At 57.3% G+C, this 51,771-nt stretch carries 72 protein-coding genes, 1 tRNA gene and 1 pseudogene (2 of these 74 only partly in view); 30 read left to right on the top strand and 44 right to left on the bottom strand.

All coding sequences use genetic code 11. The annotated features are described in order from the left end of the window. From rplC to GOW04_RS14505, 4 genes are all read left to right on the top strand, one after another. Positions 1-102: the 3' portion of a 50S ribosomal protein L3 gene (rplC, locus tag GOW04_RS14520; RefSeq protein WP_171233011.1), read on the top strand. It extends 624 nt beyond the left edge of the window; 102 of the gene's 726 nt are visible here — the last part of the coding sequence; the start codon falls outside the window, past its left edge; its stop codon occupies positions 100-102. Beyond that, on the top strand, positions 99-716 hold the full coding sequence (rplD, locus tag GOW04_RS14515; RefSeq protein ID WP_152459169.1) for a 50S ribosomal protein L4: 618 nt from the start codon (positions 99-101) through the stop codon (positions 714-716). Before rplC ends, rplD begins: the two co-directional genes overlap by 4 nt. After that, positions 713-1,009 carry a 50S ribosomal protein L23 gene (locus tag GOW04_RS14510; protein ID WP_008757532.1) on the top strand — a complete coding sequence of 99 codons (297 nt, stop codon included), beginning with the start codon at positions 713-715 and terminating at the stop codon, positions 1,007-1,009. The genes rplD and GOW04_RS14510 overlap by 4 nt, the downstream gene beginning before the upstream one ends. Before the next feature lie 184 nt (positions 1,010-1,193). After that, on the top strand, positions 1,194-2,717 hold the full coding sequence (locus GOW04_RS14505) for an alpha/beta hydrolase (protein ID WP_171233010.1): 1,524 nt from the start codon (positions 1,194-1,196) through the stop codon (positions 2,715-2,717). 1,233 nt (positions 2,718-3,950) lie between these two features. On the opposite strand, the gene GOW04_RS14500 is transcribed toward GOW04_RS14505, so the two are convergent. The 13 genes from GOW04_RS14500 to rpmC form a co-directional block, all read right to left on the bottom strand. Continuing rightward, positions 3,951-4,112, bottom strand: a complete 162-nt coding sequence (locus GOW04_RS14500) for a DUF1127 domain-containing protein (RefSeq protein ID WP_224859333.1) — start codon at positions 4,110-4,112, stop codon at positions 3,951-3,953. A gap of 360 nt (positions 4,113-4,472) precedes the next feature. Next, positions 4,473-4,856, bottom strand: a complete 384-nt coding sequence (locus tag GOW04_RS14495) for a hypothetical protein (protein ID WP_171233009.1) — start codon at positions 4,854-4,856, stop codon at positions 4,473-4,475. A gap of 117 nt (positions 4,857-4,973) precedes the next feature. Continuing rightward, complete coding sequence (gene rpmD / locus GOW04_RS14490; RefSeq protein WP_050605831.1) at positions 4,974-5,162, bottom strand: 50S ribosomal protein L30; 189 nt, start codon at positions 5,160-5,162, stop codon at positions 4,974-4,976. Between the two features lie 12 nt (positions 5,163-5,174). Further along, positions 5,175-5,744, bottom strand: a complete 570-nt coding sequence (gene rpsE, locus GOW04_RS14485) for a 30S ribosomal protein S5 (RefSeq protein ID WP_170419378.1) — start codon at positions 5,742-5,744, stop codon at positions 5,175-5,177. 115 nt (positions 5,745-5,859) lie between these two features. Continuing rightward, the gene (gene rplR, locus GOW04_RS14480; RefSeq protein WP_170392895.1) at positions 5,860-6,219 is read right to left on the bottom strand and encodes a 50S ribosomal protein L18; all 360 of its coding nucleotides are present in this window, start codon (positions 6,217-6,219) and stop codon (positions 5,860-5,862) included. An 11-nt stretch (positions 6,220-6,230) separates the two neighbouring features. Beyond that, positions 6,231-6,764, bottom strand: a complete 534-nt coding sequence (gene rplF, locus GOW04_RS14475; RefSeq protein ID WP_171233008.1) for a 50S ribosomal protein L6 — start codon at positions 6,762-6,764, stop codon at positions 6,231-6,233. Between the two features lie 11 nt (positions 6,765-6,775). Continuing rightward, positions 6,776-7,168, bottom strand: a complete 393-nt coding sequence (rpsH, locus tag GOW04_RS14470; protein WP_068340741.1) for a 30S ribosomal protein S8 — start codon at positions 7,166-7,168, stop codon at positions 6,776-6,778. Positions 7,169-7,181: 13 nt separating this feature from the next. Beyond that, positions 7,182-7,487 carry a 30S ribosomal protein S14 gene (gene rpsN / locus GOW04_RS14465; protein ID WP_010437098.1) on the bottom strand — a complete coding sequence of 102 codons (306 nt, stop codon included), beginning with the start codon at positions 7,485-7,487 and terminating at the stop codon, positions 7,182-7,184. 19 nt (positions 7,488-7,506) lie between these two features. Continuing rightward, positions 7,507-8,067 (bottom strand): 50S ribosomal protein L5, encoded by a 561-nt coding sequence (gene rplE, locus GOW04_RS14460; protein ID WP_152459160.1) that lies wholly within the window; start codon positions 8,065-8,067, stop codon positions 7,507-7,509. Then, positions 8,060-8,371: a 50S ribosomal protein L24 gene (rplX, locus tag GOW04_RS14455; protein WP_152459159.1), complete on the bottom strand. Its 312-nt coding sequence runs from the start codon at positions 8,369-8,371 to the stop codon at positions 8,060-8,062. The genes rplE and rplX overlap by 8 nt, the downstream gene beginning before the upstream one ends. Positions 8,372-8,373: 2 nt before the next feature. Next, positions 8,374-8,742, bottom strand: a complete 369-nt coding sequence (gene rplN / locus GOW04_RS14450; protein WP_039523372.1) for a 50S ribosomal protein L14 — start codon at positions 8,740-8,742, stop codon at positions 8,374-8,376. 75 nt (positions 8,743-8,817) lie between these two features. Continuing rightward, positions 8,818-9,048 carry a 30S ribosomal protein S17 gene (gene rpsQ / locus GOW04_RS14445; RefSeq protein WP_152459158.1) on the bottom strand — a complete coding sequence of 77 codons (231 nt, stop codon included), beginning with the start codon at positions 9,046-9,048 and terminating at the stop codon, positions 8,818-8,820. A gap of 4 nt (positions 9,049-9,052) precedes the next feature. Continuing rightward, positions 9,053-9,259, bottom strand: coding sequence for a 50S ribosomal protein L29 (rpmC, locus tag GOW04_RS14440; protein ID WP_093965352.1), 207 nt, complete (start codon positions 9,257-9,259; stop codon positions 9,053-9,055). 339 nt (positions 9,260-9,598) lie between these two features. Here rpmC and GOW04_RS14435 point away from each other — a divergent pair, with 339 nt between their 5' ends. After that, on the top strand, positions 9,599-10,042 hold the full coding sequence (locus tag GOW04_RS14435; protein WP_171233007.1) for a GFA family protein: 444 nt from the start codon (positions 9,599-9,601) through the stop codon (positions 10,040-10,042). Positions 10,043-10,119: 77 nt separating this feature from the next. Here GOW04_RS14435 and GOW04_RS14430 read toward each other — a convergent pair whose 3' ends face one another. Further along, positions 10,120-10,740 (bottom strand): 2OG-Fe(II) oxygenase family protein, encoded by a 621-nt coding sequence (locus GOW04_RS14430; protein WP_171233006.1) that lies wholly within the window; start codon positions 10,738-10,740, stop codon positions 10,120-10,122. 122 nt (positions 10,741-10,862) lie between these two features. On the opposite strand from GOW04_RS14430, the gene GOW04_RS14425 reads away from it, so the two are divergent. Continuing rightward, positions 10,863-11,498, top strand: coding sequence for a hypothetical protein (locus GOW04_RS14425; RefSeq protein ID WP_171233005.1), 636 nt, complete (start codon positions 10,863-10,865; stop codon positions 11,496-11,498). Positions 11,499-11,561: 63 nt separating this feature from the next. Here the strand turns inward: GOW04_RS14425 and rplP are convergent, their stop codons facing one another. The 7 genes from rplP to ettA form a co-directional block, all read right to left on the bottom strand. Continuing rightward, entirely contained in the window at positions 11,562-11,975 is a 414-nt protein-coding gene (gene rplP / locus GOW04_RS14420; protein ID WP_117872242.1) for a 50S ribosomal protein L16, read from the bottom strand. A 12-nt stretch (positions 11,976-11,987) separates the two neighbouring features. Continuing rightward, on the bottom strand, positions 11,988-12,698 hold the full coding sequence (rpsC, locus tag GOW04_RS14415) for a 30S ribosomal protein S3 (protein ID WP_117872244.1): 711 nt from the start codon (positions 12,696-12,698) through the stop codon (positions 11,988-11,990). Continuing rightward, a complete protein-coding gene (rplV, locus tag GOW04_RS14410) occupies positions 12,698-13,078 on the bottom strand; it encodes a 50S ribosomal protein L22 (RefSeq protein ID WP_039538267.1) in 381 nt (126 codons plus the stop codon). The genes rpsC and rplV overlap by 1 nt, the downstream gene beginning before the upstream one ends. A 3-nt stretch (positions 13,079-13,081) precedes the next feature. Continuing rightward, complete coding sequence (gene rpsS / locus GOW04_RS14405; protein WP_068348022.1) at positions 13,082-13,360, bottom strand: 30S ribosomal protein S19; 279 nt, start codon at positions 13,358-13,360, stop codon at positions 13,082-13,084. Positions 13,361-13,363: 3 nt separating this feature from the next. Then, positions 13,364-14,206 (bottom strand): 50S ribosomal protein L2, encoded by an 843-nt coding sequence (gene rplB, locus GOW04_RS14400; RefSeq protein WP_008757664.1) that lies wholly within the window; start codon positions 14,204-14,206, stop codon positions 13,364-13,366. A 380-nt stretch (positions 14,207-14,586) separates the two neighbouring features. Next, positions 14,587-15,516 (bottom strand): hypothetical protein, encoded by a 930-nt coding sequence (locus GOW04_RS14395; protein ID WP_171233004.1) that lies wholly within the window; start codon positions 15,514-15,516, stop codon positions 14,587-14,589. A gap of 133 nt (positions 15,517-15,649) precedes the next feature. After that, positions 15,650-17,317, bottom strand: a complete 1,668-nt coding sequence (gene ettA / locus GOW04_RS14390; RefSeq protein WP_171229109.1) for an energy-dependent translational throttle protein EttA — start codon at positions 17,315-17,317, stop codon at positions 15,650-15,652. Positions 17,318-17,453: 136 nt separating this feature from the next. Between ettA and GOW04_RS14385 the strand changes: the two genes are divergently transcribed. From GOW04_RS14385 to dacB, 3 genes are all read left to right on the top strand, one after another. After that, positions 17,454-17,924: an MOSC domain-containing protein gene (locus tag GOW04_RS14385; RefSeq protein ID WP_171233003.1), complete on the top strand. Its 471-nt coding sequence runs from the start codon at positions 17,454-17,456 to the stop codon at positions 17,922-17,924. A gap of 32 nt (positions 17,925-17,956) precedes the next feature. Next, complete coding sequence (locus GOW04_RS14380) at positions 17,957-18,577, top strand: nicotinate-nucleotide adenylyltransferase (protein ID WP_152459921.1); 621 nt, start codon at positions 17,957-17,959, stop codon at positions 18,575-18,577. Positions 18,578-18,643: 66 nt separating this feature from the next. Beyond that, the gene (gene dacB, locus GOW04_RS14375; RefSeq protein WP_171233002.1) at positions 18,644-20,122 is read left to right on the top strand and encodes a D-alanyl-D-alanine carboxypeptidase/D-alanyl-D-alanine-endopeptidase; all 1,479 of its coding nucleotides are present in this window, start codon (positions 18,644-18,646) and stop codon (positions 20,120-20,122) included. 19 nt (positions 20,123-20,141) lie between these two features. Here dacB and GOW04_RS14370 read toward each other — a convergent pair whose 3' ends face one another. From GOW04_RS14370 to GOW04_RS14360, 3 genes are all read right to left on the bottom strand, one after another. Next, positions 20,142-20,564, bottom strand: coding sequence for a tellurite resistance TerB family protein (locus tag GOW04_RS14370; protein ID WP_171233030.1), 423 nt, complete (start codon positions 20,562-20,564; stop codon positions 20,142-20,144). Between the two features lie 88 nt (positions 20,565-20,652). After that, on the bottom strand, positions 20,653-21,027 hold the full coding sequence (locus GOW04_RS14365; protein ID WP_217356928.1) for an EamA family transporter: 375 nt from the start codon (positions 21,025-21,027) through the stop codon (positions 20,653-20,655). Further along, positions 21,024-21,749 (bottom strand): bifunctional 2-polyprenyl-6-hydroxyphenol methylase/3-demethylubiquinol 3-O-methyltransferase UbiG, encoded by a 726-nt coding sequence (locus tag GOW04_RS14360; RefSeq protein ID WP_171233001.1) that lies wholly within the window; start codon positions 21,747-21,749, stop codon positions 21,024-21,026. Before GOW04_RS14360 ends, GOW04_RS14365 begins: the two co-directional genes overlap by 4 nt. A gap of 364 nt (positions 21,750-22,113) precedes the next feature. Between GOW04_RS14360 and GOW04_RS14355 the strand changes: the two genes are divergently transcribed. From GOW04_RS14355 to GOW04_RS14335, 5 genes are all read left to right on the top strand, one after another. Beyond that, positions 22,114-23,688 (top strand): lysine--tRNA ligase, encoded by a 1,575-nt coding sequence (locus tag GOW04_RS14355; RefSeq protein ID WP_171233028.1) that lies wholly within the window; start codon positions 22,114-22,116, stop codon positions 23,686-23,688. Between the two features lie 49 nt (positions 23,689-23,737). Next, positions 23,738-24,139: a DUF4864 domain-containing protein gene (locus GOW04_RS14350; RefSeq protein WP_171233000.1), complete on the top strand. Its 402-nt coding sequence runs from the start codon at positions 23,738-23,740 to the stop codon at positions 24,137-24,139. Positions 24,140-24,277: 138 nt separating this feature from the next. Then, complete coding sequence (locus tag GOW04_RS14345; protein WP_171232999.1) at positions 24,278-26,566, top strand: glycosyl hydrolase family 28-related protein; 2,289 nt, start codon at positions 24,278-24,280, stop codon at positions 26,564-26,566. Between the two features lie 143 nt (positions 26,567-26,709). Continuing rightward, positions 26,710-27,036, top strand: coding sequence for an antibiotic biosynthesis monooxygenase (locus tag GOW04_RS14340; protein WP_152459145.1), 327 nt, complete (start codon positions 26,710-26,712; stop codon positions 27,034-27,036). A gap of 65 nt (positions 27,037-27,101) precedes the next feature. Further along, on the top strand, positions 27,102-27,509 hold the full coding sequence (locus tag GOW04_RS14335; protein WP_152459144.1) for a universal stress protein: 408 nt from the start codon (positions 27,102-27,104) through the stop codon (positions 27,507-27,509). Between the two features lie 3 nt (positions 27,510-27,512). On the opposite strand, the gene GOW04_RS14330 is transcribed toward GOW04_RS14335, so the two are convergent. Further along, positions 27,513-27,995 (bottom strand): pyridoxamine 5-phosphate oxidase, encoded by a 483-nt coding sequence (locus GOW04_RS14330; protein WP_171232998.1) that lies wholly within the window; start codon positions 27,993-27,995, stop codon positions 27,513-27,515. A gap of 142 nt (positions 27,996-28,137) precedes the next feature. Between GOW04_RS14330 and GOW04_RS14325 the strand changes: the two genes are divergently transcribed. Next, the gene (locus tag GOW04_RS14325; RefSeq protein ID WP_171232997.1) at positions 28,138-28,560 is read left to right on the top strand and encodes an excalibur calcium-binding domain-containing protein; all 423 of its coding nucleotides are present in this window, start codon (positions 28,138-28,140) and stop codon (positions 28,558-28,560) included. 157 nt (positions 28,561-28,717) lie between these two features. Then, a complete protein-coding gene (locus GOW04_RS14320) occupies positions 28,718-28,951 on the top strand; it encodes a zf-TFIIB domain-containing protein (protein WP_171233027.1) in 234 nt (77 codons plus the stop codon). Positions 28,952-28,956: 5 nt separating this feature from the next. Here GOW04_RS14320 and GOW04_RS14315 read toward each other — a convergent pair whose 3' ends face one another. From GOW04_RS14315 to GOW04_RS14290, 6 genes are all read right to left on the bottom strand, one after another. Continuing rightward, on the bottom strand, positions 28,957-29,385 hold the full coding sequence (locus GOW04_RS14315) for a hypothetical protein (protein ID WP_171232996.1): 429 nt from the start codon (positions 29,383-29,385) through the stop codon (positions 28,957-28,959). A gap of 43 nt (positions 29,386-29,428) precedes the next feature. Beyond that, on the bottom strand, positions 29,429-30,136 hold the full coding sequence (locus GOW04_RS14310; RefSeq protein WP_171232995.1) for an ORF6N domain-containing protein: 708 nt from the start codon (positions 30,134-30,136) through the stop codon (positions 29,429-29,431). 144 nt (positions 30,137-30,280) lie between these two features. After that, positions 30,281-30,766: a hypothetical protein gene (locus GOW04_RS14305; protein ID WP_171232994.1), complete on the bottom strand. Its 486-nt coding sequence runs from the start codon at positions 30,764-30,766 to the stop codon at positions 30,281-30,283. A 46-nt stretch (positions 30,767-30,812) separates the two neighbouring features. Further along, complete coding sequence (locus GOW04_RS14300; RefSeq protein WP_171232993.1) at positions 30,813-31,259, bottom strand: Panacea domain-containing protein; 447 nt, start codon at positions 31,257-31,259, stop codon at positions 30,813-30,815. A 75-nt stretch (positions 31,260-31,334) separates the two neighbouring features. Beyond that, positions 31,335-33,521: an excinuclease ABC subunit UvrB gene (uvrB, locus tag GOW04_RS14295; protein WP_171232992.1), complete on the bottom strand. Its 2,187-nt coding sequence runs from the start codon at positions 33,519-33,521 to the stop codon at positions 31,335-31,337. A gap of 14 nt (positions 33,522-33,535) precedes the next feature. Beyond that, the gene (locus GOW04_RS14290) at positions 33,536-33,793 is read right to left on the bottom strand and encodes a hypothetical protein (RefSeq protein ID WP_171232991.1); all 258 of its coding nucleotides are present in this window, start codon (positions 33,791-33,793) and stop codon (positions 33,536-33,538) included. A 157-nt stretch (positions 33,794-33,950) separates the two neighbouring features. On the opposite strand from GOW04_RS14290, the gene GOW04_RS14285 reads away from it, so the two are divergent. The 6 genes and pseudogenes from GOW04_RS14285 to GOW04_RS21980 form a co-directional block, all read left to right on the top strand. Beyond that, on the top strand, positions 33,951-34,262 hold the full coding sequence (locus GOW04_RS14285) for an ETC complex I subunit (protein ID WP_152459136.1): 312 nt from the start codon (positions 33,951-33,953) through the stop codon (positions 34,260-34,262). After that, positions 34,263-34,799, top strand: coding sequence for a GNAT family N-acetyltransferase (locus GOW04_RS14280; RefSeq protein ID WP_171233026.1), 537 nt, complete (start codon positions 34,263-34,265; stop codon positions 34,797-34,799). Then, positions 34,761-34,837 (top strand) — tRNA-Arg (locus GOW04_RS14275). The genes GOW04_RS14280 and GOW04_RS14275 overlap by 39 nt, the downstream gene beginning before the upstream one ends. Before the next feature lie 313 nt (positions 34,838-35,150). Next, positions 35,151-36,251: an AAA family ATPase gene (locus tag GOW04_RS14270; protein WP_171232990.1), complete on the top strand. Its 1,101-nt coding sequence runs from the start codon at positions 35,151-35,153 to the stop codon at positions 36,249-36,251. 10 nt (positions 36,252-36,261) lie between these two features. Beyond that, positions 36,262-36,453 (top strand): hypothetical protein, encoded by a 192-nt coding sequence (locus tag GOW04_RS14265; RefSeq protein ID WP_171232989.1) that lies wholly within the window; start codon positions 36,262-36,264, stop codon positions 36,451-36,453. Beyond that, positions 36,398-36,664: pseudogene (locus tag GOW04_RS21980) on the top strand (transposase); the annotation flags it as partial. The gene GOW04_RS14265 and the pseudogene GOW04_RS21980, both read left to right, overlap by 56 nt. Here the strand turns inward: GOW04_RS21980 and GOW04_RS14255 are convergent. The 4 genes from GOW04_RS14255 to GOW04_RS14240 form a co-directional block, all read right to left on the bottom strand. Next, positions 36,661-37,035, bottom strand: coding sequence for a YidH family protein (locus GOW04_RS14255; RefSeq protein WP_171116923.1), 375 nt, complete (start codon positions 37,033-37,035; stop codon positions 36,661-36,663). The pseudogene GOW04_RS21980 and the gene GOW04_RS14255 sit on opposite strands and share 4 nt — an antisense overlap. Before the next feature lie 124 nt (positions 37,036-37,159). Beyond that, on the bottom strand, positions 37,160-37,660 hold the full coding sequence (locus GOW04_RS14250) for a Dps family protein (RefSeq protein ID WP_170360286.1): 501 nt from the start codon (positions 37,658-37,660) through the stop codon (positions 37,160-37,162). Between the two features lie 70 nt (positions 37,661-37,730). Then, positions 37,731-39,356: an acetolactate synthase large subunit gene (locus GOW04_RS14245; protein ID WP_171232988.1), complete on the bottom strand. Its 1,626-nt coding sequence runs from the start codon at positions 39,354-39,356 to the stop codon at positions 37,731-37,733. Positions 39,357-39,407: 51 nt separating this feature from the next. Continuing rightward, the gene (locus GOW04_RS14240) at positions 39,408-39,569 is read right to left on the bottom strand and encodes a DUF1328 domain-containing protein (protein WP_171232987.1); all 162 of its coding nucleotides are present in this window, start codon (positions 39,567-39,569) and stop codon (positions 39,408-39,410) included. Positions 39,570-39,692: 123 nt separating this feature from the next. On the opposite strand from GOW04_RS14240, the gene GOW04_RS14235 reads away from it, so the two are divergent. Continuing rightward, positions 39,693-39,977 carry a hypothetical protein gene (locus tag GOW04_RS14235; protein ID WP_171232986.1) on the top strand — a complete coding sequence of 95 codons (285 nt, stop codon included), beginning with the start codon at positions 39,693-39,695 and terminating at the stop codon, positions 39,975-39,977. 166 nt (positions 39,978-40,143) lie between these two features. Here the strand turns inward: GOW04_RS14235 and GOW04_RS14230 are convergent, their stop codons facing one another. Next, positions 40,144-40,998 (bottom strand): formate/nitrite transporter family protein, encoded by an 855-nt coding sequence (locus GOW04_RS14230; protein ID WP_171232985.1) that lies wholly within the window; start codon positions 40,996-40,998, stop codon positions 40,144-40,146. 187 nt (positions 40,999-41,185) lie between these two features. On the opposite strand from GOW04_RS14230, the gene GOW04_RS14225 reads away from it, so the two are divergent. After that, entirely contained in the window at positions 41,186-41,377 is a 192-nt protein-coding gene (locus tag GOW04_RS14225; protein ID WP_093961670.1) for a PLD nuclease N-terminal domain-containing protein, read from the top strand. A gap of 93 nt (positions 41,378-41,470) precedes the next feature. Here GOW04_RS14225 and GOW04_RS14220 read toward each other — a convergent pair whose 3' ends face one another. Further along, complete coding sequence (locus tag GOW04_RS14220) at positions 41,471-41,869, bottom strand: hypothetical protein (RefSeq protein ID WP_171232984.1); 399 nt, start codon at positions 41,867-41,869, stop codon at positions 41,471-41,473. Positions 41,870-41,932: 63 nt separating this feature from the next. On the opposite strand from GOW04_RS14220, the gene GOW04_RS14215 reads away from it, so the two are divergent. Further along, on the top strand, positions 41,933-42,682 hold the full coding sequence (locus GOW04_RS14215) for a Crp/Fnr family transcriptional regulator (protein WP_171232983.1): 750 nt from the start codon (positions 41,933-41,935) through the stop codon (positions 42,680-42,682). A gap of 87 nt (positions 42,683-42,769) precedes the next feature. Here GOW04_RS14215 and GOW04_RS14210 read toward each other — a convergent pair whose 3' ends face one another. From GOW04_RS14210 to GOW04_RS14200, 3 genes are all read right to left on the bottom strand, one after another. Next, on the bottom strand, positions 42,770-43,339 hold the full coding sequence (locus GOW04_RS14210) for a PRC-barrel domain-containing protein (protein ID WP_171230037.1): 570 nt from the start codon (positions 43,337-43,339) through the stop codon (positions 42,770-42,772). Between the two features lie 154 nt (positions 43,340-43,493). Further along, on the bottom strand, positions 43,494-44,114 hold the full coding sequence (locus GOW04_RS14205; protein WP_171232982.1) for a PRC-barrel domain-containing protein: 621 nt from the start codon (positions 44,112-44,114) through the stop codon (positions 43,494-43,496). A 95-nt stretch (positions 44,115-44,209) separates the two neighbouring features. Beyond that, a complete protein-coding gene (locus GOW04_RS14200; RefSeq protein WP_171232981.1) occupies positions 44,210-44,407 on the bottom strand; it encodes a CsbD family protein in 198 nt (65 codons plus the stop codon). A 212-nt stretch (positions 44,408-44,619) separates the two neighbouring features. On the opposite strand from GOW04_RS14200, the gene GOW04_RS14195 reads away from it, so the two are divergent. From GOW04_RS14195 to GOW04_RS14180, 4 genes are read left to right on the top strand one after another with little or no spacing between them, the layout of a single operon-like run. Beyond that, positions 44,620-45,129, top strand: coding sequence for a hypothetical protein (locus GOW04_RS14195; RefSeq protein ID WP_171232980.1), 510 nt, complete (start codon positions 44,620-44,622; stop codon positions 45,127-45,129). Further along, entirely contained in the window at positions 45,122-45,520 is a 399-nt protein-coding gene (locus tag GOW04_RS14190; protein WP_171116901.1) for a phage holin family protein, read from the top strand. The genes GOW04_RS14195 and GOW04_RS14190 overlap by 8 nt, the downstream gene beginning before the upstream one ends. Beyond that, entirely contained in the window at positions 45,513-46,274 is a 762-nt protein-coding gene (locus GOW04_RS14185) for a DUF883 family protein (RefSeq protein ID WP_171230042.1), read from the top strand. The genes GOW04_RS14190 and GOW04_RS14185 overlap by 8 nt, the downstream gene beginning before the upstream one ends. 9 nt (positions 46,275-46,283) lie before the next feature. Further along, a complete protein-coding gene (locus GOW04_RS14180; protein ID WP_171232979.1) occupies positions 46,284-47,285 on the top strand; it encodes an AI-2E family transporter in 1,002 nt (333 codons plus the stop codon). On the opposite strand, the gene GOW04_RS14175 is transcribed toward GOW04_RS14180, so the two are convergent. From GOW04_RS14175 to GOW04_RS14160, 4 genes are read right to left on the bottom strand one after another with little or no spacing between them, the layout of a single operon-like run. Next, entirely contained in the window at positions 47,282-48,778 is a 1,497-nt protein-coding gene (locus GOW04_RS14175) for a phospholipase D-like domain-containing protein (RefSeq protein WP_171232978.1), read from the bottom strand. The two genes, GOW04_RS14180 and GOW04_RS14175, sit on opposite strands and share 4 nt — an antisense overlap. Beyond that, a complete protein-coding gene (locus GOW04_RS14170) occupies positions 48,756-50,516 on the bottom strand; it encodes a sensor histidine kinase (protein WP_171232977.1) in 1,761 nt (586 codons plus the stop codon). The genes GOW04_RS14175 and GOW04_RS14170 overlap by 23 nt, the downstream gene beginning before the upstream one ends. A gap of 6 nt (positions 50,517-50,522) precedes the next feature. Further along, positions 50,523-51,068: an RNA polymerase sigma factor gene (locus GOW04_RS14165; RefSeq protein WP_171232976.1), complete on the bottom strand. Its 546-nt coding sequence runs from the start codon at positions 51,066-51,068 to the stop codon at positions 50,523-50,525. Next, positions 51,061-51,285, bottom strand: coding sequence for a NepR family anti-sigma factor (locus GOW04_RS14160; protein ID WP_245218085.1), 225 nt, complete (start codon positions 51,283-51,285; stop codon positions 51,061-51,063). Before GOW04_RS14160 ends, GOW04_RS14165 begins: the two co-directional genes overlap by 8 nt. Before the next feature lie 57 nt (positions 51,286-51,342). Here GOW04_RS14160 and GOW04_RS14155 point away from each other — a divergent pair, with 57 nt between their 5' ends. Further along, positions 51,343-51,771, top strand: the 5' portion of a protein-coding gene (locus GOW04_RS14155; protein ID WP_171232975.1) for a response regulator. It continues 387 nt past the right edge of the window; 429 of the gene's 816 nt are visible here — the first part of the coding sequence; its start codon is at positions 51,343-51,345; its stop codon lies beyond the right edge, outside the window.

Raw genomic sequence — 51,771 nt, 5'->3', positions numbered from 1 at the left:
AAGAAGAAAGCACCGGAGGGCCTGCCTTTCCCGGCTGCTGTGAAATCGGCTGCATCTGATGCACCTGCGGAAGAAGCTCCCGCGGAAGGTGGTGAAGCATGAAACTTGATGTAATCAAACTGGACGGCGGCAAAGCCGGCGACATCGAGCTGAACGCCGATCTGTTCGGTCTCGAGCCGCGTGCGGACATCCTGCACCGAGTGGTCCGTTGGCAGCGCAACAACGCGCAGGCCGGCACCCACAAGGTCAAGACCCGCTCGGAAACCAGCTACTCGACCAAGAAGATCTATCGCCAGAAGGGTACCGGTGGCGCACGCCATGGTGACCGCAACGCGCCGATCTTCCGCAAGGGTGGTATCTACAAGGGCCCGACCCCTCGTTCGCACGGCCACGACCTGCCGAAGAAGTTCCGCAAGCTTGGCCTGCGCCACGCTCTGTCGGCAAAAGCCAAAGCAGGTGAACTGGTTGTGATCGAGAGCGCCGAAGCCGAAGGCAAGACCGCTGCTCTGGCCAAACAGGTTGCAAACCTGGGTTGGAAACGCGCTCTGGTCATCGACGGCGCGACTGTGAACGAAGGTTTCCTGAAGGCGTCGCGCAACATCGAAGGTCTGGATATCCTGCCGTCGATGGGTGCAAACGTTTATGACATCCTCAAGCGTGACACCCTGGTGCTCACCAAAGCGGCTGTCGAAGCACTGGAGGCTCGTCTGAAATGAGCGCGAAGGCAGAACACTACGACGTGATCCGCAAGCCGATCATCACCGAAAAGTCGACCATGGCGTCCGAAAACGGCGCAGTTGTCTTTGAAGTGGCGATCGACAGCAACAAGCCGCAGATCAAAGAGGCCGTTGAGGCGCTGTTTGGTGTGAAGGTCAAAGCGGTGAACACCACCGTGACCAAAGGCAAGGTCAAGCGGTTCCGCGGCCAGCTGGGCCGTCGGAAAGACGTCAAAAAAGCATATGTGACCCTGGAAGAGGGTAACACCATCGACGTATCCACCGGTCTCTGATCGAACCCGTCTTTGGAGAGAGATGAAGGCCCCCGCGAAAGCGGGGGCTTTTTTTGTTGAAAATTAGACGCTTGGCGGAACGGCCACATGTTGACAGCATGTTTTACCGGCACAAAGATGGCGGAAGTTAGAATGATATTTATGTAGATATGACAAAATGGCTAATCCTTGGCATGTGAGTTGGTTGAATGAAGGCGTTAAAAGGTGGAACCAGCGCCGGAAGCGTGTCTACTTTGAACCGGATCTATCCGGCCTTAATTTCTTCGACATTCTTCCCCCTGATTTTCGAGATGATCCAAAGACGTCCCGTTACTTTGAAAGAATTGATCTAAGTGACGCTGACCTAGTAGGCGCGAACCTGTCGCGACTAAATTTCCAGAAATCAAAGTTTGATAATGCGAGACTACAGGAAGCTGACCTCACGCGGTCCAACTTTGAGAAAGCTTCCTTCAGCTCTGCCGATCTAACAGGTGTTAGATTTGAGGGTTCAATTCTTGCCGAAGCGGTCTTTGAAAACTCAATTTTAGAAAAAACCTCGTTTCAAAACGCCGATATTGATGGGGTTTTGATTATTGGGACTGAATTAAGCTCTGAGCAACGTGATCATGTGGGCTCACAGTACATTCGAGAATACCCTTCAAGGGCAGTTTATCGAGATGAGTTGCGACAAAGAACTTCACTCATTGCAGAAAAGAAAGGTGAACTAGAACCAAAGGAAGACGCTCGCCCTCGGAAGAACGCCTACGAAGTCTTTTTTGGAACAACGCGTGATCCGATAATCGAACGTGGGGCGGTCATTGGGTACGGGGCAGAGCAATGGCAGCAAATAAATTATGGGATCGCTCAGGTTGTTGTTCCAGAGGACAACAGGCTGGGTGGGCTAGGTAAGACGCTCTGGAGGCGGTTGTTTAACAAGCAGAAAAGTGACCTGCGACTTAAGCAAATCATGACGCTTAATGAAGACCTATTTTTCTCAGTTCTGAGGAAGGTAAACAATTCAGGTGGGCATCTTCAACGCCCCACAATTTTTGTTCATGGTTACAACACCTCTTTTGAAGGTGCAGTCCTTAGAGCCGCGCAGTTTGGTCACGACCTTGGAATAGCCCAAGGTATTGGTTTGTTTAGTTGGCCATCGCTTGGAACAGAGGCAGGTTACTCACCCGATGAGGCTAGCGCCGAACGCAACAGATACGCTCTGTCAGAATTTCTTGAGATGTTTGCTGGAGCATTTTCGGAGCATGGTGTTAGCGTTGTTGCGCACAGTATGGGGTGTAGATGCCTACTCGGGGCAATTGAGGTTCTTGCTTCAAGAAATCCAAGTGCTGCAGCTTCCATACATCAAGTTATTCTGGCCGCTGCCGATGTCGACGCAGCAATAATGCCGTATCAAGGAGTACATGCAGTTTCCTCAGCTGACAGAGCAACTTCATATGTCGGTGACAGGGACCTGGCATTGAAGCTCTCAAGATGGTTGCATGGATATGATCGAGTAGGTCTTGTACCTCCTGCGTTTACAATGCCGGGTTTAGACACTGTACTTGTGAATGACGAAGACTTAGGCCCATTTGCGCATGGCTATATTGGCCAAAGTCGCGCGGTTCTTGGAGATGTTCATTCGTTGCTGACAAAGAATGAGCCACCTTCATCGCGCTTTTCCATGAGAGAATACCTCATCGATGGCGTTCAAGTTTGGAAGCTGGCGGACTGAAGCTAAAAGCTCCTTGCTGGAAACCACGAAAAATCTGGGTTTGGGCTTTTTGTTTGCGGAATACACAAATTGGCCCGGTGAGTGTTCTCATTATCCTATAGACACCCACCCCCAACCCTGTTTCACGCTCCCAATCTTGCGGCCTCGGATTCGTTCCGGGGCCTCTGATATTTGTAACCGGGGACCTTCGGGGCCCTATACCCTTGGCACCTACGGGGGCCTATCACATAGCAGGGAACCCCACTGCACTTGCTAAACGGAAGACAGAAAGCATGGCACTCAAGTCGTATAAGCGCGTTATTTTTTGACCGCCGCAAAGACGGCTGGACGTCAGGTGCAGTTCTGGAAAAGAGCAATGAAATCGATCTGAGCACCGGTTTTTGACCCAACATGAACGGCTGATCACGGCCCGGCGGTTTCATCCGTCGGGGTCGATTTCATTTCAGCCCTGAAATTCTGCGCCGTCTGGCTTTGGGAACAAATGCGCGGTGTCAGCGCCGAGCCCGTTTTCAGGTTGCCGATAAAAAGATGGGGCCGTTTTCCGTTTCTGATAGCCTGAAATAGGACCGTGCCGATGTGGATACGACTTCTTTGATGAAGGGTCGCCATGCGGTCGGAAAGACTGATCCGTCCGGGTTCGCCCAGACCTCTGGCACGTTGTTGGAACACGCAAGGGCAGATCTACGCCTGGGTATCTCCAGGTTTCATGTACCTGCCACGTCCCCTATTGGGCTGCCCGTTACACCGAGAATCGTCCGCAGGGGCATTGCCTGATCAGCCCAACGCTCATGGCCCGTCGGTTCGTGGATCACTGTGACCAGGACTGCGCAGTGCAGAGGATAACGTTGCAGATGACAAACCACCCGATCAACCTGTTCAAGTGTGGAATGCCAATCCGGAAACCGTACGTTTCAAGACGTTTCGGCCCGCGTCATGCGCCAGCAGCTGCCGCAGGCGGCCATTGGGCCCGGTGGTCCCCGGCGCGTCAGCAGAGTGCACACGCAACATGCGGCCTTACGATGTACGGTCGAGTCACGAGCTTTGAGATAGCGCTATAACCCCCGCTCGACATCAAGAAGGGGGCATAGGCCCGATATTAGCGTCATACAGTAGGGGTAGCGTACTTCGGCACTGTGGAGCGCTCAGGCGCTCTATGACCGTTCTGCGGGCTTCTACCGGAAACAGAAAAGGCGCCGTTCGGCGCCTTTGTGTCTTGCACTGGGATATCCGCGATCAAGAGCAGTAAACATGTTTGTGCGCAATATCTGCAATGTCGCAGCGGCGGATGCCGATGTCATCCAGTTCGCGGTTGGTCAGGCTTTGCAGTTCGCGGTATGTGCGCTGATATTCAGCGGCCCGTTTGCGTGCGGTTTTGATCCGTTCGATCATGTCCATGATCCGGGTGCCGAAGTTGAAGCCGGTATTTGTCAGTGTTGCAGTTGTCATTTCTGTGTTCCTTTCTCAAATCAGGGCGAATTCCCTGACGTTACCTTTTGTGTTCCTTGTTTGGACAAGGCTGAGATAGGGTTAATAGTTATCGCTAACAATACAGATTTCGGTCTAGCCGCTATGCGTTTTCGGTATGACAAAGGTTGATCCCAACGCAATTCGGATCGCGCAAGACATTCGGAATATTATGTACTTGCGTCAGAAGCACTCAGAAACTGCTGTAACGGCGCTTCTCCTATTGAACGCAGGCCGTGTGGCAGTGCTAACGCCTTGCGATAAAGCTGTACGAAATGCCCTAAAAACCGACTATTTCCTAATCTTCCCCTCGTATCGCTCTTTTTGTTCATTAACCAGAATCAGTTTGCCGTTGTTCACGACGTAAAGATTAAACCGAGGGTTTTGATATCCAATGCAACGCATCCCGTTGTCATAGAATTTGTATGAGTTTGCTTTCCATGTTTGGCCATCCCTTTTGTAGGAATAGGTTCCGTCGGAAAAATATGTTTCTGTGTCTTTGCCAGTGTAAACGACTTTGCTTCCCGCAAGGTTGTTTTGGAGCCAGGCTGCATTCACTTTCTGGTCGCCGTCTGAGAAATAGCTTTTCGAAAGTTTTGGAGCCTTGTTAGGGCAGGCTGCGTGCGCTGAGACACCAATGGCCGTCGCGCAAAGCGCGGATAGGAACAGTTTCATTTTTTCTCACTCTTTAATCAAAATGGATCAAAACGATACGTCAGACGCAGTTAAACGCAAGAAAAAACGCCCCTGAAAAATATCAGGGGCGTTTCAAACTCTGCGAAGATTTAGCGCTTAGCCGCGCTCTTCGACGATCTCTACCAGATGCGGGATCTTGCGGATCATGCCGCGGACCGAAGGAGTATCTTCCAGCTCACGGGTTTTGTGCATCTTGTTCAGGCCCAGGCCGATCAGGGTTGCGCGCTGTTCGGCGGGGCGGCGGATCGGGGAACCGATCTGCTTGACGACGATGGTTTTTGCCATGGGTCGCTCTCCTTATGCTTCTGCTTCAGCAGCAGCCGGTGCTTCGTCCCGCTTGGGCAGGATGTCGGCAACCTTTTTGCCACGACGCTGTGCAACCGAACGCGGGCTTTGCTCTTTCTGCAGGCCGTTGATGGTGGCACGGATCATGTTGTACGGGTTCTGCGAGCCCAGCGACTTGGACACAACGTCCTTTACGCCCAGCATTTCGAACACGGCACGCATCGGACCACCGGCGATGATACCGGTACCTTCAGGTGCGGTGCGCATAACCACTTTACCGGCGCCGTGACGGCCCTCGATGTCGTGGTGCAGGGTCCGACCTTCGCGCAGTTGCACGCGGATCATCTGACGCTTGGCTTGTTCGGTCGCCTTGCGGATGGCCTCGGGTACTTCTTTCGCTTTACCCTTGCCAAAGCCCACGCGGCCTTTCTGATCGCCGACAACCACCAGAGCGGCGAAGCCAAAGCGCTTACCACCTTTTACGGTTTTCGACACGCGGTTGATCGCAACCAGACGATCTGCAAATTCCGGTGCTTCCTCACGGTCGCGGCCACGGCCCCGACGGTTTTCACGTTCTGCCATTTGGCATCCCTTTTCTCATGTGGCGCATACGGCGCCGTTTCTTCAATCCAAGTGAGCCCCGACTGTTGCCGAGGCCCCCGGATCATCGGGGCGGATCGAAACCCGCCCGCAGGTCTTAGATCTTCAGACCACCTTCACGCGCAGCGTCGGCCAGAGCCTTCACCTTGCCGTGGAACAGGAAGCCGCCACGATCGAAATAGGCCTCTTCGACGCCTGCCTTTTTGGCGCGCTCGGCGATGGCCGCGCCCACTTTGGTGGCCGCTTCGACGTTGTTCTTGCCCACAACACCCAGATCCTTTTCCAGGGTCGAGGCTGCGGCCAGGGTCACGCCACGTACGTCGTCGATCAGCTGAACAGAGATGTTCTTGTTCGAACGGTGTACGGACAGACGCGGACGACCCGCGTTGACCTTGCGAAGTTTGTTCCGAACGCGCAGGCGGCGCTTCAGAAACAGGGTTCTTTTGCTGTTTGCCATTTTTTGCGTCCTTACTTCTTCTTGCCTTCCTTGCGGAAGATAAACTCGCCCTTATAGCGGATACCCTTGCCCTTATACGGCTCGGGACGGCGCCACTCGCGGATTTTGGCCGCAGTTTCGCCCACCAGCTGCTGGTCGATTCCTTCCACAACGACTTCGGTCTGCTTCGGTGCGGTGATGGTGACACCTTCCGGAGCAACGAAATCAACATCGTGGCTGTAGCCCAGGTTCAGCTTCAGGGTGTTGCCCTGCATCTGAGCGCGGTAACCCACACCCTGGATCTCCAGTTCCTTCTTGAAGCCTTCGGTCACACCGGTCACCAGATTGGCAACCATGGTGCGGCTCATGCCCCATTGCTGGCGAGCACGTTTGGACATGCCGCGGGGGTCGATCTTGACCACGTTGTCTTCAACCGACAGCGTTACGTCGTCGGTGGCGGTGAAGCTGCGGGTGCCTTTCGGACCTTTCACTTCGATGGTCTGACCCGACACAGAGGCGGTAACGCCGCTGGGCAGCTCGACCGGTTTTTTACCAATACGAGACATTGCAGACCTCCTTAGAAGACGGTGCAGAGCACTTCGCCGCCAACATTGTTGGAGCGAGCGTTTGCGTCCGACATCACACCTTTCGGAGTGCTGACAATCGACACACCCAGACCTTGACGGACCTGCGGGATGTCATTGACGCCCATGTATACGCGACGGCCGGGCTTCGAGACCCGCTTCAGTTCGCGAATGACAGGGGTGCCTTCGTAGTACTTCAGGCTGATTTCGATGGCCGGATGACCGTTTTCACCGGTCGTCTTTTCATAGCCACGGATGTAGCCTTCGTCCGCCAGCACGTCCAGAACCCAACCGCGCAGCTTGGAAGCCGGGGTGGAAACGGTGGACTTGCCGCGCATTTGCGCGTTGCGGATACGGGTGAGCATATCGCCGATAGGATCATTCATATCTATGTCTCCCTTACCAGCTCGATTTCACCATGCCGGGGATCTGACCAGCAGAACCCAGCTCGCGCAGCGCGATACGGCTGACCTTCAGCTTACGGTAGTAAGCGTGGGGACGACCTGTCAGCTGACAGCGGTTGTGCAGACGAGTGGCCGAGCTGTTGCGCGGCAGCTTCGCCAGTTTCAGACGCGCCTTGAAGCGCTCTTCCATCGGCTTGCTCTCGTCATTCGCGATTTCTTTCAGCTCAGCACGCTTTGCGGCATATTTGGCCACCAGGCGTTCGCGCTTCTTTTCGCGTTCGATCATTGCTTTTTTAGCCATGTCTCAATCCTCCCGGCGCTTATGCGTTGAACGGCATGTTGAACGCTTTCAACAGTGCCTTTGCTTCAGCGTCGGTTTTCGCTGTGGTGGCAATTACGATATCCATGCCCCAGACCTCGTCGACCTTGTCGAAATCGATTTCCGGGAAAACGATGTGCTCTTTCATGCCCATGGCAAAGTTGCCCTGACCATCGAAAGAAGGTTTTACACCGCGGAAGTCACGCACGCGCGGCAGCGCGATGGTGATCAGACGATCCAGGAATTCGTACATCCGGTCACCACGCAGGGTCACTTTCGCGCCCAGCGGCATGTCCTCACGGACGCGGAAGCCCGCGATCGACTTCTTCGCCTTGGTTGCAACGGCCTTTTGGCCGGCAATCGCAGTCAGATCCTCTACCGCAGCTTTCGCTTTCTTCGAGTCTTTGACGGCCTCGGCACCACAGCCGATGTTCAGAACGATCTTCTCCAGCTTGGGCAGCTGCATGTCGTTCTTGTAACCGAACTCTTCTTTCAGAGCGGCACGGATGGTTTCAACGTACTGAGTTTTCAGACGCGGGGTGTAGGTTGCGTTATCAAGCATCGATCACGTCCCCTGTGGTCTTGGCGAAGCGGACCTTCTTGTCACCTTCCATGCGGAAGCCAACGCGGGTCGCTTTACCGTTCTTGTCCAGCAGTGCCAGGTTCGACAGGTCGATCGGGTTTGCCTGAGGCAGACGACCACCTTGCGAGTTCTGCGACTGGCGGGTGTGACGGATGGCGATGTTGATGCCATCAACAACAGCTTTTCCGGCTTTGGGGTCAACCGAGGAAATAGTGCCCTCTTTGCCCTTGTCCTTGCCGGCCAGCACGACGACCTTGTCGCCTTTGCGGAGTTTAGCAGCCATGATTACAGCACCTCCGGAGCCAGCGAGATGATTTTCATGAAGTTCTTGCCGCGCAGTTCGCGAACAACGGGGCCAAAGATACGGGTACCGATCGGCTCGTTGTTATTGTTCAGGATGACGGCGGCGTTGCGATCGAAACGGATCGCGGTGCCGTCTTCGCGACGGACTTCCTTGGCGGTGCGTACGACGACGGCCTTGCGGACGTCCCCTTTCTTCACGCGGCCGCGTGGGATGGCTTCCTTCACCGAGACGACAATGATGTCGCCGACGGAGGCGTATTTACGCTTGGAACCACCCAGGACCTTGATGCACTGAACTCGGCGAGCGCCGGAGTTGTCAGCGACATCCAGATTGGTCTGCATCTGGATCATGTGGTTTCTCCCGACCTGTGGGGGCTGGTCTTGTTAATTCCCCCAGGGTTTCGACAAATGGAAAGGTCTGGGGGCTTACGCCTCCAGAACCTCCCAACGTTTCGTCTTCGATTTCGGCGCGCATTCGATGATGCGTACGGTGTCGCCGACCTTGAAGGCGTTCTTTTCGTCATGAGCCCGGTATTTCTTGGACTTACGAACGGTTTTGTGCAGCAGCGGGTGCTTGAAACGGCGTTCAACCGAAACAGTCACGGTCTGCTCGTTGGCGTCGCTGGTTACTACTCCGGACAGGATACGCTTGGGCATGGGATTACTCCTCCGATGCCGCGGCAGCGGCCTTTTCGTTCAGAATGGTTTTGACGCGGGCAGCATTGCGGCGGGCCGCTTTGATGCCAGCCGTGTTTTCCAGCTGACCGGTTGCCTGTTGAAAGCGCAGATTAAAGCTTTCTTTCTTCAGGTTGGCCAGTTCCTCGCGGAGCTGGTCCGGGGTCTTTTCACGCAGTTCTTGGGCGTTCATCGCCTTTTTCCTTTGCTCAAAACACCAGAAGGCCCCGTACACGGGTCACCTTGGACCTGGTGGATGAATGATAGACATGCGAATCGCCCGACAACGCCGGGCGACACGCAGGATGCCGCCGTATAAGGGTTTAGGGAGTGGGGGGCAAGGGAAAGTTTGACGCCTTCTTGATGGCGAGGGAATTGGATGCTCTCGGTCGCCGAACGGGTTACCAATCACGAAACTTCCGCGAAGTATTCCTCATCCAAACTCAGGCCAAGGTCTGTATTGCCAACGGGCCGCGTTCGGCGCCCAATAGAGAAGGCCCAAAAGCCTGAAGTTCACAGAGGAGGTAAGAAAATGACCAGCCCTTATTCAGGAGGATGTGAACACGTCAAGATAGTCGCGACGGCAGAACCGATAGACAACCATGAATGCCACTGTGATGTCTGTAAGTCCGTGACCGGACAGCACACAACCCATGTTGCGTTCTTCAACTACGCAGATCTGTCAGCAGACCCCGAAGATAAGATGAACCGTCAACCATTCAACGCCAACAATCCCGATGGCCCTTTAGAGCTTTGCACCTGTTCTGAGTGCGGGGCCGCGCTGATGCTGGATGATAGGCAAAAGCGCATACGCGTGGCTGTACCCAACGTGATGGGGTATGATGACAGCAAGTTTCCTGCAGCGACTTACCACGCGTTTTACGATGACAGCAAAGGGTACCCCAAGCCTGATGACGGACGACCGGTATATGAAGCGTTCCGTCCAGAATTTGCTTGGCCGTCACCTGCCGCCTGACAGGGCTTTCGTTCAATCTGGGCGGAGTGCCAACGGTGTTCTCCGGCATTCAAGATGCCGTTATTCGGTGGGAGCGTTCAGTCCCACCGATAGTTAAAACTGACCGATATCCGCTCTTCCTCGGCCATGTTCATCGGGACCTCGTGGCGCAGCCAGCTTTCCCAAAGCAAGACATCCCCCACCTGCGGTTTCATGTAGATGAATGGCTGCAAATCGCGCCGCCCACCTTTCAGACGCGTCGGCGCAGCCATCATGCGACCTGATCGCGGGTCTTCCAGTTTCAGCGCGCTCGCCCCCTCGGGCATCGCCACATAGGTCGTGCCCGAGATCACGCTGTACGGGTGCAGGTGGCTGGAATGCATGCCACCCTCGGGCAGGATGTTGATCCACAGGTCTTCCAGCTTCAACGCGCCTTCGCCCAGATCGAACTCCAGATCTTTGGCGAAGGCCGCCACGTGCTGATCCAGTACCTTCACCAGTTCGGCGAAGATCGGGAAACGCCAGGGCAGATCGGTCAGCGAGGCATAGCTGGTGTAGCCGGGATAGCCGTTATCCTCACACCATTGCTGCCCGGCCTCGTCATCTTCGGCGATGACAAGGCACGAGTTTTCCAACTCTTCCGCATCGATCCTCGGACCGAACTCGGACAAAGCTGCGCGATAAAGACGGGTTACGAAAAGTGATTCAATCTGTGCCATGCGGTGGGCATAACTTAGTAACAAACAAATTGCGAGAGACTGCGCTGTTTCCGACTTTACAATCGGAATTGACCCGTTCTCAAAACAGGCGGATTATCTCCAATATTTTGGGGAAACTAGTTATGACCAATGAGATAGAAGCGAAAATAGCCGAGTTGAACTACAAGACTGCGCTCGCCAACCAAAATGCGGCGAACAAACAACGAGCCAGTGGATTGATGCAGTACGTTGTCGGAGGTGCAATTACTGCGGCACTAGCTGCATGGGCGAGTTATCAGGCTTCGACATACTCATACAATTCGACGCTGCGGGAGCTTGAATTGAAATATGCTAAGGAAAATCGCGAAATCGATCTGGAACTTGCCAAATTAAGCCTTACGATCCTTGCAGGCGATTACCAAGAAGACGTCGAGAACTCTTTGCCAGCTAGGATGTTCGCGTTAAATGCCTTGGAGCGTGGCACCGGCGTACTGATACCTGATGAAGACAAAAAAACTTGGGCTGAGACGGGCTTAACGCCGGTAGATATGTTCGGCTTCGGAGAAATTCAGCTAGAAAACCAGATTGGAATAGCAAATTCGTCTCTTAAACAACTGATGGTTGACGCGTTAACGAAAAAGACACACGGCTGTATCATCCACAAGGAAAATGAACACTGTGGTGAGCTATTTGAGGCTTCGATTGTCGGAAACATGGCTTGCCTCATGTCGGAAAGAACCGAGAAACTCGTTTGCGGCGAGCTAAGGCAATCTGAATAATAAACCCCCGCCGGTTTCCCGACGGGGGTCAATTTTGTCACGAACGGGGAAACCCCGGATCGCTTACCAGTCTTCGCGAACCACGACGCGGGTCTTGATCGGCAGCTTCATCGCGGCCAGGCGCAGGGCCTCGCGGGCGATGTCGTCATTGACGCCGTCGATCTCGAACATCACGCGGCCGGGCTTGACCTTGCAAACCCAGCGGTCCACCGAACCCTTACCTTTACCCATACGAACTTCGATCGGCTTTGCAGTGACCGGAGTGTCGGGGAAGATACGGATCCAGACACGACCCTGACGTTTCATGTGACGGGTCATGGCACGACGTGCAGCTTCGATCTGACGCGCGGTGACGCGCTCGGGCTGCAAGGCTTTCAGACCGTAGGTGCCAAAGTTCAGATCAGAGCCGCCCTTGGCTTCTCCCTTGATCCGGCCTTTGTGCATCTTGCGGAATTTCGTACGCTTTGGTTGAAGCATATCTTTCCCTCCTTAGCGACGACCGCCACCAGCACCACGAGGTGCAGGGCCGTCCTGGAGTTCCTGTGCTTTACGGTCACGTGCCTGCGGATCGTGCTCCATGATCTCACCTTTGAAGATCCAGACCTTGATCCCGATGATCCCGTAAGGAGTCATCGCTTCGGCATGTGCGTAATCGATGTCGGCACGCAGGGTATGCAGAGGCACGCGGCCTTCGCGATACCATTCGGTCCGTGCGATTTCGGCGCCGCCCAGACGGCCAGCGACGTTCACCCGGATACCCAGGGCGCCCATGCGCATGGCGTTCTGAACCGAGCGCTTCATTGCGCGACGGAACGAAACACGACGTTCCAGCTGCTGAGCGATCGACTCGGCAACCAGCTGCGCGTCAAGCTCGGGCTTGCGCACTTCGACGATGTTCAGGTGCAGTTCGCTGTCGGTCATACCAGCAAGCTTTTTGCGCAGAACTTCGATGTCTGCACCTTTCTTGCCGATAATGACACCCGGACGTGCGGTGTGGATCGTTACGCGGCACTTCTTGTGCGGACGTTCGATGATCACACGTGCAACACCGGCCTGCTTGCACTCTTTCTGAATGAACTCACGGATCTTGATGTCTTCCAGCAGAAGATCACCGTAATCCTTGGTGTCAGCGTACCAGCGGCTGTCCCAGGTGCGGTTGACCTGAAGGCGCATGCCGATCGGATTGACTTTATGTCCCATTAGGCTTGCTCCTCAACTTGACGCACCTTGATGGTGATCTCCGAGAACGGCTTCATGATCTTGCCGAAACGGCCACGGGCACGCGGGCGACCGCGCTTCATGACCAGGTTCTTGCCAACCCAAGCTTCGGCGACGATCAGTTCGTCAACGTCCAGGTTGTGGTTGTTTTCGGCATTCGCGATTGCGGACTGCAGGCACTTCTTGACGTCCTGCGCGACACGCTTGTTCGAGAAAGTCAGGTCGGTCAGAGCCTTCTCGACTTTCTTGCCGCGGATCATTTGCGCAACCAGGTTCAGTTTCTGCGGGCTGGTGCGAAGCATGCGAGTTTTCGCCATTGCTTCGTTTTCAGCCACGCGGCGGGGGTTCTTTTCCTTGCCCATGACTTACTTCCGCTTCGCTTTTTTGTCTGCGGCGTGACCATAGTAGGTACGAGTTGGCGAGTATTCACCGAACTTCTGACCAATCATGTCTTCCGTGACGTTTACCGGGATATGCTTCTGGCCATTGTACACACCAAAGGTCAGACCCACGAATTGGGGCAGAATGGTGGAACGACGCGACCAGATCTTGATGACTTCGTTGCGGCCCGACTCGCGCGCTGCTTCGGCTTTTTTCAGCACATAAGCATCGACGAAAGGACCCTTCCAAACAGAGCGAGACATAGATTAACGTCCCTTCTTCTTGGCGTGCCGCGAGCGGATGATCAGCTTCTGGGACGCTTTGTTCTTGTTGCGGGTACGCTTACCCTTGGTGTCCTTACCCCACGGTGTAACCGGTGTACGGCCACCCGAGGTACGACCTTCACCACCACCGTGCGGGTGATCGATCGGGTTCATTGCAACACCACGAACCGACGGACGAACGCCTTTGTGGCGCATACGACCGGCTTTACCGAGGTTCTGGTTCGAGTTGTCGGGGTTGGACACGGCACCAACGGTGGCCATGCATTCCTGACGGACCATGCGCAGCTCGCCCGAGCTCAGACGGATCTGAGCGTAGCCGCCATCGCGACCAACGAACTGAGCGTAAGTACCGGCCGCACGTGCGATCTGACCGCCTTTGCCAGGCTTCATCTCGATATTGTGGACGATGGTACCAATGGGCATGCCCGAGAACGGCATTGCGTTGCCCGGCTTGATGTCGGCCTTGGCAGATGCCACGACTTTGTCACCAACAGCCAGACGCTGCGGAGCCAGGATATAGGCCTGCTCGCCGTCTTCGTATTTTACCAGTGCGATGAATGCGGTCCGGTTCGGGTCATATTCGATCCGCTCGACGGTTGCCGCGACATCAAATTTGTTCCGTTTGAAGTCAACGATCCGGTAGAGACGCTTTGCGCCACCGCCGCGGCGGCGTGAAGTGATCCGTCCGGTGTTGTTCCGGCCGCCCGATTTGGTCAAACCCTCAGTGAGAGACTTGACCGGACGTCCTTTCCAAAGCTCCGAACGGTCGATCAGCACCAGCCCGCGCTGGCCCGGCGTCGTCGGCTTGTACGACTTGAGTGCCATGCTTTCTGTCTTCCGTTTAGCAAGTGCGAGGGGGTTCCCCGCTATGTGAGAGGCCCCCGTAGGTGCCAAGGGTATAGGGCCCCGAAGGTCCCCGGTTCAAAATATCTAAGGCCCCGGAACGAATCCGAGGCCGCAAGATTGGGTGCATCTAGCAGTGTTGGGGCCGGGTGACAAGAGAGAGTGTCAAACTTCTTCTGTGGCCGTGGAAACCACACGTATTCTTGACGTGGTTTTGCCGCTTGTATCTGCATTTGTCGATTTTGTCAGGTATCTTGCGATGGTTTCAGTCGGCGAAGAAGGCCGCCCCGTTGCGTTCACCCAAAGGTTTTCAGCCCTGAGCGTTGCGAGAGATCGGTTGGAAGGTTATCCCTCTTCGCCTTTTAATCTACGAACACCACGCGAATGAATTTCTTCAAACGAAGAACCCAAAACAACATAAATGCAAGCCAGGCTATCGCGAAGATAATGGTGTTTGTTGCTTTCCAATCGATTCTTTTGGTGATGTCCTTGGGGTCAATCTCATACAAGTAACCGGAAAAAACGACCGTTTCCGGTGTATCGCATTTGGTATATGCCGTCTCGACTGGGGGAAAGCCTTGGTCTTCCGGTGGAATAGGCATTCCGTCCAGAAATATTCCCCTTTCTTCCTCGAACCTTGCGATATTTTCGTTGTTGTCCAGAATGAGCAGCGAGTTTTGAGTGCAATTCGACAGAATGGAATAATCATTCTTGTTGATTTGGTCGTAAGACAGTGCGGTTCCGAGTAGGCTTATTCCTGTAATGAAACCAATCTGAAAAACTGCAAATTTGTTTATGCTTTCTTCTCGCAGGGATCGAAACAGAAGATAACCCATGAACACCGCAATATGAAAAACGATAACAAAATAAAGCACGGTGAATATTTCGAAAAATGGTCTGCTTTCGGACTTGAACAAAATGTAGAGAGAAACGAGCCCGCATATTAGACAGAACGACCGAGAGAACTTTAGCTGATGATCCATGTCGACCATGCTGTCATCGGACACCTCGGTCAGGTTTGTCGTCGTGGCCAAGTGCCCGGATGCTTTGGCGTTGTGCCGTACAACTTCGGGTGGGCGGTACAAAAAGGACAGCACGACCGTACAGGCAATCACGCAGTAAATTGGAATATGGTACATCCATCCATATGGGCTCTCAAACAGGTTGTTCTGAGGTAACAGCAAGCACGTCAGAATTGCGACAGATACCAGCACATAGGGTGATTTGTTTGGCCGCAGATAGTCCAGAAATGGCATCAGGGGTGCAGCAAGTGCGGTGATGGGTTCTGCCATAACAATACTCAAACAAAGGAATTGCAATTAGAGTATCAAATTTGCCTGGCTTTGAGAATAACGGTAAAAAAACAGGCCGCTTGGTATTCCAAGAGCGGCCTGTTCTGGTCATCAATTTATTGCTCTGGGGCGTCTACCGCGCAAACTTTTTGTGCTTCAACCGCTTGGGCTCCAGCGCATCCGGTCCCAAACGGCGCTTTTTGTCCTCTTCGTAGTCCTCGAAGTTGCCCTCGAACCATTCCACGTGGGCATCACCTTCAAAGGCCAGAATATGCGTACAGATCCGGTCGAGGAAGAAACGATCGTGCGAGATCACCACGGCGCAGCCGGCGAAATCGACCAGCGCGTCTTCCAGAGCGCGCAGGGTTTCGACGTCCAGATCGTTGGTCGGTTCGTCGAGCAGCAGGACGTTGCCGCCCTCTTTCAGCAGGCGGGCCATGTGGACGCGGTTACGCTCACCCCCTGACAGCAGTGAAACCTTTTTCTGCTGGTCGCCGCCCTTGAAGTTGAAGGACGAGCAATAGGCGCGGGAATTGACCTGCGCGTCGCCCAGCTGAATGATCTCGGCGCCGCCGGTGATCGCCTCCCACACGGTGTCGTTGTCGTTGAGGTCGTCGCGCGATTGATCGACATAGGACAGCTGCACCGTGTCGCCGTATTCGATGGTGCCGGCGTCGGGCTTTTCATGGCCGGTGAGCATTTTGAACAGGGTCGATTTACCGGCGCCGTTGGGGCCGATCACGCCGACGATGCCACCGGGCGGCAGGCTGAACGAGAGATCCTCGATCAGTTGCTTGTCGCCCATGTGCTTGGCCAGCCCATTGACCTCGATCACCTTGCTGCCAAGGCGCGGGCCGTTGGGGATGACGATCTGGGCGCGGGTCAGCTTTTCGCGTTCGGACTGTTCCGCCAGCTCGTTATAGGCGTTGATCCGGGCCTTGGATTTGGCCTGACGCGCCTTTTGACCCTGACGCATCCATTCCAGTTCGCGCTGAAGCGTCTTCTGCTTGGATTTGTCCTCGCGGGCCTCTTGCTCAAGCCGCTTGGCTTTCTGCTCCAGCCACGAGGAATAGTTGCCCTCGTACGGAATGCCACGGCCGCGGTCCAATTCGAGAATCCAGCCGGTGATGTCATCCAGGAAATAACGGTCGTGGGTGACGATCAGGATGGTGCCTTTGTAGTCGATCAGGTGCTGTTGCAGCCAGGCGATGGTTTCCGCGTCCAGGTGGTTGGTCGGTTCGTCCAAGAGCAGCATGTCGGGCGCTTCCAGCAGCAGCTTGCACAGCGCCACGCGGCGTTTTTCACCGCCCGAAAGATTGGCGATGTCGGCGTCGTCCGGCGGGCAGCGCAGCGCCTCCATCGAGACATCGATCTGGCTGTCCAGATCCCACAGGTTTTCCGCGTCGATCGCGTCCTGCAGGGTGGTCATTTCCTCCATCAGCTCGTCCGAGTAGTTCTCGGCGATCTCCATCGCGATCTCGTTGAAGCGGTCGACCTTGGCCTTTTTCCCGGCCACGCCCAGCATGACGTTTTCGCGAACGGTCAGGGATTCATCCAGTTGCGGTTCCTGCGGCAGATAGCCGACCTTGGCGCCCTCGGCGGCCCATGCCTCGCCGGTGAAGTCGGTGTCGAGACCGGCCATGATCTTCATCAGCGTCGATTTACCGGCGCCGTTGACGCCGACGACACCGATTTTCACGCCGGGCAGAAAACTGAGGTGGATGTTTTCAAAGCACTTCTTGCCACCGGGATAGGTCTTGGAGACACCCTGCATGTGGTAAACATATTGATAGGCGGCCATGTCGCGTCCTCTGGGTCGGGAAATTTGGTTGAAACGCTGGATATCCGAGCGGGACGGGCGGGGCAAGCTGGTGGTATTGTGAATTTCGTCTTTGGGTCGGGCGGCATAGTGTGGGTGCGCTGTAAATGGGGGTGTTATGTTGGAACTGGCCGAATTGATTGCGGGTTGGGCGCAGCCCGGTTGCGTGACTTGGATCGGAGCGCGACCACAGCGCCGGGCCGAGATGGTGTCACTGGAGGAATCCGTGATTGCCGAGGCCGGTCTGATCAGTGACCGCGCCCGCGTTGGCAAGCGGGCGGTGACTCTGATCCAGCAGGAGCATCTGGCGGCGATTGGGTCGTACCTGGGGCAGGGGCCGGTTGCGCCTGTGATCCTTCGGCGCAACCTGGTGGTTTCGGGGATAAATCTGACGGCGCTCAAAGGGCGCGAGGTGCAGGCGGGCGAGGCAATTTTGCGCCTCACCGTGATTTGTGCGCCGTGCAGCCGGATGGAAGAAGCGCTGGGCAAGGGTGGCTATTCCTCCGTGCGTGGGCACGGAGGATGGTGCGCCGAAGTCGTGCGACCCAGGCGGGTTCAGCTGGGTGATGTGGTGCAACCTGTTGATTGACAACGCCTCGCAGTTCTGAACATCAGCAGGGTATGGAGCGGTACGGCATACCCTATGCGCGACCTGGACAGGTCGTCGGTCTGTTCGGCGGGTCGTTTGATCCACCGCATCAGGGCCATGTGCACGTCACGCTTGAGGCAATGAAGGCGTTCGGGCTGGATCGGGTTTGGTGGCTGGTATCGCCGGGCAATCCGTTGAAGGAACGCGGGCCCGCGCCCATGGACAGGCGAATGGCGGCAGCGCGGAATGTGATGCAGCATCCGCGTGTCGAGGTGACGGATATCGAGGCGCTGACAGGTACACGCGCGACTGCGGATACTCTGACAGCGTTGCAGCGATTGTATCCACAGGTGCGATTTGTCTGGCTGATGGGGGCGGACAATCTGGCGCAATTTCACCGTTGGAAAGATTGGCGAGGGATCATGGACAGTGTCCCTGTTGGTGTGGTCGCACGGCCCGGCGACCGGATATCTGCCCGGATGTCCAGGGCGGCGCGGGTCTATGCCAAGTACAGAATCGACGGGCAGGCGCGGCATCTTTTGGGGCGGGCGCAAGCTCCGGCCTGGTGTTTCGTGAATGTGCCGATGGTTGATGTCAGTTCCACGGAAATTCGGACGCGCGGCGAATGGCGCGCGGAAGTGTTGCCGGAATAGCCTTGCCCGACGCATAATCGCAGCGAGTGGTTGCGCGCATTTGATCTGTGGGATTTTATTCCAACTATGGCTGGTCGTTTTTCACGTCGTGTGTTTCTGGGAGGATTGGGGGCGTTTCTGATCCCGGCAGCTGGTCTGGCGCAGGCGCCGCTGGTCTCGCTCAGGCCGCGCGCGCGTGCGGCGCTGTTGAGTGGTGCCGAGCGTTTGGTTGCAGCCGCAGGGTTGACGGGCGAAGTTGTTTTCGCCGTCGCGGATGTGGCGACCGGAAAGCCGCTGGAGGTATTTGGTGAAGGTGCGGGCTTGCCCCCGGCCAGTGTCGGCAAGGCGATGACCGCGCTTTACGCGCTGGACGTTCTGGGGCCCGACCACCGGTTCGAAACCCGTTTGATCGCAGATGGGCCAATTGAAAACGGGATTCTGCGTGGCGATCTGATACTGGCAGGCGGGGGTGACCCGCTGTTGGATACGGATGCGCTGGCCACGATGGCGGCCAACCTGCGCGAAGCCGGAATCACCGAGGTTCGAGGAGCCTTCAAGGTCTATGACGGGGCGCTGCCCTTCGTGTTCAGCATTGATCCCGGTCAGCCGGATCATGTGGGGTACAGCCCGGCGGTAAGCGGGATATCGTTGAATTTCAATCGGGTCCATTTCGAGTGGAAGCGTGCTGGTAAGGGTTACGATGTGACCATGGATGCACGCAGCGCACGATATGTGCCGGCAGTGGATGTGGCAGCCATGCGGGTCGAGAACCGCAGCTTGCCTATCTATACCTATCAGCCAAGTGCGCGGCAGGACCGCTGGACCGTGGCCAAGGGCGCGCTGGGCAATGGCGGGGCGCGCTGGCTGCCTGTGCGCAAACCCGCATTGTACGCGGGTGATGTGTTTCGTACTTTGGCCCGATCCAATGGAATCGTTCTGAATCGGGTGCAGGTGACACGAGAGGCGCCAAAAGGTGTCGACCTTGTGGTGCATCGCAGCGATCCATTGGACAGTATTTTGCGCGGGATGCTGAAATACTCAACCAACCTGACGGCCGAGATGGTCGGGCTGGCCGCAACCAAAGCGCGGGGCGTTGACCCGCGCAACCTGGCGGAGTCGGCGGCCGAGATGAACCGTTGGGCGTCTCAGAGCTTTGGCGTGAACGGGATCGCGATGGTCGATCATTCCGGTCTTGGCGATGCCTCGCGTATGGTGCCGGCGGATCTGGTTGCGGCCCTTGTCGCGGCCCGGAAAATGGGCGCATTGCGCCCATTGATGAAGCCTTTTGCCTTGACGGATCGAAATGGGCGGCCGGTCAAGAACCACCCGATCAAGGTCGATGCCAAGACAGGCACATTGAACTTCGTATCCGGGTTGGGCGGTTTCCTGACAACGGCGGATGGGGTCGATCTGGCCTTTGCCATTTTTACGGCGGACGTGGCCCATCGCGCCAAGATTCCTCGCGCACAACGCGAACGGCCTGAAGGCGCGCGCAGCTGGAACCGCAGGTCGCGGAAACTGCAACGGGCCTTGCTGGAACGTTGGGGCGCACTCTACGGAAGCTGAAACCCGTAGATTGCCCGGATCAGACCGTGTGGCGCGCGCGCGCCCCGCGTTCGATTGCGGCGGCATGCAGACGGTCGATATTCAGCTCGTACCGGATTTCTTCCAGCAGGCGCAGTTCCGTTTCGGCCAGCGCACCGTCGGCAGCCGCAACATCGCACGCCAGCGCATAGGCCGTTTCGTTCAGACGCTCGGGGAGGTTTTCGCGGATCAGGCCAAACAGCGCATCCAAACCGTCTTCCTGTTCGAACAGGTCAAAAACAATCTGTGATACATGACGGGTCCGATCGATGTCATACCCGGCAAAGACCGGCAGCATGTTCACGGCAACCTCGATCTTGACCAGCTCGGCGGTTCGGATGTTTTCGTCAGACGCCGAGACTGCAACCATGATCGCCACAAGGCAATCTTGCGGGGACATCGGGTGGGGCACTTGCTCGGTCATGGGATGGTCCTGATTGGGGTCGTTCGAGGACGCACGATATGAGCGCAGCGGGTCAGGTTCAACACCTTGTTTCATCCATCCCGCGCGATCAGGTATTCATGACCATCATTCCCGAAATCAAAAGCGCGGCCCCCAGCCAGTAGCGCAGCCCAAGTGTTTCGCCGAAGAAGACGTGCGAGGCCAGTGGCACAAGAACGAAACTGAGGGCCATAAAAGGGTAGGCCTGGGACAGAGTCAGATACCTCAAGACATACACCCACAGCACTGTAGCCGAGCCATAGATGGCAAAGGCTGTCAAAAGGAAAGGATCGAACAGCGTCTGGATGAGGTCCGCCAATCCGGTGGCTTCGCGCCCATCAATCCGGTTTCCCGCCAGTTTGAACAGAATTTGCCCGGCCGAGATCATAACTGGTGTGAACAGCAAACCAGCCCAGACCAGTGTCGTTGGGGCGGGCGGAGTCATCCTTGGTGCTCCGGTTCCGGTTTTTCCTCGGGGCGGTCTTCGCAATAGTAGATGTCGCGCCCCAGGTCTTCGCAGACATGGATGTCCGGGCTGGGATACACCGCGCGCAGAAAGCTGTGGGTGTAGGGGAAAAAGTTGAAATGCGGATTGAAGGTGTACCTGCATTCGCGTTCACGCGGAACGACGATAATGACGCGTTTTCGCGCGACACGACGCAGTTCAGCGATCGCTTGCCGGTAGTCCAGAAGATGCTCGATCACATGGGTGCAGATTACGGTGTCAAAGCTGTCGTCTTCAAACGGCAGTTCTTCGATCCGAGCTGCGACATAGTCGATATTGTCGATGGCAGCCGCATCATCGACGACGAAATCCACCCCTGTCAGTTGCGTGATGTCGGGCCGGGCGGCCTTTATGCGTTGCAAAAGAACTCCGGTGCCGCAGCCGATATCGCAGATGCTCTGCCCGACGATATCCGTGGCAATCCGCTTGATGCAGGCTTCGGAATTGTCGGTGCCCTGATGCACGCGCGGATGATCGCGGTAGAGCTTTTCGTATTCGTCATCCGTCAGATAGGTTGCGCGTTCACGGAATTCGGCAAGGCGCGTGATATGGTCGCCCCAAACCCTGCATGCCAGCCAATGAAACGCGGCGCTGTCACGCAGGATAGGCGGCACGATATCTTCGAGTACAAAGCGTATACGGTTGGTGGTTTCGCGTCGCATCCCGTTTCCTCTGGTCCGGGGACCTCCCCCGTGTCGCCTTTGTCTAACACTGCCCGGTGAGCGTGCGAAACAACCGGGTCAAGTTTGCGCCCGCGCCCGTGTCTTTTTTGTTTCGGAGGAACAACCGGCCCACCATTGTAGCCTGAGCAAGGCTGGCCGGTGAAAATGCAGCGCAGATATCCCGGGCAGAGTGTTTGCGGGCCAAGGAACGTTTCCCTACCTGCCCGAGGGCGACTGTTTTTTGGCGCAGTGTGTCGCGAATTGCGCCACTGCTTTATTGACTCATGCTGCACTGGCACAATAGGAGGGGCCGGTCCGGTTGCATGGGGTGACCGCGACACTTTCCCCGATGGAGCACATTGAAATGTCTGAACTGCGTGAAACCGCTATGTCGTCCAAGGCCTGGCCTTTTGAAGAGGCGCGCCGGTTGCTCAAACGCTATCAGAAGGGCGCTCCGGAAAAGGGGTATGTGCTGTTCGAAACCGGTTACGGCCCGTCTGGCTTGCCGCATATCGGAACATTCGGCGAGGTCGCGCGGACTACGATGGTCAAGCGCGCGTTCGAGGCGCTTTCGGACATACCGACCAAGCTGATCTGTTTTTCGGACGATCTGGACGGGATGCGCAAAGTGCCCAGCAATGTGCCCAACCCGGAGGCGCTTGAAGAATATTTGCAGCGCCCGTTGACTTCGGTTCCCGATCCATTTGGCGAATACCCCAGCTTCGGCGAGCACAACAACGCGATGTTGCGCCGGTTCCTCGATACTTTCGGATTCGACTATGAGTTCTATTCTGCACGCGATTTCTATCGGTCAGGCCAGTTCGACGAGATCCTGAAGCGCGCGGTCGACAAGTATGATGACGTGATGGCCATCATGCTCAAAAGCCTGCGGGAAGAGCGCCAACAGACCTATTCGATTTTCCTGCCGATCCATCCGGAAACCGGGCGGGTTCTGTATGTGCCGATGAAGAAAGTGTGTGCAGAGACCTATACCGTCACATTCGATGACGAGGACGGCAAGGAATGGACCGTGCCCGTCACTGGCGGCAACGTGAAATTGCAATGGAAGCCTGATTTTGGGGCGCGCTGGGCGGCGCTGGGCGTCGATTTCGAGATGTACGGCAAGGAACATGCTACCAACGAAAAGATCTATGACGCGATCTGCCGTGCATTGGGCGGCCGTGCGCCCGAGCATTTTTCCTATGAACTGTTCCTGGATGAGAATGGCCAGAAGATCTCGAAATCGTCCGGCAATGGCGTGTCGATCGACGAATGGCTGACCTACGCGCCAACCGAAAGCCTGGCATATTTCATGTATCAAAAGCCCAAGACAGCCAAGCGGATGCATTTCGACGTGATCCCGAAGGCTTATGACGAATATCATCAACAGTTGCGCGCCTATCCGGGGCAGGACCTGAAAGCTCAGCTGAACAATCCGGTCTGGCACATTCATAGTGGCGACGTTCCCGAATCGACCCTGATCGTACCGTTTGCGATGTTGCTGAACCTAGCGTCGGTCTCGGGCGCAGAAGACAAGGAGACGCTGTGGGGCTTTATTCGCCGCTATGCGCCGGAAGCAACGGCTGAAAGCCATCCCGATCTGGATCAGGCTGCGGGCTTTGCGGTTCGCTACTTCAACGATTTCGTCAAACCAACGCGCAAACATCGCGCACCCACGGATCAGGAGCGCGAGGCGCTGGAAGCGCTGAAAGCCGCGCTTGAGGCTTATGATGGCCCGACCGAGGACGAGGAGCTGCAATCAGTGGTCTATTCCATCGGGCGTGAGCGGTTCGACCCCATGCGCGGTTGGTTCACGGCGTTGTACGAAGTGCTTCTGGGTGCATCGCAGGGCCCGCGTTTTGGCGGCTTTATCGCGCTGTACGGTGTGCCTGAAACAATTGCCCTGATCGATAAGGCGCTGGCCGGAGAGCTGGTCTGACTTGACCTGATCCCGTATGGGGCTACTCTTTTTTGCAGGAGGTGGCCCCATGCGTCGATTTTTGCTTGCTGTATCCCTGAGTGTTGGGCTGGGGTCGGGCGCATTTGCGCAAAACGCAGAGATCGAAGCAAACATTTCGGCGCAGATACAGGCCTTCAAGTCGGATGATTTTGCCACGGCCTTCACCTTTGCCAGCCCCAGCATCCAGCGCCTTTTTCAGAACCCCGACAATTTCGGAGCAATGGTACGCAATGGGTATCCGATGGTCTGGCGTCCTTCCGAATTTCGTTTTCTGGAGTTGCGTGAAATTGCAGGAGCCTTGTGGCAGAAGGTGATGATCACCGACGAAAACGGGCGTGTGCACATACTGGACTATCAGATGATCCCTCTGGAGGACAGCTGGAAAGTCAACGGCGTCCAATTGTTGGGCAACGCTGACCCTGCGGCCTGAGGCAACACCACCGTCACGGTGATATGAGCCGTGGTTAACTCTCTTTCGGTATTCAGACTGACGCGTTCGGGGCGGACCTGGACACGGGGTTTGGACGCGTCGCCAGATTGGTGCGGCGCGATTTAGAAAGGGTTTTCAATGAACAAGGCAATCACTGACGGCATCGTCTTCATGCCGCCTCAATTCGCGAATGGCCTGACCGTTTGGTCTGCGGGGGACGGAACGCCCGGCTCGCCCACATATGGCGGATCCGGCACGGGGGTTTTCGTGCCTGCGGATGCCGATTTTGGTGGCTGTCTGGAGATCCTGAAAGTCCAAACCACCCAACAGCTTCGGTATATGGGCCAGACGCCGATTTTGCCCGGTTGCTATTTGCAGATCAAAGCGCGGGTCAAGGCGATCAGCGGCCCTTTGCCGTCGGTGCGCATAGCGGCCTGGGCCGGGGGCGCAGGGGACACGCATGTGGCAGGTGTCGTGGAGCAGGGGCCCGCAACACAGTTGTCGGGCTATGGAAGCGTGCACGAAGTAACGGCGATTGTCGGAACCGGCAAACGCCCCGGCGTGGACATGCCTTGGGGGCTGGCCGCCCTGTATGGCCATTTCGGTCTGGATATTGAGGGCGCGAATGGGGCGCTGGTGCGTGTCGACGACCTGGAGATCACGGATGTCACCGGTGTTTTCCTGCGTGAGATGATCAGTGTTGTGGATGTGCGCGACTTTGGGGCCATCGGCGACGGTGTGACGGATGATTCAGCTGCGTTTGAAGCGACCGATCAGGCGGCGGGTGGCCGTCGGGTTTACGTTCCGCAAGGGACTTATCATCTGGCCGAAAACACCAGTATGACCTCCGAAATGGACTTTGAAGGCACAGTTACCATGCCGGATGACAAGATGCTGTTGCTGACAAAGGATTTCCATCTGCCGGCTTACATTTCGGCTTTCGGAGACGAAGAACTGGCGTTCAAAAAAGCGTTTCAGGCCCTTCTGAACAATTCGGATCATGACTCGCTGGATTTGGGTGGTCGCAAGATTTCCGTCACCGCGCCGATCGACATGGCCGCAGCGGTTCCCAACAAGCAGAGTGGTTTTTCAACCCGCCGCGTGATCCGGAATGGTCAGTTTGACGTCAAAAGCAGTTCGGCTTGGGATACGGAAACGTTCACCTCGACTGCGACCTATGATCCGTCGGACAAAACGCGTCTGACCAATGTCGCGAATGTCGCCAACATTCCCGTCGGGTCCTACGTTGCCGGCAGCGGAGTCGGGCGTGAAATCTATGTACGGTCAAAGAACGTCGGTGCGGGTGAGATCACACTGAGCGCGCCCCTTGTGGGGGCGTCGGGGACCCAGTCCTTTTCGTTCTATTCATTCAAGTACCTGCTGGATTTCAGCGGCTTCAGCACGCTTCGAAAATTCGGCATGGAGCAGATCGAATTTCAATGCAACAGCCGATGCAGCGGAATTCGTTTGGCGGCCGCCGGCAGTACATTTTCGTTGAACGACTGTTTTGTCAGCCGCCCGAAAGACCGGGGGATCACGTCGACCGGAACGGGGTGCAAGGGCATGCTGATCGACAATTGCCAGTTCCTGTCAGCAGAAGAAGCCCTTGTCGTTACGGACCGGTATTCCATTGCGTTGAATACCAATTCAAACGATGTGAAGCTGCGCCACAACCGAGCCGTGCGTTTCAGACATTTCGCTGTTCTGGGCGGTGACAACAACATGATTCTGGGCAACCATGTCTTTCAGGGCGATAGCATCCCGCAAGGTGTGCGTACGGCCGGTTTGATCATGATTGGCACCTACAACAGTTCCACTATCGCCGAGAATTATGTCGACAACTGTTTCATCGAATGGACGAATGAACGCGACCCGTCGCCGACATACACGAGTGGTTTTTCGTTCAGTGCGATGAGCATCACGGACAACATCTTTTATTCTAGTCAGGCCCCGTCCTGGTTTAGTTTCATCGTCATTCGCCCCTATGGGCCCGGGCATTTTCTCAATGGCCTGGTCGTGACCGGCAACAAGTTTCGTGCCACGAGCGGTGGGATCTTTCGAGCGGAACGTGTAGATACAACCTTCGCCGACTTGAACAAAGACAGGCACACGAACGTGACTTTCCAGAACAATACGTATCATGGCGTAACCAGGAAATCCGCAAACCCGTTGAGGGTTCGCTATACGCAGCACTCGGTGTCCAATCTTTGGCCTGTTTCGGCAAACGGGCAGTTGCCTTTCGACGGCAAGGCACGAGGCTGCGATGGGGTTGCGACGATCGGTGTGCTTTCAGGGGTGTTCAACAACCATGTCTTCAGTGCGCCTCATGTTGAGGTCGAACAGGGGGCGACAGGCGACATTTTTCTGTTGCGTTGGCCTGAGCATGTGAAAGGTACGGCCTCGGTTCTGATGCGCATGGAACGTTAAAAGGCTGTCTGGCCACCCCGAAAAGGGTGGCTATTTCACTCTGATCTGACCGTAAATGACTGACCCGGTTTGCACGGTCGGCAGGAAATAGGCTACGTTTCATTTTCATGTGTTAGGCTTGGGACAGAAAGTGGAGAATCCCGATGCTGAAAATCGCCAAAAACGCCAGTGTTCAAACAGTTATCACGACCTTTGAAATGACGCCTGGCACCTGCCAGGACCTTCTGGAAGCTCTGACGGATGCCTATGCCGAGTTCATTTCGAAGCAGCCAGGTTTCGTTTCCGCCGGGCTGCACGTCAATGACGCACAAACCCGAATAGCAAACTATTCGCAATGGGAGCGCCGCGAAGATTTCCTTGCCATGCTGCGCACGCCGGAAATGCGCGATCGCAATCGCAAGATCAACGAACTCTGCAAAAGCTTTGAGCCGGTCATGTATGACGTCGCTGAGACATTCGGCAGTTCCTGACCTGAATCAAAGCCTGCAATTCATATCTGTTTCAAAGTTAGCCTGCAAAAATGGAGGCTCACATCATGTATCACAACATTCTGGTCCCCATCTCGTTCGATGCTGAAAGAGATACATCCGGGCCTTTGAAGCTGGCCCAGATTCTGGCCACGCCAGACGCGCAGGTGACATTGTTGCATGTGGTCGAGCATATTCCAAACTATGCAATCTCGTATATGCCGTCCGAATATCTGACAGAGGCGCGTAAGGCGATTCAGACAGAACTGGATGAACTGGCATCGCAGCTGCCGAATGCCAAGGGTTTGGTGATCGAGGGACATTCCGGCCGGACCATTCTGGATTGGGCCGAGGCGAACAAGCCCGATCTGATCATAATTGCGTCCCACCGGCCGGGGATGCAGGACCTGCTTCTGGGCTCTACCGCGTCTCATGTCGTTCGTCATGCGGGATGTGCCGTGCATGTGGTCCGCTGATGGCTAGAAATCCTGTGCGGTAAGGCGATAGGCCTTGCCAAATCCGGCGTTCAAAAGACCGTCCTGAATGGCGAACCGGACCAGTCCGAAATCGGCGAAATCGATATAGAGTTTCGCTTTGGGCCGTCGCGCCAAGTACCGGTCGCGCAAGTCACCATAGCCTGCCATGTCCCGGTGAACCGGCTGAGCGATCACGTGCAATGTCAGGCGCGGATGGGTCAGCGGGTCGCCCTTGTCTGCGGGCTCTCCGATCAGAAGGGCGCAGTTGGGGCAAGTGCTCAGCGCGCGCGTGTGTTCCGCAAGGGTTGAAATCAGAGAGACAGGGCAACCTGCTTCATCTGCGGCCAGCGCGATCCGCGAGACAGACGGCAACCCGGTGTCAGGGTGCAGAAAGGCCAGTGCGGCAAATTTGGCCTGAAAGAGAAGGTCTTGTGCTTGCAAGCGCGCCGCTGCGTCAGGCGTCTGATAGGGATCGGATTGGGTCACGATATCGGTTCGGCAGCAAAAAATCGGGCAAATGACGGTTCCCTGTCACCTTAAGTGCCTGAAATGGATTGCGCCATTTGTTTTACCTCAGCGATATGGGATTGCCTCGGCTTTGCCACAAATCGACGTTACAGATCAGACAATGCTGTTCAAGAAACCCTCGCAGGATACGCCCGATCCGAAGCCGCGGCCGTCCAGACGACACCGGCGCGCAGAGGCGACGCGCAGGCACGCGCTGTCTCCGCTACGCATACTGGTCATGGTTCTGTTGTTGCCGCTGACCACCGTGCTGATCGCCACGGGTGTTTTTCTGCGCCTGTCCGAATTTGAGCGGGAAGAAGCGGTGATCCACCTGATCGCATTAGCAGGTTGTGATGCGACGCAGTCGCTGGGAGTGGGGCCGTTTTACGAGGGGCAGGCGGGTTATCACAAGCGCAATGACCCGGATGGCGACGGGGTCGCCTGTGGCGCCGCCAGCCCGCCCCGGGCAACTGCGCCGCCAGTTCACAACACTCCCGAACCGCAACAGCGGTCTCTTGGAACGGCCAAGTTCGTGCGCCCCTGACGGTTGTAATCGCGAAGTCCGGAAAACCTGCTGGGGCCGGGGCCGGTTGCCTGTGTCATCCAGCTTGACCCAAGCGAACGGGCGTCATGTCACAGAGGGATGGCAATGCAGCGGATCAACCCCATCTCATATGGATGGCAAAACAGGAGATCGTATGATGCAATGCCCGATTGACGGAACTCAACTGGTCATCACGGACAGAAACGGGGTTGAAATCGACTATTGTCCGCAATGCCGAGGTGTCTGGCTGGATCGGGGCGAACTGGACAAGATCATCGATCGGTCGACGGCGTATTCTTCGCCACAACCCGGCTACGATGACCGGGCGGATCACGGCTATCGCAAGAAAAAGAAGCGTGGCGGCTTTCTGGAAGATCTGTTCGATTTCTGACCCGGTCAGGACAGCTGAGCCCCGGCACATTCGCGGAAAATGCGAACCTGGGGCGCTGCACCGTCCAAGGGAAATTCACTCACCCTGTCCTGCGTAAACGCATAAGCGGTTCGGTTGTATTCCAGCCCGTCTAGCACGTTTCCAAATCCGGTATCGGCGACTGTCAGCATCGATGCACCGTCGGACAGAACATGATGCGGAGTGGCGATTTCGATGGGGTTCGGCCCCTCGAACCGCATCGCGAACCATGGGGTGTTGGTCCAACCTTCGGTCTTGCGGGTAACGGACAGGGTATAGAGCGGTTTTGCCGGGTCATAGGTCAGGAATATCTCTGCCGTGTCCGTCATGTGTGACAGGGTGCAGATCTGGCCCACCGTTGCTTCCCACGCGGCGGCGGGTGTGCCGAGGGTCAGTGATAACAGGACAACGCGCATGGGGCGGAGTCTAGCGGCCGAAAGGTCCGGGGCAAGGGCTGCGTCAGCCTTTCATCGCATTCAGCAGTTCCAGCAACCCCTTGCGGTCGTCATCATCGGCATAATCGCCGGCGGCCAACCGTTCGGCGATGCGCAGGCGCAGACGCTCGTGCTGGGTGCGCACCTCTTCGCCTGCGGTTTCGGCCAGGGTCTTCATGATCACCACCACCGCCTGCTGGCGCTTGGTGGTGGGGTTGGCGATATAATCGACAAGGCTTTGCTGCCCGGAATCGAGGATGTTTTCGGCCAGCGCCCGCAACTGATCTCCATTGGGCAGCAACGGGGCGGGGGTGCCTTCGGGCGGCAGGATCTCGGGCGCGCTGCGTGGGGTTTCGGTCAGGGCGTTGGCGCCGTCGACGAATGCCTCGGTGATCATGCGGGTGATCTTGATCGCGCGCGGGTCCTTGAACAGGGTCGAGGCGATGGCCACGCCGTAATCGGTATAAACCCACGGATTGACCCGCCGCCCACCGCGGCCCTTGGGTTTTGAAATCACATTCTGTGATGTCAAATCGGCCACCTCGGCGTCGGTCAGCTGAAAGCGGTAGCCTTCGAACAGGTCCTTGTTGCGCGAGACGGCCTGATTGAAGGCGCTGACGGATTTTCCGTAGAACCGCGCCAGATCCTCGGCCAGCACCACACGGGTGCCGCGCACCCGGTGAATGGCGCTTTGGACCTCATGCGTGCTGGGCAGGGTGTTAGGGTTCGTCATGGCAGCCGTTTGGAATCACAATCTGTGATTTCAAACGTGGAGGAGGGTGGGGCGGGGTGCAAGGGCGGAGTGTATGCTAACACTAAGCAAGAAGGGGCGTGCGGATGGCCATCACGAGGCGTAGAAAAATCTTTCAGAATCTGCTCACTTCTTTCCAAAAAGTCCGTGGGTAACTGCCAAAACTAACCCAATGGCGGAGACGGCCGTACTTCCAACTAGTGTCGTCAGCGTACTTTCGGGAATCGAAAATGAAATGCTTGTCCATAGCAACTCGATGGATGACGAACCGTCAGACGCATTTTTCTCGGTAAACCAATAAGGAAAATGGAATTCTCCAATGGCATTTAAGAAAATCAATCCTGCTACGACAATCGAATAGTAGACTAAGTATCTAAATACCCAAGTGGCATATCGCCACCTAAGCCGCCGATTGGCTTTTAGATCTCGATTGGTCTCGACAATAGTTTGGGTTTCGGCCTTTTGGCGTAATTTCTCAATGGAACCATACTGCCCGCTAGCCAAGGCGGCAGCTTCTTGATCAGCTTTACTATCGACGGCTTCGGTTGGGCGCTCATTCGGGACGCTCCGGAAGTCCCTAAGAGTCGCCAGCCTCGCACGAAGCTCGTTCATTGACTGTTCAAGATCGTTCTTTGAAGGCGACGTCAATTAAATCTGCCTAGGCTTCAGATAATGCGTGGTAGTGTTCTTGCACAATGTCATTTGATATTGGAATATTGCTAATACCTTCGACGTAGACGCGATCCCAAGGAGTGCCGGCCTGATGAGTCAGGTTGGACAGGCCTACTCCAGATATATCCCCGTAAATTTCGTAGACTTCTTGCAAAAGAGTCTCTTCTGCTGGCACCAACTCTTCTTCGACTACGTTGAGAGTTTGGATAACAGGTCCATCTTTGCAGTGCTTAACTGCATGATACAGCTTGGGTATTACAGGCCCAAATTTCCATGCTTCTACTCTATCGCGAATGAGAGGCACGCCGTACAGGCCGAGCATCCAGCCGTGCGCAATGTAGACCAGTTTCAATAGCTGCATAGGCGTCAGGACGTTACCATCTTGACGAGCAAGTTCGATGAACCTGTTTGCTATGTATCGAGCGTCATGCATATTTTTTAGCTAATGTACCCGTTACAACTATTCAATGCACGATTTTTGTGAACATACAATGAACTTTTGACCTTACTACCGCTTCCTTCGCTTCACATTCCTACCCCGCTGCCCCGGCCTGCCGGCCGTTGACCGTCCACGTGATTTCACTGCGTCTTCCGAGGCTTTCTCGACCGCCCATTGGCGCGCCATGGGGTCGTCGGCGACGGCCAAGTCGACCGCTTCCAGACGTTTGATCTCATCCCGGATGTTGGCGGCCTCTTCGAATTCCAGGTTCTCGGCCGCCTTGCGCATCTTCTCGCGCAACCCGTCCAGATGGGCCTCAAGATTGGCGCCGTGCATCGGTTTGTCGATGGTGGCGGTGACGCGGTTCATGTCCACATCGCCTTCGTAGAGACCGGCCAGAACGTCCTCGACATTCTTCTTCACCGTCTCGGGGGTGATGCCGTGTTCCTCGTTATAGGCAATCTGCTTGGCGCGGCGGCGGTTGGTTTCCTCCAGCGCGCGCTCCATGCTGCCGGTGATCTTGTCGGCATACATGATCACGCGGCCTTCGGCGTTCCGCGCGGCGCGGCCGATGGTCTGGATCAGCGAGGTTTCCGAGCGCAGGAAGCCCTCTTTATCCGCATCCAGAATGGCGACCAGCCCGCATTCGGGGATGTCCAACCCTTCGCGCAGCAGGTTGATGCCGACCAGCACGTCGAATGCGCCCAGCCGCAGGTCGCGCAGGATCTCGATCCGTTCCAGCGTGTCGATGTCCGAGTGCATGTAGCGGACTTTTATGCCCTGTTCGTGCAGATATTCGGTCAGGTCCTCGGCCATGCGTTTGGTCAGCGTGGTGACCAGCGTGCGGAAGCCATTGGCCGCGACCTTGCGCACCTCGTCCAGCAGGTCGTCGACCTGCATCTCGACGGGGCGAATTTCGACCTCGGGGTCCAAAAGGCCCGTTGGGCGGATCACCTGTTCGGTGAAGACGCCGCCGGTCTGTTCGATCTCCCACTTCGCGGGGGTGGCCGAGACAAAGACGGATTGCGGGCGCATGGCGTCCCATTCCTCGAACTTCAAAGGTCGGTTGTCCATGCAGGACGGCAGGCGGAACCCGTGTTCGGCCAGGGTGAACTTGCGGCGATAGTCGCCCCGATACATGCCGCCGATCTGCGGAACGCTGACGTGGGATTCGTCGGCGAAGACGATGGCGTTGTCGGGGATGAATTCGAACAGGGTCGGGGGCGGCTCACCCGGCGCGCGGCCGGTGAGGTAGCGCGAGTAGTTCTCGATCCCGTTGCAGACGCCGGTGGCCTCGAGCATCTCGAGATCGAAATTGGTACGCTGTTCCAGCCGCTGCGCCTCGAGCAGCTTGCCCTCGCCCACCAGCTGATCCAGCCGCTGGCGCAGTTCCTTTTTGATGCCGATGATGGCCTGCTGCATCGTCGGTTTCGGCGTGACATAGTGCGAGTTCGCATAGACGCGCACCTGTTCCATTGTCGCGGCGCGCTCGCCGGTCAGCGGATCGAATTCGGTGATGCTTTCCAGTTCCTCACCGAAGAACGAGAATTTCCAGGCGCGATCCTCAAGGTGGGCGGGCCAGATTTCAAGGCTGTCGCCCCGCACCCGGAAGCTGCCGCGCTGGAAGGCTTGATCGTTGCGGCGGTATTGCTGGGCCACCAGATCGGCCATCACTTGCCGCTGGTCGTATTCGTGTCCGACCTTCAGATCCTGTGTCATCGCCCCGTAGGTCTCGACCGAGCCGATACCGTAGATGCACGACACCGAGGCCACGATGATCACGTCATCCCGTTCCAGCAGCGCCCGCGTAGCCGAGTGGCGCATCCGGTCGATCTGTTCGTTGATCTGCGATTCCTTCTCGATATACGTGTCCGACCGCGCGACATAGGCCTCGGGCTGGTAGTAGTCGTAGTAGGAGACGAAATATTCGACCGCGTTTTCCGGGAAGAAGCCTTTGAACTCGCCATATAGCTGCGCCGCCAATGTCTTGTTGGGGGCGAGGATGATGGCCGGGCGCTGGGTTTCCTCGATCACCTTGGCCATGGTGAAGGTTTTGCCCGTACCGGTCGCCCCCAACAGAACCTGATCGCGCTCTCCATCCAGAATGCCGCTTGCAAGTTCCTTGATTGCGGTTGGCTGGTCTCCTGCGGGGGCGAACTCCGTATGCATGACAAACCGTTTGCCGCCTTCCAGTTTCAGGCGGGTCCGAACATCTTCGGTTGTCATTTGGGTCTTGTCGGAATGGGCGTATGGCATGGGCAGGCTCCGGATCAGGCCCTTACATTTGTTCTTATTTTGTCCAACTGCAAGGGCTGATCCGGTACAAATCCCCAAGTTTCAACACTGGGCAGATACGCATCCGGATCGTGATCCGAACCAACCTTGCCGGCCAACGCGGCAAGTTCGCCGTCGAGAGCTTTCGTCATCATCGGTTTGACGGCGATCACGGCATGGGCTTCGGTCGAGGGCATCGCCCGGTTGTTCCCGGGGTTCGCGTCGACGCCCAGAATGCATTCACTATGGATCATCTGCTTGTCCTTCGGCTGATTTGTCGAAGATCATAGTTGGCCCTGATGACAGTTTCTGTCATTGGCTTGCTTCGACGATCCGCGACAATTGTTGTCTTGTCCCGGGCTGCGCTCTGACGCATAAACAGGTCCAGCCAAGTGAGTACGGAGAGGCGACATGCGCGCACGGATTTACCAGCCTGCAAGGAATGCGATGACTTCAGGGATGGCCAAGACCCGCAAATGGGTTCTGGAATATGCCCCCGCTTCGGCACGTGAGGTTGATCCGCTGATGGGCTGGACTTCATCCAACGACACGCAAACCCAGATACGCCTGAAATTCGACACCAAGAAAGAGGCGATGGATTATGCCAGGGACAATGGCATCGATGCGCAGGTCAGCGAGCCGCACAAGCGTAAACCCAACCTGCGCGCGCGCGGTTACGGAGAAAACTTCGCCACTGACCGCCGTGGCCCCTGGACTCACTGAATGATCGAAATTCGCGAGGCCGACCCCACCTCGGACGTTTTGCGCCCGATTGTGGAAGCTCACTTCGCCCACAGCGAATCGGCCGGCCCTGCGGAAAGCAACCATACGATGAGCGCAGAATCACTGGCCGGACCGGGTATTCGATTCTGTGCGATTTACGACGATCAGCAGGCGTTGGGCTGCGGCGCCTTGAAACTGTTGCCCGATGGCACGGCCGAGGTGAAGTCGGTGCATATCCTCGCACAGGCACGGGGGCGCGGACTTGCGCGTGTCATGATGACTCATCTGGCCGATCTGGCGCGCGCAGAAGGCGTCGAAGCTTTGGTTTTGGAAACCGGGGCAGAGCATCTTCCAGAGTATGATGCCGCTCGCAAGCTCTACGAGGCGTTGGGTTATTCCTATTGCAGACCGATCTTTGGGTACAGTGACGATCCGAACAGCGCATTCATGCGCTTGGCTCTTGAACCCCGCTCGCAAAAACCGCAAGAAGGGTGCAGCGGTCCCTTAGCTCAACTGGATAGAGCAGCTGACTTCTAATCAGCAGGTTGAGGGTTCGAGTCCTTCAGGGATCGCCATTCTCGAATTTCGATTTCTGACGTTCGACATCCAAAGTCCGTTTTTGCGACAAAAAACGGTTTTTTGAATTGAACTCGAATCTGCTTTGTTTTTAGCGCAGTTCTTTCAACAACTTGTGCGCCGTGTAGCGGTTCGTTCATTCCGGCCGGGTTCGATGGCGCAACCCAATCAGGATGCGTTGACACGCAGCATGTTAGGTGTTCCCTAATCGTTCCACAGGTTCCGGAACCTTTCACACCCATCAGTCCCGCCCGCCCCGGCGGTGTGGACACCAGCGCGGCAAGCCCTGTCGCGCCACGAAAGGATTCTGCGATGCCCCGTGCCACCACCAAGATTCCATTTCATGCGCTGCGTTTCGAAGACGACCTGCCGACGCTGCACGAGGTCGAGCGGCGTCTGAAGACATTCCTGCGCGCCCTCCGCAGGCAACGCCAGGCGGCGCAGACCGGTGACGATGAAGGCGACCGCGACAAGATGGACCAGTTCTTCGACTATCTGAATGAGGCCGAGCGGCGGAAAATCAGGCGCCGCGCGCACCGGTACGTGCAGCGGCTGGACGCCCTGTCTGGCCTGTCTCATCTGAGCGAGGAGAATCGCGCCAAGCTGACGCCCTTGCGTGGCGGGCTGCCGGTCACCCGCATCACCTCCGAACACGAGGCGGACGAGATCGCGGCTGCGCTGCATGCCGAGATGCCTTGGATGGCGCCCGCCACCGAAGCCGTCTGGCACGGGCTGCGGGCCTCGGCGCGCCAGGGCCTGCCGGGTGTCCGGTTCACGCCGCTGGTCCTGAACGGCCCGCCCGGCATCGGCAAGAGCTTCTGGGCCCGGCGACTGGCGCATTATCTGGAGGTCCCTGCGACCAGGATAGACGCAACGGGCGAGCCTGCGTCCTTCGCGCTCACCGGATCCCAGCGCGGCTGGGGCAGCGCCCATGCGGGCAAGCTGGTCAACACGGTCCTGAACAGCCGGCATGCCGGGCCGCTGGTCATCATTGACGAGATCGAGAAGGCTGACGAGGTCCACTCCAACAAAGGCGCGCGCCATACGCTGACCGATGCCCTGCTGCCGCTGCTGGAGCGGATGACGGCGGCGACTTGGGAATGCCCGTTCTTTCAGGTCAAGATGGACATGTCCTGGGTCAACTGGGTGATGACGGCGAACAGCAGGCAGGGTCTGCCGGAACCATTCCAGAGCCGCTGCGTGGTGCTGGACCTGCCGGACCTGACCACGGGGCAGTTGAGGGACTTCGCCATGAACGAAGCCGCCCGCCGTGGACTTCCCGCGCCCGCTGTCGAGGCACTCGCCGTACTCTTCGAGACCGGTGCCGTCAGGCAGGGCCGCCTGAGCCTGCGCACCGTCGCCCGGATGCTCGACCGCGCCGAGGCGCTGGCGATGCGCCCCTTGCTGCACTGAGGCGACCGCCATGACCCATGTGACCATTCCGTACCAAACCGGTACCCTCGTGGTTCTTGGTGATCTGCATTTCGCCCGCTATCAGCGCCATAGGCTCGATCCGATCAAGATATGGGGGTTCGAGGACATCCTGTGGGAGGCCGATGCGCTCACCTTGGGAAAACGGCTGCTGCGACTGCTTCAACGCACGGTTCCGCGATGAACTGCACAACGGCGAGCTATTCTACGGCCTAAAGGAAGCCAGAATTCTGATCGAGTAATGGCGTGTCCACTACAATACCGTCAGGCCACACAGCTCACTGGGCTACTGTCCGCTCGCGCCAGAATGCATCGTGCCGGTGGACCAGAGGCCAATGATGCACCAACAATCAAACCGTACCACCCGACGGGGGCACGCAAGGCGCCTCAATTAGACAAGCCACAACACAAGGCAACATGCGATTGATCCGAGGGACAGGCTTCCAACAACCAATTGCAAGTGGAAGCGAGATGCCGGTTGGGCGCTGTGCGCTTCCAATCGGGAATACACGCGGCGGGCGTTCATCCACGCTCCCCAATAGATCAGCAGCGAGATCAACACAAAAAGAGTGGCTGCAGCCTTCGCCAGCCACTCGGGTTCGACGGCGGAAAATACGGCCTTGAGGCCAAGGGCAATGGCCACGCATGCCATTCCGGTTCTCATCCAGCCAGCAAACGTACGCTCATTTGCCAATATAGTGCGGTCTTCGGCCCAGTCGGTCCGCTCCTCGGCCAAGTTTTGGCTTTTCGTGTTTTTTTCAGACATTGCCGCCCTTTGGACTAGTCACTAGATCGGAATGTGCAGGCTTGCCGGTTTTTCGGCAAGCCTGCCCAAGACCTTAAACGCGCACAGTTGGGCCGCAAAACGACACACGCGCCCGGTCACTGCGTCAGCTTGATTTCGAGATCGCCCGCAGCATCCAAGCTGCCTGCTCATGAAATGCCGAACGTTCGGTCGCCAGATCTTCGGTCACGACGTCTTTGCGGCTTCCTGCAAGCTCGGTCAGGGCGTGCAGGCGGTGCGCCACCCGCTCGTGATCAGCAGCCAGATCTTCGATCATGTCGGCGGCGGACAGGTCCCCTTCGCGATCCTTGATGGCCGAGAAATCCAGGATGTCGGACATGCGCGAGGGCGCCAGATGTCCCAGCGCGCGGATGCGTTCCGCGATCTCATCAGCGGCGGCGAACATGTTTTCGTACTGTTCTTCGGTCAGCTTGTGGATCGAATAGAACAGCGGGCCTTCCACGTTCCAGTGATACGCATGCGTCTTGAAGGTCAGCCGGTAGGTGTCGGCCAGAACATCAGCCAGACCCTTGGCCAAGGGTGCGGTGTCGCGCACGCCAGTGGAAACGGGGTTTTCGTTCGGGACAACGTTCAATGCGTCGGTCATGACAACTCCTTTTTTCTACTGGGGAAGAAACGCCCAAAGCCTGGCGTTGTTCCACTTTCGACGAAAAAAATCAGGTGACAGTGGGCATCCCGCCATCAGCGGAATAGTCGACCGAAACCCGCAGCAGGGTTGGAACGGCGACGTCGGCCGCAGCCTGCAGCGCAGGAGCAAGTTTGCTGCGGCTTTCGATGTCGTGGTAGACCCAGCCAAAGGATCGGGCCAGCGACTCCCAATCGGGATTGCCGAAGGAAAACTCGCGCGCACCAGGCTGTTTTTCGTCGATCAGACTATAGCCGTTGTCTTCCCAGACCAGAACAGTAACGGGCACGCACAAACGGGCCGCCGTCTCCATCTCCTGAACGTTCATCAGGAAATCCCCATCACCGCAAACGGCGATCACCCGACCCTCGTCCAACAGACGGGCCGCCTCGATCGCTCCGGGCAGCGCAAGGCCCATACCGGCCAGGCCGTTCGGAATGATGATCTGACCCGCTCGGCGTGCTTGAACCTTGCTGGCGACCCAAAGTTTGTGCAGGCCCACGCCAGACAACAGAACGTCGCTTTCGCGAAGCGTTTCGGAAATCGCCTGACAAATGTCCGACGGCGCGATGCAGGCGGCATCGGAAGCTGTTGCTCCACCTTCCAGCGAGGCGTCAATCTTCCGCTGGAGACCTTTGAACCAGCTTTGTGCGGGACGTTCGGCCGAGGCCTTCGCCAGAACGTCGATGCAGTGCGGAAGGTCCCCGGTCAGAGCGGCCTTTACCGGCCAGTCCACATCAACAGTCGAGGCCACATCCGAGATCTCGAGAACCGGCTTCTTACCGCCCATAGAGATGTTCGAGGGTGGATATTCAACCGGGTCAAACCCGATGGCAATGATCAGGTCGCACAGGTCGAAGGCTTCAGACGCCAACTCCTTGCCCGGTTGACCGATCGAATGCAGCGAGAGCGGGTGCCCCGGAGGCAAAACGCCTTTGGCCATGAATGTCGTGACGACCGGGGCAGAAAGGCTGTCTGCAAGTGCCCGAACGTCGCTTGCGGTGCCAGATCGGATGACCCCGTGCCCTGCAAGAATCAAAGGCTTTTTCGCCTCGGCCAGCAGGCGCGCGGAACGGATGACCGCATCGGCCGCCGGTCGCACCTCGGCTGGGGGCGGCGCCACGAAAGGTTCGGCCAGAATCGGGACCTCGGCCAGATCCTCGGGCAGGGAAAGATGGACGGCTCCGGGTTTGTCGAGCTTGCTTAATCGCACGGCCTCGGCCACGACTTGGGGGATTTCATCCGCGACCATCAGCGTTCGGCTCGACTTGGTGACCGGCGCGAAGAGTGCTTCGATATCGATGATCTGATGGCTTTCACGGCCCAGCCTGGACCGCGCACCCTGCCCCGTGACGGCGATCAGCGGCACATGGTCAAGCGTGGCGTCAGCCACACCGGTGACAAGGTTGGTCGCCCCAGGTCCAAGTGTCGAGAGGCATACCGCGGGGTTCCCCGTCAATCGACCATGAACCGATGCCATGAACGCCGCCGACTGCTCGTGCCGGCACAGGACGAAGTCGATGCTCGACTTGTCGATTGCGGCGATCAGATCGGTTGTTTCCTCACCCGGAACACCGAATGCACAGGTCACGCCGTTGGCTTCCAGGCAGGCAACCAGCAATTCGGCGGCGGTTTGGGTATGGACGGCATCTTTCATGGGGCTTTGAACCTCGGGGTACTGTTTCAGGGATTGCGGATGCGCGGGGGCTTACCTACGGATCAGCCGCAAGATCAGCGAACCGATGAACAGGACCAGAAAGATCACGAAAAGGATCTGCGCGATACCGGCCGAGGCCGACGCGATGCCGCCAAACCCGAAGATGCCAGCAACGATAGCAAGTGCGAAAAAGATCAGCGCCCAAGACAACATGGGATTTCCTTTCATTTCTGTGATTGCTGATGGGTCAACGCTTGGAACCCCGGATTGGTTCCGGGTTATTTTGGTGGAACCATTGGCGACCGCCCGCGTTGGGTTGATGAAAGGAGATCTGACATGACACAGAAAACGGCGAAGAAGACCCCTCAGGACACTCCGCATGCAGAGATGGCGGCGCGGATCGACGAAGTGGCCAAGGAGGCCAAATCAGCGTTGGAAGATGGCGTAACCGCAACGCGTGACACGTTGAAGACGGCGCGCGACGAGGCGCAAAAGCAGCTGACGCACACATCCGAGAAGGGCGCCGCATTCGTGCGCGAGAACCCGGGTCTGGCTATGGTCGGAGCGTTGGGCGCGGGTGTCCTGCTGGGCCTCGCGTTGCGCAAAGCGGACCGCGGTTAGAACACGCGATACTTTGCGACCGATATGGGCATCGAGTACGTATTGCCGGCCATGCTCGGCTTGGGTTTGGCCGGTCTACTGATCTGGTTCTTCATCAGGAATCGTTGACAGCGCTATTCGTCACTGCCATGCCAACCAACCCGCCATCCCAAAGACCCAAAGCGCCTCAGCCGCGCTTTGGGTCTTCTTCTATTTCGGGTTTGATCTGGGCATAGGCCAGCATCGTGAAGACAGCGGTTCCTCCGATGATGTTGCCGGCCAGAACGGGCAGGAAAAAGCTGAAAACGGCTGTGCCTACTGGCAACTGCCCCTGAAGCATCAGAACCGCCATTTCCACCGAACCGGCAACGACGTGGGTAAAGTCGCCGGCCGCAATCATCCAAGTGAAGATTACGATGACCAGCACCTCGTTGTTCTGTGCCGAAGGCAGCATCCAAACGATCGCCGCAATCAGGATCCCCGCCGGTATTCCGCGCAGAAAGCCAACCCAGGCGCCCATGCCGGTGGCGTGGTGGCTCAGGTCGTTGATGACCGCGACGAGTTGGGGCGACAACACTGGCGTATAGATCAGGAAGGCAGATATCGCAAACGCCCCCAGCACATTGGCACCCAGAACGATTGCCCACAGCCTCGCGGTTTTGGTGAAGCACGCGACGGACGGATTTATCATGGCTGGAACGACGGTCGTAATCGTGTTCTCGGTGAATAGCTGCATCCGCCCCAGGATGACTAAGACAAAGCCGAGGGAATAACCCAGGTTCTCGATCAGAAAGCGCCCGCTGGTTTCGGGCAGATGTGCCCGCAAGATCGCTTCGCCCAGCACCGAAAAGCTGATCAGCACTCCAGCGGCAATCCCGGACCAGAACAACGCTTTGGTCGGGCGGTCCAGTTCCTCCTCACCGTTTTGGCGGATGGTCTCGAATATCAGGCGCGGAGACAGCCCGGACGCTTCTTCGACCGCTTCGCGCTCACTCTCTTTCTCGACAAGATCGTCTCGCGGCGCGTTGTGTGTATTGGACATTTTGACCCCTTGTATCGACCTTCAAACCCAACGTTCTGCCGGTCGTTTTGGTTCCATCAGGCGCAAAAATCCTCAAGCCTCGTGCGAGAACTGGGATCACACCCAGATCTTTGTCGGGAACTTTTAGCCACCTATCGCGTTGTGTCCTTGTAGGAACAACGACAAGTAATTCGAAAGGAACTTCGGTATGGTGGAAGTATATGGTATTGGCGGTCTGATCGTCCTGGTTTTGTCGATCTGGGCCATTATTTCGATCATCGGCTCGTCTGCGACGACCGGTGCAAAAATTCTGTGGGTCCTTTTCGTTCTGTTGCTTCCGGTCATCGGATTCATCTGCTGGCTGATCTTTGGCCCGAAGGCAGCGCGCAGCGCGATCTGATCAGCGCGGAAATTGTCGGTACAAAAAAAGCGCGGCATCGGCCGCGCTTTTTTGAGTCAATTGTATAGATGGTGAAATGGGCCTTGTGCCAGTTCACCCAGGATCAGCGCCGATCTTCAAGCCGTTCCCACTGAAATCAATGGCTGCGATCTTGCGTGCAAGATCTGCGGCCGTGAAAGGCCGTATCAGTGCCGCGCATTCAAATTGCGCTTGCACCTCGGGGGACGGGTCCAACAGCAACAGTGCACTGCCGCGTTCGACCAACAGCCGCGCGACGGCGTCAAATGACGTCTCACTTCTGCGATAGCTCAGAACGCTCAAGGCCGGGGCGAATTTGGGATCCTGCCAGAAATGCCCGCCCGCGTGCAGCTCGCGGATATGGACAATGCGATCGGTTGGAACTGCGGGGATGGCGTCACTGATGTCCGCTGCTTCGATAAAGTTTTCCGTAACAATCAAAACATCTGCTACGCTGCGGGAAGAGGCTTCCATAAATACCATCCTGAAATCTGTTCGATGCCACCCTAGGGCAGTCCCACAGCGCCGCAATAAACTATGACACAGCAACGAAAAAATTCTCTGATCGCATGTAGGGACTGTCCGCTGAGGCAGATGGACGTCTTCCTGCCGTTCTCGGAAGACGACCTGCGATTCATGCAGGGTTTCAAAACCGGTGAGATGCAGGCCGAACCCGGAACACAACTGTTCATCGAGGGCGCGAAATCCGCGCATCTGTTCACGGTTCTGAGCGGGATGGGCGTTCGTTACAAAACGCTCGAAAACGGTCGCAGGCAGGTCATAGGCTTTGTGCTTCCAGGCGATCTCGTCGGGCTGCAGGCTGGCGTCATGGGCGAGATGCGGCACTCGGTCGAAGCGACAACCGCGATGCGGCTGTGCGTTTTCAATCGCTCGCGGCTGTTCGAGTTATATCAGAACCAGCCCGATCGCGCCTTTGACCTGACATTCCTGGCCGCCGTCGAAGAGCATTTTCTGGGCGACGCCCTGACAACAGTCGGCCAGCGCGGCGCGATCGAGAAGATCGCGTGGAGCCTGCACCGCTTCTACACAAGGTCGCAGGCTGTCGGATTGGCCAAAGGCTTGCAGTGTCCGCTGCCCTACCGGCAGCAGGATCTTGCGGATGCGTTGGGCTTGTCGCTGGTTCACACGAACAAGACCCTGCGCCGGCTGAAGGATCTCGGTCTGGCCGAATGGTCCAACAATGTGCTGCAGATTAACGATCTTGAGGGTCTAGCCGAGCTTGGCTTGGTCGAAATCACCGAAGCCGTTCCGCGCCCGCTGATCTAAACGTGGCGGATGGACAGGAATTAAAGAACCGCCGACCGAAAAATCGGCCGACGGCTTGATCACATGCTTTGCGACTGAGGAGCCGTTTTACGACCCTTCGTAGGCCGGCATATCCTTCAGCATCTCCTTGTCAGCGTGAACGAAGGCATAGGTGTTGTCACCATTGACTTCACGCATCAGCGACACGCGCGAGAAATCGATCAGAACATCCTTTTCCCCCAAGCCGAGGAACCCGCCAACGCCGATCACGGCCCCATCTACCGATCCGTCCATGTCGACGACGACCTCTTCGATCTCGCCGATCCACTCTTGCGAGACGTCATAGACGCGCATGCCGGTCAGATCTTCGGCCGGGATGGTGCCTTGGGCAACGGGGACATAACCCTTGATGTCGATGGTGGTTGGGTCAACCGCATCGGCCATCTGACCGGCTTTTTCGCTGATGTACTCACCGGTTGCTTCGGCTGCTTGGTCGACGTCTTTCGCCGTGTTCTGCGCAGCGTTCTTGATATCCTGCGCGGTATTGGACAGCGCATCACCGGCTGCCTCGGCTGCCTCTTCCAGGTTCTTGCCGACTTCTTCGACATTCGAGCTTTCTGCATAGGCCGATGCCGACATCACCAGAACGATCGAAGTTGTGGTCAGAAAACGTTTCATAGCTCACTCCTTTGGTCTGTTCTGACCGCGTTTCCCGCGGTCTTGTTGAACAAACGAATGACGCCGCGACTTGTTCCCAGAAAAATGCAAAAATATTTGTTTTAAAAAGAAAAAACCGCGCAAATGCGCGGTTTGACAAGTCGTGACCAGACCCTCAGACCGGGTGCAGCGGATCGGAAGATCTGGACAGAACCATGTAGTGTTCGTCGTCGGGAATATTGCGTAACTCAGCGAACGGAAAACTCAGGATATCTGGTCGCCCGTCGATCAAGAGAAACCGCAGAGCCTTGGTGTCAGGGTCGAACTCAATATCCTTGAATCTGCCCAACTCACCAGTCGAGTCAAACGCAGGGTTGCCCTGCAGCTTCGTAAACCATCGGAAGTTGCTAGCAGGTGGCGTGGGTTGGGGGCGTTGGCCGAGAGCGTCATTCAGGACCGCTCCCATCACAACCGGCGCAATCGCGTTGCCGAACGGCCCTACAACCAGGGGCGGTAGGCCCTTGATGTCCACTGCGAGGGGAACCTCGCCTCCTTCCCGTTGTCGAAGATGATTCACTTGGTGTTGGGATAACGCGCACACTACCTCGCTTGCACCAAGTTCGAGCGTATCGGCGGTGAACGCCACCGGGTCATTCCCTCCGGCCACGCTCAGATTGACTAAGACGTACTCCAACTCGGTCTGCCCAGCGCGAATGGCGATATCGGAAACGCGACCAATTGCGTGGTCGGTTCCAGCTGGGACAACGGGCGTGTTGATGAGGTCAGACAGTTTCATGGCGCTCGTGATTACCTGTTGGGGTCGATCTTGGGAGTCTGTGGGGCGCCATTGACTTGATGCCACCCCACGCGATGTGCGCATCCACCTTTGGGCTACATGTCCTTCATCAGGCGATCCACGATTTCCCGAACGTCTTCTTTCGAATCTCCGTATTTCTTTTGGATGATGCCTTCCAGTTGCTCGCGATCGCCGCGGGCTTGCTCGATCTCATCATCGGTCAAATCGCCGAAACGCTCGATCAGCTTGCCTTTGAATTCGGTCCAGCGTCCAAGAATTTGGTTCCAGTTCATCGTAAATTCCTTTCGATTTCTTCGTCGCTGTCAGTGAAACGCGCCAAACGCGAGCTGGTTCCGGGCGGCGGCGTTTTTTCTGCAACTGACACCGTGCAAGGGTGATCTGACGGTATCCGAACTGGGTCCACCGTGGCGTTCGAACTGGTCTTGGGAACAATCTCGCCGGCCATGCGTTGGGTGACCGAGACCTCAACACAGGAGATCGAAGCATGCCACGTCGAACTGAGACCACGGAGAAAGCAAAAGCCCATGCCCAGGATCTGGCCGGCAAGGTCAAGGACACCGTGACCGCCGAGGCCTCGGCCCGGGCCGAATCCCTGAAGGACAGCGCAGCGCAGGAGGTTGAGAGCGCCGCTCATGCAGCCGACGCAGCTGCCGATGCATTTCCCGACCAATCGGTGCAGCATCAGGTCTTGTCGAGGATTGCGGACAACATGGAAGCTGTGGCTGGGCAAGTCCGTTCTGCCGACTTGGCCATTATGAGCCGAAAGGTGTCTGATTTCGCCCGCGAAAACCCGCTGTTGTTCGTCGGATCGGCTGCCTTGGCCGGGTTTGCTGCGGCCCGTTTCCTGAGCGCGCGCAATACGGGCGCGGCCCAATCCGCATCTTTTGGTGCAGATCCTAGGGATATTGATCCGTCGCTGCTGCATGGTACCTCGGTCGATATCTCGGGCCACACCAGCGCGTTGACGCGAATGAATGGTGGCCGCGATGCATAACCCCAACGATCTGCGATCTGCACCGGGGCTTTTGGCAAACGCGCTCAAACATCTGTCGGGTTTGCTTCAGGCTGAGGTAAAGCTTGCCAAGGAGGAGTTGTCCCGAAACCTGACGCGAGCGGGCTTAGGGCTGGCCTGCCTTGGCGTTGCTCTGATCCTTTTGATGATCGCACTGAACCTCATGGCGACATCCCTGGTCGCGTATATCGCCGCCAATGGTTTTTCGGTGGGTATGGCCTCGTTGCTCGTTGGCGCGGGCTTAGCACTGGTTGCTGGGTGCCTGGCGCTTTTTGGCCGGTCCCGCTTGTCCGCCACCGCGCTGGTCCCCGAGCAAGCCATGAAAAACCTGCAGCGCGACATCGAAGCGATGAAGGAGTCGACCCATGTCTGACCTGACACCTCTTGAAACGCAGATCGCATACGAACGCAGCGCTCTTGCACGCTCGCTGAATGCTCTGTCGGATACGCTGGCACCGCCGCGCCTGGCAGACGAGGCGAAATCGACGCTCGAAGCCTATGGCGGGCAGATCGGTGCGCAACTCTGGTCCTCGGCTCAAAAAAACCCGGCCGCCTTTGCTCTGCTCGGTGCAGGAGCAGCCCTTTTGGTTGCGGGTCCAGGGTCTGGCTCAAAAAGCACCCAATCCCCGCGCCAGGCCGTACCTCCGCAGCAGGCCTTCGACGGCTTTGATCGGCGTGTCGCCGACGCCGACAGCCGCATGAAACAGGAGATGACCGGAATGACTGAACACAGCCAATCTGCCAGCGTGCTGTCCGCCGCCTTGGATCGTGGTCTGGACAAGCTCTCACCCCAGGCCCGTGCCCGTGTGATCGAAGCGCGCAAGGCCGCAATCGGTGCGCAGCAAGCGGTCGAGAAGCGTGCGCGGAAGGCGACGAAGGCCTCGCAGACCTTCGTCCATGATCAGCCGCTGGCGGCCGGCGCATTGGCGCTGGGCGTAGGTATTCTGGCTGGTGCTCTGCTGCCCAACACTCGCAAGGAGGACGAGCTGCTGGGCCATCGGCGCGATCAGCTGATGCGACAGGCCCAAAGGGTTTTGAACGAAGAACTGGACAAGCTGCATGCTGCGGCAAGTGTACGGCTGGATGAGGCGGCTGATCGGGCCTCTCACGCTTTGCGCAGTCAGTGAAGCGCGCCCATGCCCACTGCTTTCAGCTCTGCATCAGCCTTGCGTGCGATGATGGCGATCCTGACCGGGATCGCCGTCATCACCGCTTTGTACCTGGCCCGGTCGATCGTCGCGCCGATCACCTTTGCGTTGGTATTGGGGGTCGTGGTCGCCCCGCTTGCCGACAAGCTTGAGAAGGTCGGTTGCCCACGAGTGATATCTGCCTCGGCACTGCTATTCGTGACCAGCACCGTCATCGTCGCGGCGTTCCTTCTGCTTGAACCATTGCTGTCCACGCTGGTCGAACAGTTGCCCGCAATCAAACGCGAGTTGCGCTCTTGGGTCGCCGCGATGTCCGAGTTCATTCGGGGTATCGAAACGCTTGGACGCGAGATCGAAGAAACCGTCGGCGCCGATGGGGCAGCGGAAACGGAGTCCGCCCTTCCGTCGGTGATGGATGCTTTGTGGCTGGCGCCCAATTTTGGATCAAAGATCCTGATTTTCATCGGTACGCTGTTCTTCTTCGTTTTGACCCGAACCGAGCTCTATGCCGCAGCCGGCCCGTTGACGGAGCGGCTGTATCTGGCTGACCGCGCGGTCTATCGCTATTTCGCTGCCGTGACGTTAGTCAATATCGGCCTTGGGACTGTTACGGCTGTGGCCTTGGGGCTGATCGGCATCAATGACGCCGTAATCTGGGGGGTGGCCGCCGGCCTTCTGAATTTTGTGCTGTATCTCGGCCCGCTGATGATCCTGACCGGCCTTCTGATCGCCGGTTTAACCCAGTTCGGTGGAGCCGCGGCCCTGTTGCCCCCCCTGATTTTCCTGGCGATCAATCTTTCTGAAGCACAATTCGTAACACCCGCCTTCGTCGGCCAACGTCTGCAGGTGAACCCGTTGGTCGTGTTCATTGCCATCATCTTTGGGCTTTGGCTGTGGGGGCCGGTCGGCGCCATCGTCGCACTGCCGATCCTGCTGTGGTTCGGCGTATTGATGCACCCCAAGGTCATGAGCCCGGTCGCGACCACCTAAACGATGTTTTCAGTTACCCCCGGAAGCGGTTGCCGCATGTCGCGCGCAACGTCGGCGTCATGCGGAACCAGGAAGCCGCTGCGCGCTTCGGGGCGCCGCACGCCGTTGGCCTGTACCTCTCGCCCCCACCACGCGAACATGGCATCTGGCTCGATCGGTTTGCTCAGATCATCCGAGAACCACCAATGGTCCACTAGGGCCTGCCGCAGAACTGCGATCCGCTGCCGGTCGGTGACCCGAAGGGCGACTTCTGTGTCCCACCGCAAAGACCGTCCGTTCAGGTTGGCGGACCCGACCAAAGCATGATGGTCATCCACCACCAGAACTTTGTTGTGAACGTGAATGATCGGAGACCCGCTCAGAACCTCGACGCTGGCATCGGCCCCGCTGGCGGCAATCGGCTGGACCGGGGTCGAAAGCGATACACGGTCTTGGAACCCCTGCTGGATGATCTCCAGGCATTTGGCTTGAAGGTCCAACCCGAATTGCGCGTCCAATCCGTCATGCCCGCCAAAGGCCACTTCCTCGGGCAAGGCTGGTAAAACAAGTACCAGTTTCAGATCCTGCTTGGAATGGCCCGCCTCAGCCAAGGCCTCGGCTAGCCGGGTTGATCTGAAATACTGGGTCTCGATGTGCAGAAGTTGCCGCGCGGCTTGAAAGGCGGCGATGTGCTCATCCTCGATCTCATGCGCGATGGTCTTTGGCGACAGCCGCCAGAATGCAAACCGGCGCGGGCTGGACAGGGTGCGGCGCAGGTGGGTTGCCTGTGGGGCCGGTTGTCCGGTTGCGATTTCATGTTCGAACCGGTCGATATGGCGTGCGGCCTCGGCGGCCTCGGGTCCGCGGACCAGCAATTGAACGTCTGACCAGGTGTTTTTGGCCAGACGATCGTGATCCGGTGTGTCAAAGCGCCTTTCGTTCAAGTCCAATCCGCCGAGGTAGCAGATCTCATTGTCGATCACGGCGACTTTCTGATGGTGCGACACGGTGTGAAGCCGGGGCAGCGTGTCCGACCCCAGCCGTACCGCCTGCCGTTTGCGTCGTTCGCGGGACAGCTCCTGCATTCGCTGCGCCTTTCTACGCAGAACCGCGGGCAACAGCGTGGCCCAAGGCAATGCGCCGGCCTGCGCGGGGTGCATGGACACGCGAACGGTCAAGCGCGAGGCGATTTCTGGACCCAGGATTTCCGCCAGCGCAACCGCCTGCCGTTTCGTGCGCCAGCTCAGCTCGTGCAACTCGGTCGCGAAGATCGGATCGAAATCGCTGATGACCAAATGAAACGTTACACCCTTGCGAATGACATGCTCGATCAGGTCAAACCAGGTTTCCCCAATCTGGCGCGCCTCGTCGCTGCGCAGCCGTGTCATGAAATCGAATATCCGAAAACTTGCCTTGATCTGGTGCCGGGCCTCAAGAACCGCTTTTTCCAAGGCGGGCCAGGCATGCGCGGCCGTAATCAGGACCTCAAAGTCATTCTGCTGCGGCACGGGCATCACCGCCTCTCTCATCCGCAATGGTCTGAGGTTCGCTATCGCCTTCTACTTCGGCGATATCGAACGTTACCTCATACACATAATGCGATGACGTCTCGGTTATGGTTTCGGAACCGTCCAATTGGCGGAGGAAGGCCTGCATCAGCCGTTGACCGATCCCGCCGCTGTGGAACAGATCCGCACCGTCGTCCGACTGCCCGCGCGTGTTGGAGATTTTCAGGTGCAGGGTGCTCTCGTCGGGTCGGGTCAATTCCACCGAAATTGTCGGCGGTCCGTCCTGCGGAACGCCTACGTATTTGACCGCGTTCGTCAGTGCCTCGGCCACCAGCATCGACAGCGTGACGGCCTGATCCTGCCCCAGTTCGACAGGCGCGATCCGGCAGTCAACCTCGACCACCTGACCCAGAATTGGCGGTCGATGCGCCAGTTCGGCGACCAAATGCCCGATCAGAGCCTCGGTGTTGATCGTCGTCATCTGCGAGTTTTGGTTCAGGGTCTGGTGCACCATGGCCAGACCGCGAACCCGCCGCTGCAACTGTTCCAGCAAGCGCCGGGCCTCGGGGGTTTCGGCCTTGCGCAAATGCATGTTCATGATCGAAGCGATCAGTTGCAGGTTGTTTTTGACGCGATGGTGCACCTCGCGCAACAACAGCGTTTTTTCGACAAGATCGCGTTCGTGCTGCGCCTCAGCCTCGCGGATCAACAAGACCATGCGGTTGAATGCAGTCTGGATTTGCTGGAACTCCTGCGGCGCGCCTGCAAGGCTTTCAATCGGGTCGCGCTCGCCCAACGCGAAACGACGCACGGCCGAACGCAAGCTGTCGAGATGCCGGATCACCAATCGATGCAGGCCCCACAAGGCAACTCCCAGACCGGTCACCCACATCAGGATCGGAAAAGCAATGGTCAGGGCAGTGCTGCCTGCACCGACAGAGGCCAGCGCCGCCTCGCGTGGCCAACTGCCAATCACGGCGACTTCGCCCGGAATGATGCTGGCAACTGCAAAAACCCGATCCTCTCCGTCGGCCGTTTTAGCCGAAAATGTTTTGCCGGAACTGGACAGAACCAACAGGTTTTCTTTCGCGGGCGGTAGGAATGGTTTGACCTCATCCAAGCCTACATTTGATGACAGCACTTCTCCGGTCGCGTCGAACAGGGCGATGACCACGTCACTACCAATGTTGCCAACGTCCAAGGGCGTGCGCGCCAGCGCATGAGGTATCGAGATGGAGACGAACCCCATAAGCTCGGTCTTGTTCATGACCGGCTGGGTTACGATGATCACTGATTGCCCTGTCGCCGCCCCGGCACGACTGACAGAAAAAGTAAGCTGCGGATTTTCCGAGATCTGCCCGAAACCGGGTGCGTCCGACAAATCGATGTCTTTCTCGACGGTTGAGCAAGCCATAACACCGTTCGGCTGGATAAACCCGGCAAATACAAACTCGGGCTGGCGTTCGACGAACCGGCGCATAAGGTCCGAGCAAGCGGCTTTGTCCATACCTCCAGCCGAAAGCGCGGCGGTAAGTCCCGAACTGGCACCAACAGCTTTTTGCAGAAGCTCCCGTTCCCGGGTGGCAGCTTCGATCGTGCGCGCCAAAACCGAGGCCCGAGATCTTTCGTCGGCTTCGGTAATCACAGCGCGTGTCTGCAATACCGCAATCAGCCCCAAAGGCAAAAGCGCCAAGGTGACCAGCGCGGCAAGATAGACGGTAAGGCTGCGCGGTTTCGCATCCATCGATCGTCAGGCCGCCGGTTGCGTCTGAACGATCGCCACCGTCACCGCATCGGTCAATTCGATGGGTTCGTCATCTTCCAAATCCATCAGTTCGGCCAGTTGCGCGCGGGCCCGGTTCACCCGGCTTTTGATCGTACCAAGAGCGACGCCGCACATCTCGGCTGCTTCCTCATAGGAAAATCCCTGTGCACCGACCAGCACCAATGCTTCGCGCTGTTCATCCGTCAGTTGGTCAAATGCAACAGCAAAATCCTTCAACGCCAGCCGTCCGTCATGGTCGGGCTTTTGCGACAGGCTTTCGGCCATCGCGCCATCCACATCCTCGACCTCGCGCTTGCGCTTGCGGTGCAGCGAAAAATAGGTGTTCCGGACGATGGTGAACAACCAGGCTCGCATGTTGGTGCCTTCCTGAAACGAGTCGATATTGCTCCATGCCTTTATCAATGCGTCCTGTACGATGTCATCGGCCGTGGCCCCGTTTCGGCACAGGCTGATCGCAAAGGCACGCATCGCGCCAATATGTTCGACAAGCTCTTCTCGGGAATCAACCATCCGAGCCTCCCGTGTCACCGCTTTTGGGGACACTGGTCTGATTGCGAAGTTTTTCAAGAAGATCGACGAACCGATCCGGAACCGGTTCGTTGGCTACCTCATCGAAAGCCCGCTTGAGGTTTTCGTCGATCCTTTGCTCTATTTCTTGCCGATGGCTTCGGCTTGGCTGTGGTTTTGTCATGGCATCATCAAAAATTTTTACTTTTGCTGGAACCATAACGCCCCAGTATGCGTTTGGTTCCCGAGTTTAGAGAAAAAAATGAGGAAAACATAGATGACCGAGCTGACCGGAGTTTCCGTCGCAGATCAAATTGGCCCGCTCTTGCCGTTTCTGCGCCGTTATGCCCGTGCCCTCACCGGCTCACAGGACAGTGGCGACGCCTACGCCGCTGCATCGCTTGAAGCGATCCTTGCAGATCCCGCCCAGTTCGATGCCGATCTCGCGCCGCGGGTCGCGCTGTTTCGTGTGTTTCACAGCATCTGGTCAACATCGGGAATGCCTGTTGACGCTGATGGCGGCAGTTCTGACATCCAATCGCGCGCTCACGCCCAGCTGGCACGCCTGACGCCGAACACGCGCGAGGCCTTGCTGCTGCGCACGGTCGAAGAGTTCTCGGTCAGCGATATCGCCGCAATCATGCAGATAGAACCCGCCGAGGCTCAGAAGCTAATCGATATCGCCTACGAGGAAATGGCCCGCCAC

It is taken from the genome of Ruegeria sp. HKCCA4812 (assembly GCF_013034245.1).
Lineage (GTDB): Bacteria > Pseudomonadota > Alphaproteobacteria > Rhodobacterales > Rhodobacteraceae > Ruegeria.
This window is presented reverse-complemented; position numbering and strand designations above follow the sequence as displayed.

Excerpts from the sequence above, each read along its gene's own strand:
- rplV (WP_039538267.1), bottom strand. The coding sequence starts at position 13,078 with ATGGGCAAGGAAAAGAACCCCCGCCGCGTGGCTGAAAACGAAGCAATG.
- GOW04_RS14325 (WP_171232997.1), top strand. The coding sequence starts at position 28,138 with ATGCTGTTCAAGAAACCCTCGCAGGATACGCCCGATCCGAAGCCGCGG.
- GOW04_RS14350 (WP_171233000.1), top strand. The coding sequence starts at position 23,738 with ATGCGTCGATTTTTGCTTGCTGTATCCCTGAGTGTTGGGCTGGGGTCG.
- GOW04_RS14205 (WP_171232982.1), bottom strand. The coding sequence starts at position 44,114 with ATGAAACTGTCTGACCTCATCAACACGCCCGTTGTCCCAGCTGGAACC.
- rplF (WP_171233008.1), bottom strand. The coding sequence starts at position 6,764 with ATGTCTCGTATTGGTAAAAAACCGGTCGAGCTGCCCAGCGGCGTTACC.
- GOW04_RS14510 (WP_008757532.1), top strand. The coding sequence starts at position 713 with ATGAGCGCGAAGGCAGAACACTACGACGTGATCCGCAAGCCGATCATC.
- rplD (WP_152459169.1), top strand. The coding sequence starts at position 99 with ATGAAACTTGATGTAATCAAACTGGACGGCGGCAAAGCCGGCGACATC.
- GOW04_RS14360 (WP_171233001.1), bottom strand. The coding sequence starts at position 21,749 with ATGCGACGCGAAACCACCAACCGTATACGCTTTGTACTCGAAGATATC.
- rplN (WP_039523372.1), bottom strand. The coding sequence starts at position 8,742 with ATGATCCAGATGCAGACCAATCTGGATGTCGCTGACAACTCCGGCGCT.
- GOW04_RS14280 (WP_171233026.1), top strand. The coding sequence starts at position 34,263 with ATGATCGAAATTCGCGAGGCCGACCCCACCTCGGACGTTTTGCGCCCG.
- GOW04_RS14210 (WP_171230037.1), bottom strand. The coding sequence starts at position 43,339 with ATGAAACGTTTTCTGACCACAACTTCGATCGTTCTGGTGATGTCGGCA.
- GOW04_RS14385 (WP_171233003.1), top strand. The coding sequence starts at position 17,454 with ATGTTGGAACTGGCCGAATTGATTGCGGGTTGGGCGCAGCCCGGTTGC.
- GOW04_RS14170 (WP_171232977.1), bottom strand. The coding sequence starts at position 50,516 with ATGGATGCGAAACCGCGCAGCCTTACCGTCTATCTTGCCGCGCTGGTC.
- rpsS (WP_068348022.1), bottom strand. The coding sequence starts at position 13,360 with ATGTCTCGCTCTGTTTGGAAGGGTCCTTTCGTCGATGCTTATGTGCTG.
- GOW04_RS14380 (WP_152459921.1), top strand. The coding sequence starts at position 17,957 with ATGGAGCGGTACGGCATACCCTATGCGCGACCTGGACAGGTCGTCGGT.
- GOW04_RS14195 (WP_171232980.1), top strand. The coding sequence starts at position 44,620 with ATGCCACGTCGAACTGAGACCACGGAGAAAGCAAAAGCCCATGCCCAG.
- GOW04_RS14310 (WP_171232995.1), bottom strand. The coding sequence starts at position 30,136 with ATGACGAACCCTAACACCCTGCCCAGCACGCATGAGGTCCAAAGCGCC.
- GOW04_RS14240 (WP_171232987.1), bottom strand. The coding sequence starts at position 39,569 with ATGTTGTCTTGGGCGCTGATCTTTTTCGCACTTGCTATCGTTGCTGGC.
- rpmC (WP_093965352.1), bottom strand. The coding sequence starts at position 9,259 with ATGAACGCCCAAGAACTGCGTGAAAAGACCCCGGACCAGCTCCGCGAG.
- GOW04_RS14265 (WP_171232989.1), top strand. The coding sequence starts at position 36,262 with ATGACCCATGTGACCATTCCGTACCAAACCGGTACCCTCGTGGTTCTT.
- GOW04_RS14345 (WP_171232999.1), top strand. The coding sequence starts at position 24,278 with ATGAACAAGGCAATCACTGACGGCATCGTCTTCATGCCGCCTCAATTC.
- ettA (WP_171229109.1), bottom strand. The coding sequence starts at position 17,317 with ATGGCCGCCTATCAATATGTTTACCACATGCAGGGTGTCTCCAAGACC.
- rplX (WP_152459159.1), bottom strand. The coding sequence starts at position 8,371 with ATGGCTGCTAAACTCCGCAAAGGCGACAAGGTCGTCGTGCTGGCCGGC.
- rpsC (WP_117872244.1), bottom strand. The coding sequence starts at position 12,698 with ATGGGACATAAAGTCAATCCGATCGGCATGCGCCTTCAGGTCAACCGC.
- rpsE (WP_170419378.1), bottom strand. The coding sequence starts at position 5,744 with ATGGCAGAACGTGAAAACCGTCGGGGCCGTGGCCGCGACCGTGAGGAA.
- GOW04_RS14365 (WP_217356928.1), bottom strand. The coding sequence starts at position 21,027 with ATGACTCCGCCCGCCCCAACGACACTGGTCTGGGCTGGTTTGCTGTTC.
- dacB (WP_171233002.1), top strand. The coding sequence starts at position 18,644 with ATGGCTGGTCGTTTTTCACGTCGTGTGTTTCTGGGAGGATTGGGGGCG.
- GOW04_RS14290 (WP_171232991.1), bottom strand. The coding sequence starts at position 33,793 with ATGATCCATAGTGAATGCATTCTGGGCGTCGACGCGAACCCCGGGAAC.
- rpmD (WP_050605831.1), bottom strand. The coding sequence starts at position 5,162 with ATGGCAAAAACCATCGTCGTCAAGCAGATCGGTTCCCCGATCCGCCGC.
- GOW04_RS14245 (WP_171232988.1), bottom strand. The coding sequence starts at position 39,356 with ATGAAAGATGCCGTCCATACCCAAACCGCCGCCGAATTGCTGGTTGCC.
- GOW04_RS14305 (WP_171232994.1), bottom strand. The coding sequence starts at position 30,766 with ATGAACGAGCTTCGTGCGAGGCTGGCGACTCTTAGGGACTTCCGGAGC.
- GOW04_RS14425 (WP_171233005.1), top strand. The coding sequence starts at position 10,863 with ATGACCAATGAGATAGAAGCGAAAATAGCCGAGTTGAACTACAAGACT.
- GOW04_RS14320 (WP_171233027.1), top strand. The coding sequence starts at position 28,718 with ATGCAATGCCCGATTGACGGAACTCAACTGGTCATCACGGACAGAAAC.
- GOW04_RS14395 (WP_171233004.1), bottom strand. The coding sequence starts at position 15,516 with ATGGCAGAACCCATCACCGCACTTGCTGCACCCCTGATGCCATTTCTG.
- GOW04_RS14215 (WP_171232983.1), top strand. The coding sequence starts at position 41,933 with ATGACACAGCAACGAAAAAATTCTCTGATCGCATGTAGGGACTGTCCG.
- GOW04_RS14160 (WP_245218085.1), bottom strand. The coding sequence starts at position 51,285 with ATGGTTCCAGCAAAAGTAAAAATTTTTGATGATGCCATGACAAAACCA.
- GOW04_RS14370 (WP_171233030.1), bottom strand. The coding sequence starts at position 20,564 with ATGACCGAGCAAGTGCCCCACCCGATGTCCCCGCAAGATTGCCTTGTG.
- GOW04_RS14335 (WP_152459144.1), top strand. The coding sequence starts at position 27,102 with ATGTATCACAACATTCTGGTCCCCATCTCGTTCGATGCTGAAAGAGAT.
- GOW04_RS14340 (WP_152459145.1), top strand. The coding sequence starts at position 26,710 with ATGCTGAAAATCGCCAAAAACGCCAGTGTTCAAACAGTTATCACGACC.
- GOW04_RS14220 (WP_171232984.1), bottom strand. The coding sequence starts at position 41,869 with ATGGAAGCCTCTTCCCGCAGCGTAGCAGATGTTTTGATTGTTACGGAA.
- rpsN (WP_010437098.1), bottom strand. The coding sequence starts at position 7,487 with ATGGCTAAAAAAGCAATGATCGAACGCGAAAAGAAGCGCGAACGCCTG.
- GOW04_RS14165 (WP_171232976.1), bottom strand. The coding sequence starts at position 51,068 with ATGGTTGATTCCCGAGAAGAGCTTGTCGAACATATTGGCGCGATGCGT.
- GOW04_RS14230 (WP_171232985.1), bottom strand. The coding sequence starts at position 40,998 with ATGTCCAATACACACAACGCGCCGCGAGACGATCTTGTCGAGAAAGAG.
- rplB (WP_008757664.1), bottom strand. The coding sequence starts at position 14,206 with ATGGCACTCAAGTCGTACAAGCCGACGACGCCGGGCCAGCGCGGGCTG.
- GOW04_RS14255 (WP_171116923.1), bottom strand. The coding sequence starts at position 37,035 with ATGTCTGAAAAAAACACGAAAAGCCAAAACTTGGCCGAGGAGCGGACC.
- GOW04_RS14185 (WP_171230042.1), top strand. The coding sequence starts at position 45,513 with ATGTCTGACCTGACACCTCTTGAAACGCAGATCGCATACGAACGCAGC.
- rpsH (WP_068340741.1), bottom strand. The coding sequence starts at position 7,168 with ATGAATGATCCTATCGGCGATATGCTCACCCGTATCCGCAACGCGCAA.
- GOW04_RS14435 (WP_171233007.1), top strand. The coding sequence starts at position 9,599 with ATGACCAGCCCTTATTCAGGAGGATGTGAACACGTCAAGATAGTCGCG.
- GOW04_RS14175 (WP_171232978.1), bottom strand. The coding sequence starts at position 48,778 with ATGCCCGTGCCGCAGCAGAATGACTTTGAGGTCCTGATTACGGCCGCG.
- rpsQ (WP_152459158.1), bottom strand. The coding sequence starts at position 9,048 with ATGCCCAAGCGTATCCTGTCCGGAGTAGTAACCAGCGACGCCAACGAG.
- GOW04_RS14285 (WP_152459136.1), top strand. The coding sequence starts at position 33,951 with ATGCGCGCACGGATTTACCAGCCTGCAAGGAATGCGATGACTTCAGGG.
- GOW04_RS14300 (WP_171232993.1), bottom strand. The coding sequence starts at position 31,259 with ATGCATGACGCTCGATACATAGCAAACAGGTTCATCGAACTTGCTCGT.
- GOW04_RS14500 (WP_224859333.1), bottom strand. The coding sequence starts at position 4,112 with ATGGACATGATCGAACGGATCAAAACCGCACGCAAACGGGCCGCTGAA.
- GOW04_RS14200 (WP_171232981.1), bottom strand. The coding sequence starts at position 44,407 with ATGAACTGGAACCAAATTCTTGGACGCTGGACCGAATTCAAAGGCAAG.
- GOW04_RS14430 (WP_171233006.1), bottom strand. The coding sequence starts at position 10,740 with ATGGCACAGATTGAATCACTTTTCGTAACCCGTCTTTATCGCGCAGCT.
- rplP (WP_117872242.1), bottom strand. The coding sequence starts at position 11,975 with ATGCTTCAACCAAAGCGTACGAAATTCCGCAAGATGCACAAAGGCCGG.
- GOW04_RS14180 (WP_171232979.1), top strand. The coding sequence starts at position 46,284 with ATGCCCACTGCTTTCAGCTCTGCATCAGCCTTGCGTGCGATGATGGCG.
- GOW04_RS14250 (WP_170360286.1), bottom strand. The coding sequence starts at position 37,660 with ATGACCGACGCATTGAACGTTGTCCCGAACGAAAACCCCGTTTCCACT.
- GOW04_RS14355 (WP_171233028.1), top strand. The coding sequence starts at position 22,114 with ATGTCTGAACTGCGTGAAACCGCTATGTCGTCCAAGGCCTGGCCTTTT.
- GOW04_RS14235 (WP_171232986.1), top strand. The coding sequence starts at position 39,693 with ATGACACAGAAAACGGCGAAGAAGACCCCTCAGGACACTCCGCATGCA.
- GOW04_RS14315 (WP_171232996.1), bottom strand. The coding sequence starts at position 29,385 with ATGCGCGTTGTCCTGTTATCACTGACCCTCGGCACACCCGCCGCCGCG.
- uvrB (WP_171232992.1), bottom strand. The coding sequence starts at position 33,521 with ATGCCATACGCCCATTCCGACAAGACCCAAATGACAACCGAAGATGTT.
- rplE (WP_152459160.1), bottom strand. The coding sequence starts at position 8,067 with ATGCTTGATAACGCAACCTACACCCCGCGTCTGAAAACTCAGTACGTT.
- GOW04_RS14495 (WP_171233009.1), bottom strand. The coding sequence starts at position 4,856 with ATGAAACTGTTCCTATCCGCGCTTTGCGCGACGGCCATTGGTGTCTCA.
- GOW04_RS14190 (WP_171116901.1), top strand. The coding sequence starts at position 45,122 with ATGCATAACCCCAACGATCTGCGATCTGCACCGGGGCTTTTGGCAAAC.
- GOW04_RS14225 (WP_093961670.1), top strand. The coding sequence starts at position 41,186 with ATGGTGGAAGTATATGGTATTGGCGGTCTGATCGTCCTGGTTTTGTCG.
- rplR (WP_170392895.1), bottom strand. The coding sequence starts at position 6,219 with ATGGCAAACAGCAAAAGAACCCTGTTTCTGAAGCGCCGCCTGCGCGTT.
- GOW04_RS14270 (WP_171232990.1), top strand. The coding sequence starts at position 35,151 with ATGCCCCGTGCCACCACCAAGATTCCATTTCATGCGCTGCGTTTCGAA.